This is a genomic window from Pseudoalteromonas sp. NS-SX12 (genome assembly GCF_057367955.1).
Genome location: NZ_CM170635.1, coordinates 1 through 57,671 on the forward strand (window position 1 = coordinate 1; position 57,671 = coordinate 57,671).

The window sequence follows — 57,671 nt, forward strand, 5'->3', positions numbered from 1 at the left end:
TCTAAAACGTAACAATCAATAGTTGTCAAAAATTAAGGAGTTATTTATGACTTTGAGTAATCAAGCTAAAAAGGCATTGGAGCTATTTAATTCTAATATAGGGAAAGTAATTTCTAGGGCAAACATCATAGATCACACAAAGTGGGCGGAAAATACAGTAGATACATACATAAGTAAGAAGTGGCTCAATACTATATTAGAAGCTCAAGGTAGCGATACATATAAAGTGATCTTAGAGAAGCAAATGACTGAAAACGAGTTTGATGATCTGCAAACGCAAGTCGATCAGAGAGTTAGAGCATAACAAACTGTTCAAGAGGGTATGCGGCGGCTCCGGTATTGCGTTGCTCACACCTTAACAGAGCGTTATTGGTCTTTTGCTGCATTCAAAAAGTTTAGGTGTTTATGGAAAAGCAAGAAGTAATAAACTTTATTTTAGAAAATAGTGAAATTGACATTTATTACCAATACTTAATTGGGCAAAACGTTTGGTATTTTCAAAACTTTAGTGATGATTCTGAAACTAGCTATGATGAATTTAAGAAGTTTATTTCAAGGAAGCTAGATGTTCCTTTCAACAACATTTCTATTGTAGGGAGTGCAAAAACAAAATTCAGCTTTTCTCCAACAAAAGATTTTAAAGTGTTTGATGATGATTCTGATTTTGACTTGATTATAGTATCAAACAAAATGTTCAAGAATATATGGAATGCATACCGTGAAGTGGCGTTAGAGCGCCACTTGTCGGGCTACCAATATAAATGTTCAAACGTATTTAATGGGTTTGTTAGTTTGAAAGATACTGATCCTACTTACGGTAAAAGCGTTTTAGAAGAATGGCAAAGAAAAATTTTGACTTTTAAAGCAGAGTTGCAATTGAAGTTTAATATTCAACATGAAGTCAACTATAGAATTTACTCTGATTGGGAATCAGTTCAAGATTACCACATGAGAGGGATATCAAAATTGAAAGGTGGTTTAAATGAAGCTAATTGAATCTATAGACATACAGCCTCAGACGGTTAAGTGGTTGTCTGATCTTGATCAAAAAGGATTACTTGAAGTAGATAATTCATTCCAAAGAAATTATGTATGGACATTAAATAATCAAATCAAGTTAATAGAATCTATTCTAATAGGTTACCCCGTTCCTGAAATATATCTATGGAATACTGGAACAGATGAGAATACCGGTGACACAAAATACTCAATAGTTGATGGTCAGCAACGGTGTGGAGCAATATTTCAATATATTTCTAATACATATAAACTTAAAGCTAGTTCATTAGATAGCCAAGGAAGTAAATTTTCAGATATCCAAGATAGATTTTTCAAAGATTTAGATGTTGAAGATAAAAAGGCTATTTGGTCATACGTATTCTCTGTACGTGTTGTAAGAAATAACGTTAATAGAAATGACATTGTTAATATGTTCTTACGCCTAAATAGCAACAACATGACGCTAAATCCTCAAGAGTTAAGAAATGCTGAATTTGAGGGAGAATTTATGAATGTCTCATCTCAATTAGCCGAGTTACCTTTCTGGGATCAAAACTTAATATTTGGTATTGCAGATAGAAGGAGAATGAGAGATGTTGCTTTCATTAGTACATTACTTGTGTTCATGAAAGAAGGTATTCAAGAAGATATCGGCAATACAAATCTGAATAAAATATATGATTTATATAACAATGAATATCCATCAAAAGAAGAAGATATATCAAAGTTTGAGTTGATAATATCTAACGTAGATGATCTTATTGATGGTAATAGTGAAAGAAGAAAAATACTCAAACGACAAGTTCACTTTTATACCCTTTTTACAACTATTTTTGATCTTACACTTGATGGTGAAACTTTAACGGTTGATCAAATAAATAATTATCGTAGCTTTATTGATAATTACGAAAACGATGAACTTTTAGAACATTATTTCCCTAACATTCTTAGTGAAGTATATAAATATAAATCACTTTCTAAAGAAGGTACTCGCCAGAAAAGTAATCGAATGGAACGCCATAATTGTCTCAAAAAAGTTTTCAATTATTCAGCCCCATAATAAGGCCTTAAAGTCGGATTCGTAACAGTTGGCTCTGTTCTGCTTCGCTTCACAGTTTAGCCAACTTTTACTCACCGCTTAAGGCGGCGTTACCACAGATCGCTAATGGCACAAATCGGCTATTCACTGTTAGATTTGATTAAGTTCTATAAATCAAATCTGGCAGCTCGAGTTAAGGCTTATTTAGATTAAACGACTTTTTGACTCGACGACAAAGCGTATTCAATGCCTTCTAGTGCTTCGCTATATGCTTCTTTATCGTTATATTTCAGCGCTTTTTCAAAGTAATCTGCGGCTTCTTCAATCGAATGATATTTAAACATAGCCGCCGCACCACGCAGTTTATGTAACGCTTGTTGTAAATCTTCCCAGCTTTCGTTGCTGTAAAGCGATTTTATTGCGGCTTTTTCGCGTTCAAGCCCTGCTGCGAAATTAGCAGCAAGATCGCCCGTGTCGACCGTATTTGAAATATTAATCGCTTTGTGAGTGCGAGATTTGCTGTCATAGCTAACGTATTTTCTAAGTGTTGAGATAAAGTTTTCTTGTTCAAGCGGCTTTTTAATGTGATCAGCAAAGCCCTGCTCAAGATAACTCAATACTTCGTGTTGCATGGTGTTTGCCGTAATGGCGACAATAGGCTGGGTAAACCCTGAACCTTGAAGTTGCTTTAATGCGCCTATGCCATCTAATATCGGCATTTGAATATCTAGCAGTACTAAATCAAAGCGTCCGTGTTTGCATTCTTCAACTGCTTGCGCACCGTTTTCCACTGCAACCACTTCCAAACCCAAATGTCGCAACAAACGTACAATTAATTCGCGGTTATCATCGTGATCTTCTGCAATCAATACGCGGCCTTCAAAAATGGCTTTGTCATCGCGTTGCGCAACGGTAATCGGTTTAGCGACTTTACTTTTCTCAACATTTAAATGAAGTGTAAATTCGCTACCTTTATGCACTTCACTGGTGACAGAGATTGAACCGCTCATTAAATTGGCGAGTTGTTCTGATAGGCATAAACCTAATCCTGAGCCACCAAACCTGCGGGTAATACTACTATCGCCTTGGGTAAAGCTATCGAATATTTCTTCAAGCTGTTGCTCTTCCATACCAATGCCAGTGTCAATAACGTTAAACCGTATGCCAGTAAACGTTTCACGAATTGATAAGGTAACACTGCCTTTGTCGGTAAACTTAACGGCATTAGAGCATAGGTTGAGTAATATTTGTTTTAACCTGAATTGATCGGCTTTAATTGCAAAGTCATCATCGAGGGCATTAATAATGTAAAAATCGATATTCTTTTTATTGGCCAATGTGGTAAACATAGTGCCAATTTCTTCAATCAAGCCACTTACATTAAATGTACTGATATCCAGCTCTAGTTTGTTTTCTTCGATGCGGCTGATATCGAGAATATCATTGATTAAATCAAGTAAGTGCTTGCCATTGTTATTTATGATCGCCAGATCTTTATTAAAGTTACGTAGATCATAATGGGCATTACTCATCGCCTCTGAATGACCAATAATTGCGGTGAGCGGGGTGCGTATTTCATGGCTCATATTGGCAAGAAATTTTGATTTAACTAAGCTTGCTTGGCGTAAATCTTCGCTGGTTTTTTGCAGTTCTTGCGTGCGTTGCGTCACGATAACTTCGAGCTGCTTCTTTGCTTTACGCTCGTGGGCACGGCGCTGGGCTGCAACTATCAACAAAATGCTTAAAAGACCTGCAACGATAAAAAATATGCGCTGTTGCTTTGATTTCTCTATTGCGAGTTTTTGAATTTGTTTTTCTTTTTCCAGTTCGGTGACACGTGTTTCGAGTTGATTACGCTCTTCGAATGCTTGTTCTTGAGCGAGGCGCTCTTTTAAGTTTTGCTGCTTGATTTCCGTGTTGACAAGTTGTTGCTGTTTGCGCACGCCATACGCTAGAGACACCATATTATTGGCGCCATAAATGATCAACGCTTGAGAATAAGCTTTTTGTAAAAGTTGTTTGTTACCCGTTTTTTTTGCGATATCGATAGCGTTATTGATTTGCTCAAGCGCCATTTCCGGCTCTTCTAATACAATAGCGACGCGAGAAAGGTGATATGCAACGCTGAAATTAACTGTCGGGTTATTTAACTTCTTGCCGATTTTTGCTGCATTAGCAATATGCACGCGCGCTTGATGGTAATCCGTTAACCAAATATAGCTATCCGCGAAGTTTAGTTCGACAGACGCTAAGTGATAGGCATCATCTTTATTGACTAAAATCGCTTTAGCATCACTTAAATGTTTTATTGCACGGTTGTATTTACCAAGCGCGTTTAGCGACACGGCTACGTTGCTGTGCGTTAAAAATTGCGTGTCTTCATCTAACTCGTGGTAATGATTGTTAAGTAGGTCATCGTATATTTCGACCGCTTTATAATTGTGCCCGAGCTTAGCAAGCAAGCCTGCGCGATTTAGTTTTACATCCAGTACGTCTTGTTTTGTACCGTATTCAACGTAGCGAGGTTCGGCTTGTTGATAATAATCGAGCGCGCGCGAGAATTGGTTGAGTTTTTCGTACGCCAGCGCGATGTTATTTTCAAGGTGAGCGGCTTTAACTTGGGCATTATGTTCTAAATGAAATGCTAATGCTTTGGAATAGTAGGCAATCGCTTCTTCGGGTTGGTCGCTGTAGTAGTAAATTAATCCAAGCAGTCGGTTAATGTCTGAGCGTTTACGCGAGTTTTTTGTTAACAGTAGTGCGCGCTTAAGTGGCGCTATTGCGTTTTCTAGCTGACTGATTTTTGCGTAATTAGCCCCGATCAAATGTAAAATTCGCGCGGTTTGTTCATTACTGAGCTGATGCTGTGTTTGGATTGCGTGGTATGCGTCAATTTGTTGGCTAACATCATCAAGTTGTTTGATGTTGTCAATTTGTTGTGTCAGCGCCTCGTCTTCTAGCGCAAAAATCAACTGAGAAAAGCAAAAGCCAGCAATAATTACGAAGCGTAAAATTCCTTTTTTTATAATGCTGTCCATTTTCACGTCTTTTGCTTGTTTTAATAGGCGTTTACTGTAAGCAAGTGCGCGCCAGAGTTCAAGCAAATTCGGTAAAATAGCGCCGCTTATCTAGCGCTAAAGTATGATTAAAAAGGTATATAAATGATGGGTTTACAAAGGCGGGTCATTGGCACTAGAATTGCTTAGATGGAAAATGTTAACAAATTATTAAAATAAGTAAGGATGCGTCGTGAAAAAATTGTCGTGGCTTAGTGCAATTTTTTTATTGCAGGTAAGTGTTTCACTGTTTGCAAAACAAAATTTTGAGCTTAAATATATTAACCAACCGATTGTTGTAGATGGCGTAATAGACGAGGCTCATTGGCAAAATGCGACGTTTGTAGACTTAGCTTGGGAAGTAGAGCCGGTAGAAGGAATTCCCGCATCGCTTGAAACGCATGTGTGGATGTACCAAGATGGCAACAACCTGTATGTTGCGTTTAAGGCAAGTGACCCAGATCCGAGCAAAATTCGCGCGTCCATTCGTGACCGAGATGACCTGTGGTTTGATGATAATGTCATTGTGATGCTCGATACCTTCAATGATGAGCGCACCGGGTACCAATTTTATGTAAACGCCCTTGGCGCACAAGCCGATGCACGTATGACTGATTATGGTTCATGGGAAGAAGACTCATCATGGGATGCGATTTGGGATGCGAAAACCCAAATTACGGATACGGGTTATACCGTAGAAATGGTTATTCCATTTACGGCAATTCGTTTTCCGCTTGTCGATGGCAAGCAAACATGGGGTTTATCGCTCTACCGTAACTATCCACGTGGTGTGCTAAATCAATTCTCAAATATAAGATTTGATTACGATATTAAATGTAGCTTCTGTCAGTTTGATAAAATTACTGGTTTTGAACATGCAAAACCAAGCCAAAACTTACAATTAACACCGACACTAACGGCAAGTCGTAGTGATGTACGTGAGAACGATAGTTGGCAAAATGGTGATGCTGATATTGAGCCAGGCTTAGATATTCGCTACGGCATTTCATCGGATGCGGTACTTAACGCGACGATAAATCCCGACTTTTCGCAAGTTGAAGCTGATGCCAGCCAGCTTGATGTGAACAGTACATTTGCTTTGTTTTATGAAGAAAAGCGCCCGTTTTTCTTGGATGGAGCCGATACATTTGAAACGGAGTTATTTAACTTTGTTCATACCCGAAATATCGCTGACCCAGATGTGGGAGCAAAATTAACCGGTAAATCGGGTAATCACACCTATGGTGTTCTTTATGCTAATGACCAGCAAAGTGCGCTGATTTTACCTGGCACGCAAGGGTCTACCCTAGCCGTTGTTGATGAAAAAGCGCATGCAGGGATTGCCAGTTATCAACTTGATTACGGCTCACGCGATAATTTAGGTATGTTGGTTACTAGCCGCCAAAGTAGCAACTATCATAACAATTTAGCATCGGTTGATGGTGCAACGTATTTATCTGAACAAGACCAAATTCGCTATCAGTTTGCCTATTCTGATACTAAAAACACCGAACAGTTAGTCACTGACTTTGACCTTGCTAAAAATCAACAAGGACATACCGCGTATGTTGAGTACCAACGAAACACCAAAGCATATGATTTAAAAGCATCGTATCGACAAGTTGATGCCGATTTTCGTTCAGATTTAGGTTTCGTAACACGTGCTGGTTATGAAAAAGCGCTGGTTGGTGGCGGCTATCATTGGTATATGCCACAAGGCGAATCGGTAACAGATTATTGGTTGAAAGGCGATTACGATATCAATTACGAACGACACGGCGATAAATTAGCCAGCGAACTTGAAATATACGCGGGCCTTGAGGCTATCTACAATATTTACACAGAAGTAGGGTATATTGCAGGTGAAACGAAATATGGAAATCGTTATTACGACGAACAATATGGAGATTGGTGGTTTTCAGGTAAGCCAACGGGTGATGTAAAAATATCACTTTATGCGCGTGAAGGTAAACGCATCGATTACCGTAATGCGGAGCTTGGTGATTCATTGTATTTAAACCCAAAAATAACATGGGATTTGAATCAGTATTTACAGTTTAAACTTGCGCATACTTACAGTGAAATGAAGCTCGATGACGCTCTGTCGTTTCGCGTTAACCTAACCGACTTACGTGTAAACCTTAAATTTAATATGCAAAGCATGTTGAAGCTTGTCGTGCAGTATGAAGTAGGCAAGTATGGTGATTCACCGCTTGAGATTACTAATCAGATCAATAAAGAACGCGATTTTGCCACCCAGTTGATTTATTCATATAAGCTTAATCCGCAAACATTGTTTTATTTAGGGTATTCAGACAACGGGTTTAGCGATGATGACGAACAACGTCTAAAAGCTAATGAGCGTACGTTCTTTACCAAATTTAGTTATGCATGGCAGCTTTAACTTTATGTATTAGAACGTGTTGATCTTTACGGATCACTTAAACACAAAAAAAGTGGGCAATGCCCACTTTTTTATTTTTAGCGTACTATCAAGTCGTACTGTCAAGTTAGTTATTTAGCTTGATTCTCAACCCACTGCGTTAATAAACGCACGCTGTAGCCTGTACCACCTTTTGGCACTTCATTTTTAGCTGATGACGCAAGTGCATTACCGGCTATATCAATGTGCGCCCACTTAGTATCGCCTACAAACTGCTGTAGGAAAGTCGCTGCAGTTGTTGCACCCGGACCACCTGAACCGATATTAGCAAAATCTGCAATCGGGCTTTTAAGCATATCTTTGTAGCCAAGTGGTAAACGCCATAGGTTTTCATTTACTTGTTTACCAGCAACTGTCAGTGACTCAACTAGGCTGTCATCATCTGAAAATACAGCAGCGTAGCGATTACCAACAGCACGTACTTTTGAACCAGTAAGCGTTGCAATATCGACCATAACTTGAGGTTTAAATTGCGTGCGCGCATACCAAAGTGCATCAGACAGTACTAAACGACCTTCAGCATCAGTATTTAGAATTTCTACCGAGTGACCCGCTGCAGTGCGCACTACATCGCCAGGAGCAACAGAGCTTTCCGATACCATGTTTGCTGCCATGCCCATTACTGCAACTACGTTAACTTTCGCTTCGTTTAACGCAAGCGCTTTTACCGTGCCAAGCGCTGCTGCCGCGCCTGCCATATCAGATTTCATGCGCGCAATTGATGAACCTGTTTTAATGCTGTAGCCACCTGAATCAAAGGTTATACCTTTACCAACAAGTGCAATGGGTGCATCGTCGCTGCCTTTATAATGGGCAACAACTAAACGAGAACCTTCATTGCTGCCACGGCCAACCGCTTCAAGTGCACCCATGCCAAGTTCTTTGATTTCTTTTGGTGTTAATACAGATACTTCGACACCAATCTTTTTCAGTTTTTTCGCTTCATTTGCAAAATCAACAGGCGTCATTTCTGTAGCGACTTCAGAAATTAAGTCACGCGCTAGAAATACACCTTTTTCAATATTAGCTAAGTGAGCGTATTCTTGTTTTGCAGTGTTTGCGTTTGTTGAAATAAAAGTAAACGCTTTTTCTTCACGCTTTTCTTTTTGGTATTTGTCAAAACGGTATGCACGTAAGTTAATGCCGTGAGCAAGTTGCGCAAGATCAGAGCTTGCAAATGATGAGGCATCAACAGCAATATTCTGGATGTATTTTTGTTCTAACATGCCAGAAAGCTTACCGCCTAATTTTGTCAGCTCTGATTGTGTCAAGCTGTTGTCATCGCCAAGACCGATAACTATTACGCGCTTATAAATGCTGTTTTGTGGCGCAACCACTTCTAACTTAGTGGCAAACTTACCGCTAAATTCGTTTGCAGCGATTGCTTGATTAAGTTGGCGTGCAAAAGGGTAGTTTGAAAACACCTTTTCGTTTTGCTTTTCATGGGTGAATAAAACAAGTGTATCTGCGTCGGAGGTCGTTGCGTTTGAAAAGTTAAACTGCTCAGCTGCAACAGGCATTGCAGCACTCGCCGTTAGCGCAAGTGCTAATAAAGACTTTTTCATGTGAGATCCTTCAAATATAAATTCGTGCATGTTTACATTAACGCCAGCAAAATGTTAATCGATAAACGATTAGTTGCCAGTTTAGCGAGGCGAATAACAAGAAAAAAGCCACTTGGGTAGTCGTTTGGTTACATTTTGTCAAATATACATTACAAAAATAACGCAGTTTTGTTGATTAAATACACAAAATCACCGTCGAAACATTGAGTTAAATCAAAAATTTCGATAAAGTTTGTACTACTTTATGGGGACATTTGTTACCTAGAGCCCATTTTCCTCTATAAAAAATTAACAATTCATACGTGGAAGGCTCTAAATACAAGAAAGGTTGGGGCATGGAATTATCACAAGAAGAGTTAGCTTTTTTCTCTAATATGTTTGCAGACAAATCAACACCTGAGCAAACTGAAGAGTCAGGCCATGCGCTTAGCATTAAATCTGAAATTCCAAGCAATCTTTATCAAGTATTTGAGCAATCTAAACTGACATTACTGGCTGAGATTAGTCATTATCAGTTGTGGTTTCCGCTCGAAATGACAATTGACAACGGTGAGTTTAAACCGGTTCTCGGTACTCCTGAAATCGTCGATATTCAAAATGGTGAGCGAAGTTGGCGTGGCGGCGATTTTGTTAATGTGGAATTGCAAGATCAAAAAGGCAAGGCACACGACCTATTGTCACTTTCAAGTACCGGCATTGCGTTTCGAGTAAGCGACCGTCGCAGCCTTAAGCGCATTTTAAACGAAAAGTCGTTATGTATAAGCTTACCTAACGAAGAACAAGTGGCACTAGAATTTGAAGCAGTGCGAGTAGAGCGCGATGTTGTGGCAGCGAAAATTGCCAAAGTTCAACGCGGACGTGACCGTTTAAGAAAATTTTTGTTTAATTTACACCGTAATGAAAACCAACAACTCTATCAGGGATTGCAGTCATAAAGCGCAGCTTACTCTAGCAAGCTGCGCTTTTGTGGCGTTTATGCCAAACCAAATGGGTCGTCCACGCTATGCGCAGGCTCTGTAAACCACTTTGGACCTTCATCTGTCATGTAAAAATGATCTTCAAGTCTGACACCAAATTTACCTGGTAATACCAACATCGGCTCGTTACTAAATACCATTCCTTTAGCAAGTGGTGTGGTGTCACCTTTTACCAAGTAGGGTGATTCGTGAATGTCCATACCACAACCATGACCTGTACGGTGCGGTAAACCTGGAAGTTCGTATTCTGGACCAAACCCAGCAGCATCAATTACCACGCGGGCAGCAGCATCGGTTACTTCGCAAGCTTGTCCAATTTTGGCAGCATTAAATGCAGCGATTTGCGCTTCTTTTTCTACTTGCCATACACCACGCTGTTCGTCAGTTGCCTCACCATACGCATAAGTACGCGTAATATCAGAATGATAGCCTTCAACAATACAGCCGGTATCAATCAGTACCCAATCATTTTCTTGTAGTACTTGAGGATCTTTTACACCATGGGGGAAAGATGTCGCTAAACCGAACAGCACAATGCAAAACGATGAACCTGATGCACCTACCTTTTTATGAGCTTGGTTGATAAACGCTTCAACTTCGCTTGTACTAATGCCTGGTTTTAAAATGCTTGCTGCGGCTTTATGCACTTCTAATGTCATATTTTTAGCGGTTTGCATCAGAGCGATTTCCGCATCAGATTTACATTCACGGCAAGGCGCGGTAATAACATCAGCGTTAATCACTGTAAGTTGCGGGTTTGCTTTTATAATGCCGTCGACAAGAAAATAACCAGCGCTTGGGTCGACAGCAAGTTTGCCTTCGTTGATCCCCTGTTTTTGCAGTATTTCTGCAATTAACGCGTAAGGGCTTTGATGTTCATGCCAGCCAAAAAACTCGCCATTTAGCTTCATGTAATCGTTCAGTGAACCTTGTTCGAAATGCGGGGCAACGTAACATAGCTCACCTTTTGCTGGCAAAATAGCACCAACTAAACGCTCGCTTTTGTACCATTTTAAACCGGTAAAATAGGTTAGGTTAGTACCCGCATCAATATACATAGCTGCAATGCCTTGCTGTTGCATTAGTGATTGCGCTTTTTGTAAACGGGCGTTGAGTTCGTCGTTTGAAATTGGCGCAACCTGTTGCGTCATATTGTCTAATTTGGCTAAAGCTTGTTCTATTGTGCTGCCACCTACACCTATCGTCATATGAAAATACTCTTTATTGTATGCAATATGCAAAATCTATCATTTTATTTTAGGTTTTAGAAGCACTAGGAGTGATTTTATGAAAACTAACCGTTATAATTGAAACACTATAACATTTTAGTTTCTAACTTATCCCCATTCATGACAGATATCACCACCCATAAAACTGCAAGGCGCCGTTTACTCATCGCCCTTTCCATTACAAGCACTTTTATGGTGATTCAATTTATTGTTTCGTTTTTTGCCAACTCTATGGCAGTACTGGCTGATGCCGGTCATTTATTTGTTCATAACAGTTCATTGGTAGTGGCGTTAATCGCCTCAAGCATTGCGATTCACTTAGCAAAAAACTATAACGCGGGTTATAAAAAAGCAGAGCTCATTGGCGGCTTAATTAACGGTATTTTGTATTTAGCCATCGCAGCGACGATTATTTTTGCCAGTACTAATAAGCTTGTAAATCACGCAGATCACTCTCATGAGGTAAATACCTTTTTAATGACGGCAGTCTCTGGCCTTGGTTTTCTATTTCATGCAGCATCGGCTTATGTGTTGTATCAAGGACGCAAAGAAAGCGTTAACGTTTATGCGGTATTCTTACACAGCTTTTTAGACTTGTTATCGACGGTATTAACATTTAGCGCCGGTATAGTGATTTACTTTACTGGTTGGGTCGATATCGATATTTTCTCAAGTTTAATTATTGCCACTTTTGTACTGATAACAGGTTTTCGAGTGATCAAAAAATGCATTGATGGCCTAGTTGAAACTGATAGCGCATTGCCAGCGGCGACAGATATCGAATCACGATTAACCAATCTGGAGCACATTAGCAGCGTTCACAATGTAACGGTTGATAAGCAAGGCAGTAAAACGATCGTCGGCGCACACATTGTTCTAAAGCCGAGTTGCACCAAAGAACTTCATCACGATTTATGTCAATTAGCCGTCGAAAAGTGCTTGTTGCAAGAATTTTTGGTGAAGCACAGCGTGCTGCAAATTGAAGCGCATCAGTGTAAACATTGTTGATTTATTAATACGTTAATCGTAATCTGATGTGTAAAAGGGCCTTAAAGGCCCTTTTTTGTTTGTTAAAGAAACTATACCAATTGTTTAGAGCGCTTAACGAGGTGGATTATGTTTACTCTAGCGGTTGATAACACGTTAAAACTAGCGTTGGTTGATGCCAAGTTTGCAACGGCGTATTTTGATATCGTAACAAAGCAACGTGATTATTTGAGTCGTTGGTTGATTTGGCCAAGCCATGCCGACAGCATTGCGTTTTTCTCGAATTTTATTACTCGCTCACTGATTGATTATGCTAATGGCAAGTCGCTGGTGTGTGCCATGATTTATCAAGGCGAATTAGTGGGAAATGTGAGTTTTAATTCCATTGATCATACGCTTAAAAAAGTTGAAATTGGTTACTGGCTTAGTTGTGATTTTCAGGGTAAGGGCATTGTTACGCGCGCCGTTACTAAGTTGATTGAATTGGCGTTTACGCAATACGAAATGGAAAAAGTTGAGATTGCAGTTGCCGTTAACAATACTGCAAGCCGAAATGTCTGTGAGCGTCTTGGTTTTTCGCTAGAAGGGGTTATTACACGTGCCGAGAATCTTAATGGCAAAATAGTCGACCATGCTATTTATGGTTTAAAACGCGGTAGTTAATCTAAGCATTCGGTCGGTGGTTTTTGAAGGTTGGGATTGTGCTAATCTCGCGCACAATCCCGAATTGTGGGGTTAACTTAATACCTTAATTTGTTCAAGTGACGACACCCGGATATGAGTTTGAAAATAGTATTTGCCTGTTCTTTTGCCATTTGAAACAAAATCGATAATTTCGCGTTTTGCTTCACCCGTAACTTCAATCACTTTGCCTGTGAAAAACGCGTTGGGCGCTTTGCCATAATTTTTGGTAAATTCTGGTACCACTGAAGGCGATAATACAATGGTTACTGCACGTCGGTCGCGATAATCGTGTTCAGTATTGAGATAAACTTCACCATGGCGTGAACTTCCGGTAGCTTTAACTAAAAATTTAAATGTACCTTGTACACCATCAGGCGCATTGTCTTCGGCTTGCGCGATTAAGTTCATAGTGTCTGCAACGTCAATATTTGTTGTTGAGTTACATGCGGTTAAAAATAGACTAAGCGATAAAATTAGATACTTCACCAGTTACTTTCCTTGTATTTAATGTATAGAAAGTGCACGCAAAACTGATAAGAGAAAACGTGCACGTGACGGATATTACATCAGATTCAAGTAATCAAAAAGCTTAATTAGAGCAAAAACTCAATCTTCATTGTCATTCTTATCTGTTATTGAACGCGTTTTAATCGCTCTAATTGTTTAATATTGGCAAGTAAGTCTCGTCGTGTTGGGTTTTCACGGTACGCATTATTTAATAGTGTAATCGCGCGTTCATATTGTCCTTGGTCAATTGCGATTTGCGCGCTGAATATCCACGCTTGCTCTTTATAATTATCAAGGCTACTTGCCCGCACATAATAATTATTTGCCTGCGAGAGTTGTTTTTGATGTTGATAAAGTTGGCCTAATTGAAGTAAGGCTTTGCCGTTACTGGCATCGGTTTCAATTGCGCGGGTTAAGTATTGCTTTGCTGTTGTTGTTTTACCATTTCGCTCAGCTAACAGCCCTAGATAAGTTAACAGCATGCTTTGATGTTTAAAGTTAAGCTTAGTGCTGTGTTTTTCAAGCACTGACGCAAGTACTTGTGCTTGCGATACGTTATTTTGGTTTATCAAAACCGTTAACGCGTTAACGATTTGTGTTAAATGCGCGGGGTCATCTTTGTTGATTATTTCTGTTAATAATTTTACGGCAGCGTCACTGCTACCGTGGTTTAAATGGAGTTGGGCGTTAAGTAATAGATTGGTTGGGTTATCATTGCCAAGACGTCTTGCCACTTCAATGCTTGCGAGGGCGTTCTTTTCTTTACCTTGCTGCAATTGAATTTGGCTAAGATGTAACCAAAGATCAGCCTCGTTAGGTGTGTTTTCAATTAGTTGGTTAAGTAAAACCGTAGCTTCGTTTACATCGCCGGCTTGGGTTAACGCCCATAACAATCCTTTTTTGTAATCAAGGCTATCTGGTTGTAAAAAAAGCGCTTGTCTAAACCCAGCAATGGCGGCGTAGGGTTGAGCTTGCTGCATATGCAAATAAGCTAATTGTGCAAACAAACTTGCATCTTGATCACCTAATGTTAATGCACTCGCGAGATATTTTGCTGCTTTTTGATTATCTTCCAACTTTAAATAGATTGCGGCAAGTGCGCGGTGGCTCGGCAGTAAATCGGGTCTTTTTGATAGTGCGTGGCGAAAAGCACGCTCGGCGTGCGCTAGCTGTTTTACTTGTAGTGCTATTTGACCAACCGCTTGCGCAAGTGCAGGGCTTAATGTGTTAGTTTCTAACTGCTTTACAGTTTGCCACGCGCCGTTGTAGTCGGATTTGGCAAGCAGTGGCTTTATTGTTGTCGCAATGGTTTGTTCGTTAGCCGTGAGCTTAGCAGCATCTTGTGATAATAAACCGTATTTAATCTCAAAATCCCAACTCGGTTTAGTTATCGCGATATCGACGTGTGCATTGCTCGAAGCTGCACTAGTACAAACAAATAGCAGTGTTAAGAACAGAGTAATTTTCATATGGTTTCTACTTCAATAGGCCAGTTAAAACGCGCTTTTACGTTCTCGCCATTTTTTTTAGGCGGGGTAAAGCGGGCAATTTTAACAATACGTTTAATTTCTTTTTTAAAGCTGGGAAATGGATTCTCTTTAATATCAATGAGCGTCACTTTGCCGTGTTCGTTGATTAATACATCAAGCACAATGTCAAAACGCTTTACGCCGCTGCGTCGTATCTTTTTGGGTACGTTGAATTTGAGATTCGCAAGTGATCGTGGCAAGGAATCTAAGTCACTCAAACCAAATGCCTGCCAATCAACATCCAATGAGTCGCTCCAGTTGATGTCATCTACCTGAAAAGTGATATCAATTGGCTGTTTTGTATAGGTCACATCTGGTTTTACTAAACTCATGGTGATTTGCGGGCCCTCACCACTTGCGCTAATAGCAATTTGCGGAGTGTCTACTTGTGGCTGCGTCATTGGTGGCGGAGGAGGAGGGGGCGGCGGTAAACTCACTGTCTCAATATTGCGCACTGTTAGCGATTTTTGCACGCCGGTAGTCAAAAAACGCGAAAGCATTACAAGGGAAAGTGCCGATACAAGAATTGCAAATGCAACCAGTAAGGCAATTGAATGCGAAGTTACTTTCTTCATTGTGTCGCAATGCTTACATTGCTCGCACCCGCGAGTTTACTTTCGTCAATTACTTGCACCAAAAGCTCGGTTGGTACCAGTTTATCAGCCTGAATAACCACCGCGCGTTGCTTGTCTTTTGTCAGCTGGCTAACAATCGAACGGACGCCGGCAACGCCAATATTGCTGCCATCGTAAACCACTTCTTTAGCGTTAGTAATGGCAATCATAATTAGATTGCGCTCTAGTTTTTGTTGCGATAATGCCTGAGGCTTATCAACCTCTACCCCCGTTTCTTTTACAAAAACGGTGGTAACTATAAAGAAAATAAGCAATATAAACACCACGTCTATTAATGGCGATAAATCGATGTGTTGCTGTTGCTCGTTTTGCAATCGTTGTTTTAGATTAGCTTGCATGGCGCTCTACTTCATTTAAGCTGCGATTAACTAGGCTGTAGAGGATCCAAGCAGGTACTGCCAATAACAAACCAAGTTGTGTTGTAAATAGGGCATCTGAAATGCCAGCGGTTAAACTGTTGCCCAAGCCCATTGTTTCACCATAAGACATGGCAACAAAGGCATCTAATAATCCCATAATTGTGCCAAGCAAACCTAATAGCGGTAGCGCGCAAATGCATAAGTTGAGCGATTGTTGCCAAAAGCCAAGAGCGCAACAACACACCTGTTTACGTGCAATAAAGGCATACACCAAACGGTAATAAACAAACAGCGCGAGCGCTAAAATGGCGATTACAATAGGATGAGATAATTCGTTTAATGTGATCATGCCGCGCCTTTGTGTAGTTCTATGTTTTGGTTGAAGTTAAATTGGCTAAGTGAAATGGCACACTGCTCAAGTTGATGATAATGGCTTTTAACTTTTCGTGACAAAAACGCATGGCAGAGTAACGCTGGAATAGCGACAACAAGGCCGAGCTCGGTTGTTACGAGCGCCTCTGAGATGCCACCTGACACCGCAGCCGGGTCGCCTGCGCCAAACAGGGTCATTAATTTAAAGGTTTCAATCATGCCGCTTACTGTTCCTAAAAGGCCAAGCAGTGGCGCAACAGCAGCTGTTACAGCAATTGCGCCAAGTAGGTTGTCGAGTTGCTTCTTTTGCTCGTTTAAGGCATTGAAAAGCGAATCATCTCTCAATTGGCCAATTGGAGTGCGTTTACAAATTTCGACCAGTTCGGTTTGCCAGATGCCCAGTTTCAATGTTTTGTAATCACCATTGAGATTAGTTAAGCGCTCTGTTACTGCTGGCACGATTTTGTCGAGCCTTGCAAGCTGAACCAGTTTGTAAATTGAAATAAGTAACGCGAAAAGTGCAAACAGTAATATCGGTGCGACCCAAACACCGCCTTTGCTGATGTGCGAAATAATGCTCTCTTGCTGCTTTAAGCTCATGGTAGCGCGGCCGTTACTTGGGTCGATTGGCAATAACGCACTGCCGGTGTCTTTTAGCTGCGTTAATGCATCATGCGCATTTTCTAGTAATACTGCGACTTCATTGTGCTGGCTAGATTTATCAATTAAACCCGCAGCATTATCGCTTTTAAAATAAGAGAAAGGGCCAATATCAATTAGTTCTGCTTGATGTGTATTCCCATCGCTAAATACAACCTCACTTTGATAAAACAGCCCCTGCCTTTGTTGTGTTTCACTAAAGCTTCTTTTCGCAAGCGCTAATAACTCTGTTAAGTCGTCACTTTTTGGTGTGATTTCGCTGTCACTTAAATAACGAGTTAACAGGTGTGTTTGATATTGCGACTGTTGCTGCCATTGTTTTAAGCGATTTTCAACGTCTTCTATCGACAGTGCTGCTTCATCTTGTGCGCGTATTACGCCTTCAGTTTCTTTACGCAGTAACAGAACAGCGTTTTCAGCGTTAAGCAATTCGCGGCTGAGATTACTATTCTCACGTGCCAATTGTTTTTCGGTTTTGTTGAGTGCAGCTTGCGCACTTTTAATATCGTGTTGTAACGATTGAATTACGTCGCTTGCTTTAAGCGGGGCTACAACACAAAGCAACGCAGTGATTAACCATAAATATAGTTTCATTGTGTTTGCTCCAAGGTTACCGGTAGAGAAATAAAATCGGCTTCTTGTCGTTGCTGTAACATGGCCTTTGCTTTTATAAAGTCGGCATAAGGCATTTCATTATTGAGTTGCCATTGCCACTGATTGTTTGCAACAAACCCGATGCCAGTCTGTGTACCATCTGGCGTACTCACATAGGCAAGCTTTTCACCGATGTAGATTTGTTCAAGTAACACGTGTTTACCTGTTGCTAGTGTGATTTTGGACTTTTCAAAACTTATGCGCTGATTAAACGCTTGGCGTTTGCTTTGTAGTAGTAACAAAACTTCAAGGGTTTCACTGTCAGTCGATGCATCGGTAATTTGTAAAAGCGATTGCCGCCATGTGTTTGCTAAAGGAGGGGGCAGGCTTGTTATCTGGCTGTGAGCGTAACTAATTGATTGTTCAAGCCACAATGCAAGCTCATGTTGCTCAGATTCAAGTTTAGATTGCGCGCGTAAAATCTGATTTCGGCGCTCACTAACTTCATCATTGTGCTGCTTGCTTTGTGCGAGTTTTTCTTTTAATCGCTGTTTTTCAATATTTAATAAACGTAATCGTTGCTCGAGCAAAGGTTTTTGGCTTTGCCAATCGGCTATCAGTTGATTACGTTGTTTATGTAAGTTAAGCCATTTATCGACCAATAACTGATAGTCTTTTACGGTACTTGCGTGGCTTTCAAACAGACACGCAGTAGCAATTAATAGCACCAAGGTTACTTTTTTCGCAGTCTTCATAGTGACAAAAAATTCGCCAGTAGTGACTTAGCGCCACACTAGCGTTAGTTACAAATTAAATATATTGCAAATGATAACCGTTATCATTAGTATCTACAACTAAAATAAACTCACTATTAAACTTAAATTCTTGAATCGTGCATTGCCTTTACAAATAAATAAGCAATGGTGCGAAAACCACACACCTAACAAGTGTTCCCTTTACTTGTTTAGAAAAAGGAGTTTCAACAGATGATAGCGTTAAATAATCAATGGCAGCAGTTTGCGACTGATTTTGAAAATCGTAACAATTATGTCGTGGGTAAATCGGAGATAGACCGTATTAAAACGCGTCTTTCAAAGTTTTATGGTACGGGTCATGTGCTAGAGCTCGGTTGTGGTAATGGTACCTATACAAAAGTGATGGCTGACAATGCACAGTCGGTTACTGCAACCGACGTAAGTAGGGAAATGTTAAATGTATGCCAAAAGCGCTTATGTGATTGCGATAACGTAATAACCCAGTTGGCAGATGGCTTTAATTTACCTTATCGCGAGAACAGTTTTGATACCTTGTTTATGGCTAACCTATTACACGTAGTACCTGAGCAAAATAAGTTACTTAAAGAGTGTCATCGTGTATTAAAACCGTTTGGTCAGGTGATTGTGATGAGCGTTACCATGTATAAAATGTCACTGATAAATCGTGCAAAGTTATTGTATCGTTACCATAAAACCTATGGTAAAAAGCCAACTCATAGCACAGTACTCACGCCCGATTTATGTCAAAGCTTGTTTAATGCCTCTGGTTTTGAACTAAAAAGCCAAGAATTGTTAGGTACTAATACTCATGCTTTGCTGTGTCAGGGCATTAAGCGCTGATACTAAGGGCGGTTTTATAGAAAACCGCCTTTAGTTCTAAATGTTGTTCACGTTAATAAATTGTCTTAATCAATTAGCTAGTAAAGATCCACTCTAATGCGTTTATCCTCGATAAGTGATTGGTAGACGTGCTCTTCTAAAATTGATTTAAGACAATTGATAACTGAGTCGCCAAACCCTTTTTGTTTTCCGCATAAATAAATCATTGCGTTATCGTCAAGCATCCACTTTTTAATATTGCTAGCATGTTGTTCTAGCTGCTCAGTAATATAACCGCCACCGTCGCGAGACCAGGCTGGAGTAAAGTGAGTCAGTGATTTATCGCTAAGCATGGTATTAATTTCATCTTTAAAATAAAAATCGGTGCTCTTTGATTGCTCACCGAAGAATAACCAAGCGGGTAAACACTGCTCTTTGACTGACATACCTTTTAGTAAGCTAATAAGAGGCGCAATGCCCGTACCAGCACCGATTAAAATGGTGGGGCAGTGGCGTTTAGGTAGATGGAAATTTGCATGATGCCTAATACGAGCACTTATCAGTTCATTTTCATTCAGATCACACAGATAATTTGAAGCAAGTCCCGGCTTACCTAAGTCATCGAAATACCTGCGCACAAAAATCTCTATGTTAGATTCGTGTGGTGTGTTTGCAATTGAATAAACCCGTGGTGGTAGCGGCGTTAATACATCGACAAGTTGTTGAGCTGATGTTGCGCTTTCACCAAGCCAGTTCGATTGCCTTACTGCTTCAAATAGTGGCATTTCAGTATTTTGAAAAATGACGGGTTGCTGACAATCAAAGCCTTTTTCACGCAGCATTTGTTGACACTTAATTGCGTCGTATTTGGGTACTACTTCCAAAAGGTCGCCAGCCTGATAAATGAGTCCCTCGTTTTTAAAGGTTATTCTATGTGCAGCGCGCTTAGGCTTTTGTGGGTTCACTAGCATGTTACTGTGGGTACTAAGAAGGTGATAGTTATCAGTCAATAAAACGGTCGATTGCTCCTTGCCAATAAAGTGGCTAATTTGCTGCCACCAATGGCCAATAGCATCTTTATCACCGCGATCTACCTCAATCACATCGGTAATTGGCTTTGCACCTTTTGATGACAATAAATGTGCAAGTTGGTGGCCGAAGGCACAAAAATGCTGATAGGTACGATCGCCCAACGCCAAAATTGAGAAATTCACCTTGCTAGTTAGCGTTTGCGTTTGCTTCATTTTATTAAGAAATGTCACCGCGGTTTCTGGCGGTGCACCTTCGCCATAGGTGCTAGCGATTAAAAGCACTTGGCGATACTGGCCTAAACAATCAGGTGTGAGAGAAGACAAACAACGCAGATCAAAGGTATTCGGTAGCTGTTTATGAAAGCGCTCTGCAATCGACATCGCAGTGCCTGATTGACTGGCGAATGCAAGCAAGGTACTCGCGGTTTGACTACAGGCATTCAATAAGCTGTAACAACATGCATAAAACACAAAACAGATACTCAATATACCTATTGATGCATACAGTGATAAGCCGTTGTTTACATCTAGCTTAAACAAGGTGAAGCAGCCACTAAATAGGGCACATGCAACAAAGCAAAAGGCAAATAGCGATAGCCTCTGCTGCTCTTTTTGCTGCCAAAGAAGCAATGAAATAACCACAATTACAGCACAAAATAATAGGCCGAATTGTTCTAATAGGTGGGCGATAGCGAGTTGGCTGCTAGACAGATAATTGATTATCTCAAACTCTTGGTTAAGCACAATTAAGCGGGTTTCATCGAAAAACTCAAGTTGTTTAATGGTAAAACTATCGAATACTTTTTCGCCATTGCTGTGTTGCGTAACCCCCTCAATTGAAAAGCGTGTTTGAGTATGGCTTGAATTTAACGAAAACATCCACGCCCATAAAACAAAGCCCAATAGAAAAAGCAATTTTATAAATAAATTCAATAAATACGATAGGTTAGCGTGCTGAGAGTTAATAAGGTTTTTGCCATATTTGACTAGCTGAAACATGTTTAATTTACAAATCTAAATGAAAATAATTATCATATGCTATTGCAAAGTGTCAGCGAACGCTAGTAGAATTTGCCCGACAAATAAGTAGACCGAAGATTTTTTAGTGGTATGGCAAGGTCAAATAGCCAAATGCAATTCGATGTTAGTTATGTATCTCGCATTATGCGCAAAATACATATTTTCAGTGCAATGCCGGTATTGGTGTTGATGGTGTTTTTTGCAGTTACGGGTATTTACCTAAACCACCCCGATTGGAAAGGTGGTGACGTTGAAAAACAACAGCAAACCATTGCGCTGCCAAAAAGCCTGACTGATTTACCCGACTGGCCAACTCATTATGCGAGCCACAGTTTAACCTTATTGCACTGGCTTGATGTTGAACATGGCGTATCGGGAGTTGACTTCGAAATCGATTGGGATGAATTAGATAGCCTGGTCATTTTGAATTTATCTGGCCCAAATGGCAGCACCCTAATTGAGGCATTTATTGAAGAAGGGCAAGCACATGTTGATACACGACGCTTATCCCTTATCGATATGCTGAATAATGTTCATAGGGCAAAGCATGTATCAGGGTTATGGCGTGTGCTTTCAGATATAAGCGCGATTTGTATGGTGCTTTTTTCGATTAGTGGTTTTTGGCTGGTTTTGGTTAACCGCATGGAGCGCAAAAACGCCAATATTGCGTTGCTACTCGGTAGTAGCTTGTTTGTCTTTATCATTACTTTAATGCATTAGGAGACGTATCGATGCTTAAGCAGTTAATTGCAGTGACTTCCCTTTTGTTTGCATCTGTCACTGCGCATGCAAATACCTTAACAGTTGAATTTGAATTACCGAGTTTCACCACCGGCGACTATCACAAACCTTACGTTGCAATTTGGGCTGAAAGTAAAGCGCAAAATCAAACGTTGTTGCTTTGGCATTTAACTAAACGAAAAGAAGATAAATGGCTGGTGGACATTCGTCGTTGGTGGCGCAAACAAGGGCGTTATGGTGACACGCCGGATGGTGTGACTGGCGCGACAAAAGGCCCAGGTAAATATAGCGAAACACTCGATGTTGGCGATTTAAGCCAATTCAAACTGTTTATCGAAGTGGTACGTGAAGACGGCGGTCGTTCACTGCTAAAAATGCCAATCGACTTCTCAGATAATCAAGAACGCTATCACTTAGACGCTGATAAAGAAATTGGCGCTGTAACAATTATCAAAGGAAAATAATAATGAAATCCCAATTTGTTAACGTAACCGCAGGGTTAACACTTGCTTTGGCATCAGGTTTAGCAAGTGCCCATGACATTTATATTTGGCCAAGTTACTTTACGGTGAATAGCGAAAAGGCGGTTGACGTGCCAGTTCAAATCACGGCGTCACACACTACATACAGGCCTGATTTTGCAATGCCAAGTGAAGGCGTTAAAGTATTCGCTGCCGACGGCAAACAAGTTCGTCGTATTGGCAGCTTTTATCAAGGTGCGCGTTTTTCAACATTCGATTTAGGTGTTGAGGGCGAAGGCACATATGCACTTGAATATCATCGCGGTCCAAACTATCACTCGCGCTACAAAATTGGTAAGCGAGACACTGAAAAACGCATCCGCGGCAATAAATCACACGCAAAGGCGAATGCACCAAAAGGCGCGCGAGATTTAGAAACGGCATCATACACAACCATTGCAATGTCGTATGTGACGAATAAAGCACCCACCAACGACGTACTCAAAGCAAAAAATAAAGGTTTTGAAGTATTGCCAATCACCCATCCGTCAGATTACGTGACCGGTGAAGATTTAACGGTAAGCTTGTTATTTAACGGCAAGCCAGTGGCAAATCAAGATGTGGTGATTGAGCTCGAAGCCCCTCAATACAGCGAAAATCCTAAAGCCCTTGAACTGAAAAGTGATAAAGACGGCCTTGTGAACTTCAATTTCGCAAAAGGCGGGCGTTACATGCTGAAGGTCAATCATAAAATCGATAGTACCGATCCTGAGGCGGATGTTGAAATTACCCGCGTGTATTACGCATTTGAAGTGATTTTTGAGTAAATCACGATGAAAAAGCTGATTTCCCCTGTGATTGGCATGTTGTCTTTAGCGCTATGCGCTAAAGCACATGCCCATTTTCCAACGCTAAACTGCCATGTCAGCAATACGGATGCAAAACTGCTTAGCTGCACTGCAGGTTATTCTGATGCAAGTCTAGCGGGTGAAGTAATACTTAAAGTGTACTCATACGATGAAGCGTTATTACGTGAAGTAAAGACCGCGAGTGATGGCAGCGTGTCGTTTAGTAAACCAAACGGCGAGTTTTATATTGTGTTTGATGCGGGTCATGAAAGCCCTGCTGAGTTTGATTATGCCGAACTTGAATAAACGCGCGTTTTACCAAACGGGCTTTGTGGAAATTGTGCCGCAGCAAGATGGGCGTAAGGAAAATGCGTATTTTGTCGTGGCTATAGTATCAATAGTCGCGCTTGCAGCATTACTTCTTGTGCTCACGGTAGGCGAACGAAGTAAACGTGTTGCGCTGCCGGCAAATATTGTAAGCCTTAGCACCCAATTACAAAATGCCGCAGAAGAAATCGCTATTTTATCCAGTGTAGGCGAATTGGCTATGAGGCCTACATTAGACGAGCTGATCACCTACCAGATTGACCCTTTTTCCGAGCGTGAATTTGCATCACCGAAATCAGGGTGTTTTATACATCAACACGATAACTACCAATTACGCCTTAACTTTCAGGATTCGGGCTGGCAAGTGATGTGGCGCGAACAAACTCATAGCGCGACAGCGCACGCACATCATGACGATAACGCGCTTTGCAATAACAATAATAAATGGCAACACGTAAGTAGCCAGACTAACCAAAATTAGAGGTTCGCTTGTTTTATAAAATTATGTTTAGTGTGATGGCGTTTTGCATCACGTTATCGAACGCATATGCACAGCACGGTAAGCTGCATGTCGGTACGACCTTACACCCTTATTATGCCTATGTGGCAAATATTGTGGGTAACCAAGGTGAGGTAATTCCGCTAATTGAAACGGGATTTAATCCACACAATTACAGTTTAAGCCCTGCCGATATTGGCCGTTTAAAAAACATGGACGCACTGGTCGTTAACGGTATTGGTCATGATGATTTTGCACTCGATGGTTTTAATCGCATAAAACCGCAAGGCGTTACATTGATAAAAGCCAACGACCAAGTGCCGCTGCTGCGCAAAAACCATAAGGTGAATCCTCATACCTTTGTTTCTATCGATGCGGCAATTCGCCAAGTTTATGCCATTGCAAAATCTCTTGGTCAATTGGCACCTGAGCACGCTAAGTATTTTAGTAAAAACGCATTTTTATATGCCAAAAAATTGCGAGCGTTAAAAAAGCCAGTGCAAGATATTTTAATCAATCACGATTTATCGAATGTGCGTATCGCGAGCACCCACAACGCATATGGTTATTTATTGCAAGAGTTTGGCTTAACGGTTTCAGCCGTTGTTGAGCCCGCGCACGGGGTCTCACCAAGTGCGTCGCAGCTACAACAAACGATTAATGAAATTAAAAAAGCTGACATAGACGTGCTGTTTACAGAACTGAATATGGCAAACAGCTATGTTGATGTAATTGAAAAAGCGACCGGCATTAAAGTGTATCACTTTTCGCATATGACCCATGGTCAGTACAGCCAAGATTTGGTTGAACGGGAAATGCAGCACAACCTAACAATGCTCGCCAAAGCGTTGACATTTGCTGCGTCAAAATCAGGTAACACGCTATGACAATTCATGCTCCTATCGTATGTGTTAGTGACTTAAGTGTCAGCATTAACAACAACCTGCTGTTAAATGACGTTAACTTGTCGGTACCTGCGGGAATTTGGCTAGGCGTGGTTGGGCCAAATGGCGGTGGTAAGTCAACATTGATTAAAGCCCTTATGGGGCAAGTGCCACACCGCGGACAAATCGCCTTAGATTGGCCTGAGCAAAGTGCGCGGCGTATTGGTTATTTACCACAAATTGCAGTTATTGAGCCCTCTTTACCGATAACCGTAAGCGATTACCTCACTATGGTATGCGATACCCGCCCGGTTTGGTTTCGGCATAAGCAAAAGCAAGCAATACGAAATGCTATGACGCGTTTGCAAATTGAAACCTTTACTAACAAACGCCTTGGTACATTATCGGCTGGCGAAAGACAACGCGTTTTACTTTGCGCCGCGCTAATTAATCAACCGGATATTCTGGTGCTAGATGAACCACTTGCCGGTGTAGACAAACAAGGCCATGCATTAATTCTTAATGTGTTATCAGAATTCCACCAAGCGGGTGGCAGCGTGATTATGGTTGAACACCACTGGCACGTGGTGGAACAGTATTGTCAGTTTGTTGCAGTGATTGATGGAAAACTGGTTGACTATGGTCCAATTGAACACGTATTTGGCCGCTTAAAGCCACATGTCGCACCATTTGAGTTAGCAACATCAGCGTAGGAACATTATGTTGGACCTAGTACATACATTCTTTTCAAATCTAGTGAATATTGGTCTGTTGCCAGAAATGTTCAGCTACGGTTTTTTGGTTAATGCCTTTTTAGCGTCTTTGCTAATTGGCCCTTTGTTGGGAGCATTAGGCACTTTAGTAGTGGTGAAACGCTTAGCCTTTTTATCAGAAGCAGTTGGTCACTCAGCACTCACAGGCGTATCCATCGGTATTCTACTTGGCGAACCCATTACCGCACCTTGGATCAGTTTATTTGCGTTTTCATTATTGTTTGCCTTGTCGTTGCAGTGGGTGCGAGGGCGCACGACCGTACCTTATGACGCATTAATTGGCGTCTTTCTGGCGTTTGCTTTGGCAATGGGGGCGGCGCTTTTAATGTTGGTTGCGCAACAAGTAAACGCCCATTTAGTAGAGCAAGTGTTATTTGGCTCGGTACTGACAGCAAATGAACAAGACTTACTCATTTTAGTAGTGATGTTTGTCATTATCGCGGTGCTTGCATGGCGTTTTTCAAATCAAGCATTCTTAACCGCAATTGCGCCTGAAATTGCAAAGAGCCAGCGCATTAACACTAAGTTGCATGATTATGGCTTTGTTGTGCTTATTGCCCTGATGACAGTCGCTGCCGTGAAAATTATCGGTGCAATTTTAGTTGGTGCACTGTTGCTTATTCCTGCGGCAAGTGCGCGATTATTAGCCCATAACTTACGCAGCATGTTGCTATGGTCAGTAATGATTGCAACAACCAGCGCATTAATTGGTGTATTGCTGCCAATGTATATGCAATGGGCCGTGACAACTGGGCCTGCAATTATTTTAACCGCCTGTTGTTGGTTTGTGTTTGCCATTAGCGTGCACAGCGTAAAAGGAGTAAGCACCCGTGCGTAATCTTATGTTAGCGATGTTATTAACCATAATGCCTTTGGCTGTAGGTGCATCAGAGGCAAGCGAAAATAAGCGTTTGAAAATTGTCACTGTGAGTCCAATAAGCCATAGCTTAGTGACTGCAATGGTTGAAAATACGCCTATTCAAGTGACTTATTTACCCCCGAAGCGTTTACCTGTAAGTCGCATCCCAAGCTGGATTGAGAAAAACAAAACGCGCAAATTTGACCAGTTTGATGCGTATGTATCAATGCGCTCAGTAAAGCCACAATTTGATTTATATGCCAGTGTGCGCCAAAGCAATATTCGTGTTGTTGAAATCGACATTGCTGAGGCCCTGTTGCCAAAGGGCGAGAAAGTCGTGTTATTAAACCAACAAGAATATTTTTGGCTTAATAATAACAACTTACTGCTTATGTTAGGCATTTTGAAGCGTGATTTAGTGAGCCTTTGGCCGCAATTCTCTGCAATGTTTAATGCAAATCAACAAGCGCTATCTTCGCAAATTCGCAGCATTAATCGCGCAAGTAATGAGCTGTTAATTAAGCATGACGTTGCATTTATGGTGGCAAATGCGAAACAGGCACCGTTTGTTAATGGCTTTACGACAGATTTAGCGACCCAGCAGGACGCACAAGCCCTAGGCCTAAATTACTTATTAGTCGACAAAGTTAAGAAAACGCCATTGCCCAACACTTGGCATATTGATGATTTTAGTCGATTTAACAAAGCGCCATTAATTGCGCGCTTAAAAAACAATCATAACGCATTATCCCAAACACTTTCTCAATTATAAAAGAGGTTGAAAATGAAAGGTCCAATTAAAACCTTATCGGCCATTGCTGTGGTTGCAGCAATTAACAGTTTTTCAGTTGCAGCAGCAGAAAAATCCCATTTTAGCTATAGCTGGATTGATACTTGGGATACAGATAACAACCAACAAGTAACGATTGAAGAGTTTTTTAAAGCACGAAAAACACGCTTTGACCTTGCCGATGAAAATAAAGACGGCCTAGTGAACTTAGATGAATACCGTAACGAATACGAAAATCGTCTCGATCAAAAAATCGCACAAGAGCGTAAGCAAAGCGTTAAGCAAACAAAAATGCGCTTTAACGCAATGGATAAAAACGACGACGACATAATGTCGAAAGACGAATACATGGATGTTGCAAAGCGCGGTTTTGATTTTTTTGATACGGATAAAAACGGCATGATCACCGATGAAGATCCGAAACCTGAATATAAACCGCGAAAAAAAACTAAGCAAAAAAGCGAAGAAGAAATTAAAAAACAACAACGCGAGCGCAAAATAGCCAGTGCGAAACGTGTTGTAAAAATGCCAACTACGCATAATAAAAAGGGCATGGTTGCGATTTACGACGCCAACGGCAATGGCAGTGTGTCTTGGCAAGAGTACATGGCAGTACGTGAAGAAATGTTCGCAAGAACAGATGAAAACGGTGACGGCCAACTGGTGTTTGACGAATATTTAGCAGAGTTTGAAAACAGACTTGATACGCAAATTGCAAAAGCCCGTGAAAAACGCGTAGCACGTACCGATAAACGCTTTGCAATCCTTGATGTAGACAGCAATGGTATGACATTTGAGGAGTTTCAATTGTCAGGTGTGCGCAGTTTTGTACGTTATGACAAAAACAAAGACGGCAAAGTTGAGTTTGATGAAAAGGCTAACACGCAAGTTGCTAACCGCGATGCCAAAAAACAAGACAGTAAACTGTAACGGTTGCGGGTCAAAAATTCCAAACATTCAGGGGGAGTAATCCCCCTTTAATTTTAAAAAAGGTAAATGATGCGTTTTGTGGTTTTAATCGCAGCACTTGTGTGCGGATTTAACGCAGTGGCAAAACAGTACGCCACAACGGCCTATTTAGGCACATCTGTTCAGTTTACTATAGAGAATGTATCAGCGACTGAGCAAGACCAAGCGTTTGAGCTAGTTAAACAAGAGTTAACACGCTTGGACACGATTTTATCGCGCTATAACAAAAGTAGTTCCCTTTCGATTTTAAATCGTAAGAAACAACTAAAAGATGCACCTGTTGAGCTTATCGACGTACTCAAGTTATGCCAGCAATGGCAAGTAAATACTGCTAACCACTTTAGTTGTCGTCTAGGCAGTGTTTTACCAATTTGGCAACAGGCTGAACAAACGAAAACTATGCCATCGCGCATTGAGGTAAGACGCGAGGCCCGTTCGTTACGCGATAAAACAATCTTAATTAATGGGTCACACATCACCCTTGATGAGGAACTAACGCTTGATGTTAATGGTATCGCGAAAGGGTTTATCATAGATAAAGTGTATGACTTACTTGTTGCCCGTTATAGTGAAAGCCGCTTTAAAATTGATATTGGTGGCGATGGTCGTCATTACGGCGCGTGGCCAATCGCATTTACAAACCCAAATGTTAAGAGCGCAACGCAGGTGATGTTAACTAATTTGGAAAATCACGCATATGCAGCAAGTGGCCTTGCGTTTCGTCATTTTCAAATTAAGCACAATATGTTTAGCCATATTTTTGCCCCCCGCGATGGCTGGCCAATTACAAAGCCTATCGGTGCTGCGGTAATTGCAAAAACAACTGCAAATGCCGATGCCATTGCAACCGCGTTAACCACAATGAATGGTGTAAATGCCATTGATTGGCTTAATAAGCATGACGTAGCAGGCGTATTATTTTTGCCTGACGGGCGCGTTGTTTATTCAAAAACATGGCAACAACGCGATGTATCAAAACACAAGGCAAAGCTGACATTTGATTACACGATACCTGAATTTGATATTGCTGATTACCGTAAACCTTATGTTGCGATATGGCTATCAGATACCAAAGGGAATCCAATAAAACAAATGGCTATTCTTGGTGATAGTGAAAGGTGGTGGCAGCAAAGCAGGCGTTGGTGGCGAAAAGTAGGGCGCAAGGAAAATAGTGTTTTTCCACATCTTGCCCATGCAACGCGAAAGCCGGGGCAACACAGTATTAGTTGGTTTGGCGAGGACGATTTTGGCCAAATTGTCACCGAAAATGAATTGATATTGCATATTGAAGTTAGCCGAGAGCATGGTGATACCAGTTATCAAAAGTTGCCATTTAATCTCACGAAACAAGCCACCATAACTAAAGATGGCAAAGGGGAAATAGGGCAACTTAGCCTGACGATTACGCCGTAAAACTCAAGAATGGAAGAAATAGGCAATACAGATCAACACGCTCTAGCGTAAATTACATAAAAACGGCATACGGATTTGCCGCTTACTTTCTCAAAATACGCGCTTTACTTATATGCTGTTTTGCTCACGATAATTAAGTTCAATGTGCAAACTTGGTTTTGACGAAAAATCACCAATAAAATTTATATTATTTTTAATATATCAATCATTTATTTGTTTTCCTGTAGTGGATTTAGCGCAGTTAACTGTATTGCGAAAAAAAGTATAATTTACCTTGCATTAAAAACGCGAATCATTATCATTACGACCTGAGTGCGATGACTATGAATTTTAAATGTGAGGATACTCTTTTGCGCTTTACTCTATCTAAGCTAAGCACCGCAATTTCATTTGCATCAGTTGTTTCAATCGCGGGCGTAAGCCCATATGCCTTGGCAAATACGCAGGTCACAACACTAGAAAAAACAAAATTATCTGCCAACAAGCGCGTTGAATCTAAGTCACAAACGGAACTCGACAGCGTGTCAGTTTCGTCAAACCTAATGCAAGATATTAATGATGTCGCTGACTACATTCCAGGTGTAGACGTTGCAAGCATGGGCCGTTTTGGTAATAACGGTTTTAATATTCGCGGTATGGAAGGCGATCGTATTGCGATCACGGTTGATGGCTTAACTCAAGGTGAAACATTAGATCCCCCTTCATTTGCGCCTTATGAGTATTTTCGAGCGAGTCGTAACTCGACTGAAATTGAGCATATGAAGGCTATTCAAATTGTTAAAGGTGCAAACTCAGTGAGTAGTGGTTCAGGTTCGCTTGGTGGTGCAGTGATGTTTACCACCATGAGTGCCTCAGATTTACTTGACAGCGATGAAAATCAAACCCGTGGTTATTTCAAGTTTGGTTATGATGAGCGTGATGAACAAGCGCAAGGCACAATTGCAGTGGCTAACAAGTTTGGTGGGCTAGAAACACTACTAATGTACACAAAACGCCAGGGCAGTGAATCAAGTAACCACTCTGGAAACCCAGATACAACGGGTGCATCGCGAGAAAAACCAGATCCACTCGACTTTAACAGCGACGCACTGTTATTTAAAACCCAGTATCAATTTAACGACGTTCATGAACTAGGCTTTGTTGTTGAAAATGACGATAACCTGTCGCAAGTAGAAAACCTATCGCGCGTTTCAAGCAGTATTCAACGTCGTTTTTCTGATGATGAACAAAATCGCGCCCGTTACGGTGTATTTTATTACTTAACGTTAGATACCGTAGCATTCGATGAGCTGGAGGTACGTTTTGATTATCAAGATATTTTCACCTCTGGTGTAACTAATATGCACTACGCGGCGTGTCTTGAATACTCACCGAGTTACCAATGCTTAGCGCTAGGAGAAGCGTATTTACGTCAAGAGCAGCGTGAACTTACACAACAGACTTCGACCCTTGCATTTGATTTTTCAAAGCAACTTGTTACCGGACAAATGCGCCACGATATCGTTTACGGTACAAGCTTTGAAACGCGTGAACTTGAAAATAATATGTGGGATCACCGTTACAATGGGCTGACAACTGATTCTGGTTATCAACAATTAAGACGCCCTCTTGCTGATGGAACAACTCATTATCCAATAAAAGATGCTAATTTTATTCCACAAACAGACGTTGCAATTTGGAATGTGTATTTACGTGATAGCGTGACTGTAACAGACGCGTTAACGTTATCTGCGGGATTGCGATATGACGATTACAGCTATCAGCCAGAGTTCGACCAGTATTTCACCAATGATCAAGGCCTTGTTAAAGACGTTGATATGAATGCTTTTACGTGGCAGCTTTCAGCAAACTACGAAATAACACCAAATCACTCAGTGATTGTTGACCTTGGTACAGGCTTTAGAGCGCCATCTGTTGAGCAAGTTTATTATGGCTCACGCGGTGCAACGGTTGACGATTGGCAACTTGTACCAAACTATGATTTAAAACCTGAATCGGCATTTAATATGGAACTCGGTTATCAGTGGCAAAATGATAACGGCCGAGTGCGTGTGTCGGTATTTGACAGTGAGTACACGGATTTTATTGATAATGTTACTTATACCCGCGATTTAGCGACACCAACAACAAAGCGCGTGTATGACCCTTCATGTGGTTGTTACAAGCAAATGGAAGTCACGACAGATGACTACCAGCGACCTGAAAACATCGGTGAAGCAAGTGTTCAAGGTGTTGAGTTAGATGCGCTTTATCGTTTTAACAATGGTTTAGAGTTGCGCGCTGCTTACACCTATTCTGAAGGTGAATATGACAATGGCGACCCAATGTTAACTGTTTCGCCAGACTCGGCAGTTGTCAGTGTTGGTTATGATTCAAAGTCACTATGGCGTGTTATGGCGCAAGTTCGTCACCAAGCTGAGAAAAAGGCAAGCGATGCATACACCACAAATGCACAAGGTGAGCAGGTTCAAGCGACTGATTTCCTAAGTGATACATCGACCGTAGTTGATTTAATCGCTAATTTCGATATCACAGATAACATGGTGATTAATATCGCGGCACGTAACTTATTCGATGAAGAGTACTACAACTGGCAGCGCATTCGTTTTGTGTCAGAAGGTTCAGGCGGTTTTAGAGGCGGTGTTGCTAACGACGGCATTAAACGTTACTCAGAGCCGGGTAGAAGTGTTTCTGCCAACATTAACGTTAGATTTTAAGCGTTAATCAATCATAAATTTCCCGTTGGTTTAATAACAAAGCCTGCAATGTATGCAGGCTTTTTTATTTATATGCAACGAGTTACATACTGGTAGAGTGTTGTAAGTAGTCAATGGCTTTATTTAGGGCAGGATCACCACCTTGACTATCTCTATCTGTTGGGATAACTAATATATGTGGCTCAAAATCTTCTCTAAAGGTGCCATTTACATGGTATAAACGCTCAAATGCCATTTCTAGCCACGCATCACTTTGTTCTAAAGTCACTGTTTTAATGCCACCGAGTAAATCGGCCATGGGTGCGCCAATCACGGTTTGTGCACCAAGGGCGTCAAGTCCAATAGTCATACCTTCACCCATACTGCCGGTCCAACGACCAGCAAGCACAATAAACGGCTTTGCATAGTGCGGTTTAGTTGGCGTAACAAACGCGGTTTGCATTGGTGCGTTTTGATACGCCATGTTAGGCGTTTGTGTGCGGTAGGTTTGATACGGTGTCTTTTCGATAACAAAGTGACCCAGAATGGGTTCTGCAACACCTGTATTGCCGCCACTTGGTGTATTACGCAAATCAATAATCAGTGCGCGTGTGTGCTTAAGTGCGTTAATCGCTTTTTTAAAGGAGGCCGCCGTTTGGTTGTTACCAAGGGAATTATTAAAGCGGATATAGCCGAGACCATCTAAATTACGGTAGCTTAATGTCGGACCATCGTTGAGTGCATTAATCGCATCATAACTGGCGGCAAGTGTAATGGTTTTTTGAGTCCCTTTGTTATTTGTAAAGGTAATCGCTCGCGTTTGTTTACGAAGGCCGCCAAGTACAACATTTACCCCGTACTCAATTTGTTGTGGTGATAAGGTTTCAAACCCTTGACCAAATAAGCTGGCGACAAGAGCCTTTATTGGCTGGTTATCCATTTTGATAATTGTTGAACCTAATGTGAGAGTACTTTTATCTGCAGCTGAACCAGCTTTGATATCTTGCACAATAAATTGGTCGTTTTGATAAATAGCACGGATATCTGAGCCAGTAGGAAACACACTAAAATCATTTTTATCGTAGGGACCAAGGTTTAAATGCGGGTCGGAAAAGGTACGCATAAGTTGCTGGCTAATGTCATTAAACTCAGCCTTGTTTTTCGCCTTCAGCGCTTTACTTTTAAACTGGTTCAATACTGTATTTGCATTGTTTAACCTATCAAAATAGGCGTATTGCTTTGTCAGTACGTGTTCAACCTCTTGCCATGCGCTTGTTGCGTTAAACGCTGTGGCAGCGTTTATATTAAACGTAGCAAGCGTTAAAATCGGCAAGCTCAGGCAAAGTGGTGTAATTAACTTAGTTTTTAGTGATGAAAGCATGTATCGGTAAACCTTTGTTATTGTTTTATTTGTTGTGTCGTTGATTACAAATTGTTGAGAGCGTATGCTAGTTAAGCGAAGTAGTAATGTACTGCTCTGAGGCACCGTAGTAACTGGCTAGCAATAAACATTTTTGTTCGATGTAATCGGGTGTTAGGTCAAAATCGGCACGCTGTTTTTTAAATCGCTTTAATGCAGCATTTAAGTTGTCGCTGTTTAAAATGATTTGGCTACGCTCTATTTCACACAGCGCAATAAACGCAGTGAGTTCATGATTTGGTAACACTGTACCTTGAATGTTTAAATGCAGGTAACACTCCAGCGGCGTTAATCCATTAGATTCACGTTGGCTCAGTGCTTTTGGTAAAAACACATTACTTTCGAATAGTAGGAGTGAGCGAACATAAGTAAAGGGAACGTTTGTGTGTTCACCGCGGGCAACAAATAGGTAATGTAAGACATTGCGCTTCATTGTATCTTGCAGTGAAAAGTTTGCCATTTTCTGCAATAACGGCGTAAAAAACGATAACGCTTGGTTATTTTTAAGTTGCGATACTAACGGAGTGGGCATCGGGCGTTCGCCGTTTAGTGTGACGCTTAAACGTTGAAAATACTCAAACGACTCTACGCTTTTATTGGCCTGCAAGTTTAAAAACAGCATTATGTGTGCTTGACTCTGAGGCGTTTGCGTTAAATAAAACGAGGTGATTTCTTTTATGTTGCCTGTTTTAAGCAAGCCTATGAAATGGCTAACAACTTGATCCATAATGTAATTCAATTAACTTTATACGCGTTTACATTAACACAGAATACAGAGCGTGTTGACCTTTGCGGTCTATTTCTGCAGCGTATTGCTTAATGAAAATAGTAACCGTTTATGTATTTTCGCTAGATGGTAACCACGATACATGCTGTAAAACTAAATCAACACGCTTATTACTCATCAAACTTAAGATTGTAATCAACTTCATCAAAATGCAGGTAAATACATACGCCTTCACCTTCGATACTCTGAAATTCGATTTCACCTTTAAGGCGTTGCGTGACCAAGTTGTACACAATACTCAACCCCAAACCGGTTCCGCCTTTTGCGCGTTTTGTTGTCACAAAGGGTTCGAAAATTTTGTCGAGCAATGATTCTTTTACACCTGCACCGTCATCCATGTAACGGAAATGCAGGGTTGCCCCCACCATTTTCGCCACGATATTTATGTTTAAGGTTTTATTTGGTTCACAGCCGTGACGTAAACTGTTAACAATAAGAATTGTAAATATCTGATTAAACGCACCTAAATAGCTTTTAATAACCAGTCCATTTGTCGCTTCGACACTAACGTTAACATCGTATTTATCAAGTTCGTGTTTTAGGCTATCAAACAGGTTATTTAAAAAGGTTTCGACATTAAATTCGACTAATTCATCGTATTCTTGATGCGACGCAACTTGCTTAAAGTTGTTAATTAAATTAGCTGAACGGTTTAAATTTGACTCCATCAAACTTAAACAATTTTCCGCATCCAAGATCATTTGCTCAAGGGTGTTTTTTTGCAATGTGCCTTGGTTAAATGAGTGCTTTAGTTGCTCTACTTGGTCTCGTAAATGTGACTCGCTGGTAATAGCAATGCCAAGGGGTGTATTTAATTCATGGGCGAAGCCTTTTACCATAGTACCAAGGCTTGCCATTTTCGCGTCTTCAATTAAGCGCTTTTGCGCCAAACTTAAGCGGTTAATTAACTCTTCAATATGGGCAAGTAGGTTATCAATATTTTTAGCCAGATCGGTTACTTCATCATCACCGCGTATATTACTGCGCATTGAAAAGGTATCAGATTGGCAAATCGAGCTGATAAATGTGTTTAACTCAAACAAGCCATATCCAATGCGCCGATTAATTAAAAATGAGCTTAGTAAACTGAATGCTAAAAATACAAATGTAACGCTGAATGTGATGAACAACACTTGATTACTGGCGTCTTTTGCGCGCTCGTTTAATAATAAAGATAGGTTTGTAAATCGTTCATTAATAACTTGTGCCAGCACTTTATTTTTACCGGCAACACCTAGGGTTGACGACTGCCCCATGGTGTTTAATAGGGCAGTGTATTGGGTAAAGTTGTAATCATAGTCTTTTAAATTATCAATTAACTGGGTTTTTAATTCGCTGTTATGAGTTTGTAGGTAAGTCTTTGCTTGTACTGACATTTTTTTATGCAGTTCTAAGTACTTTTTATCCCAGCGTAATAGGTAGTCTTTTTCTCGGCGCCTTAATTCTAATATCATTATCTCAAGGGTTTTATCGTCAATTTGCTGGCTAACGGCTTGAACTGCATGAATGGATTTTCTAAAGCTGCTTCGAATACCTTGGTCTTCATTAAAACCAAGCTGTTTTTGAATGGCGATTTGCTTATTGAGATTTTGTTCAAACTCGCGCATTGCTTCTTGAATTTGCGTAAGCAGTCGCGCTGCAATTTCGATGTCTGCGACTTGTTTAAATAACGCAAAATGTAGCTGTGAATAATCATCAAATTGTTCTTTTGACCATTCCATCATTTGCTCGTCTTTATCAAGCGAGAACTCTTGTTGTAAATTAACGGTGTCAGACAATACCTGCTTAAAGTCGGTTAGTAATTGCGTAATTCGGTAGTGATTAGTGACGTTTTGATAAATTATGGCGCCACACGTGAGCACCACAAAAAAACTGACTAATAAAGCGACTTGCGAGCTTATAAAGGCTGTTTTTAATTTCATATTTGGCTGCCTGATCCATTTTTATAAAGTGTAGGTCAAAATATTTAGCTGTAAACGCTTGAACTTATGTTAGTTTCAAACGTTAAATTTGGTACGCCAGTTAAATGGCAAGTAAACGGTACTTTTCTTCAGCAAGCGATATGGCAGTTGGCAGTTGGTTTAGCAATTGCGCAAAGTTAGCGTGCTGGTTTTGCCAACTAAGTAGAATTTCATTGCTCGCGATTAACTCATTTAATACATCAAGCTCAAGTGCCTGATGCTTGCAATAAACTTGGGTCGTTAAATCACAAAACTGCAGACGGCGGATTGTCTCTAACAAAGGCATAAACTGTTTAAATTTATCGGGCAGGTTATCGTGGTGATGGAAGTAAATAATCTCGGGAATTGGGCTCGGGATATGCCATGTTTTACAAATTTTCGCGCCATTAAACGCATGTTGACGCTGTAAATAGGCAATACGGTGCTTTTCATAAGGCTTTGGTAAATACCAGGTTAAATCGTCAAGCGATTCAAAGTACTTGGCATACAGTTTGTGGTTTAATGTGATGTCTATATCGTGTAATAAACCAACTAAGTAAGCCATATCAGCGGTGATCACGCTGCGTAACAGTACTTCATAGGTTGTTTTTAGCAATTCCGCTGAGATTAACGATTGATGCCACAATTGTTTTTCAAATTGACTGGTGGGTACAAATACCTTGGTCAGTGCCACTAAGTTTATTAAGTTAAATACTTCTTTTGTGCCCATGCGTACAATCGCATCTTTAATACTGCGAATGGGTTTAATAGCGGCTTGTTTGGCGGTGTTGCTTAGTTGAATTATTTTGAGGGCAAGGGGCGGATCGCGCTCTGCGAGTTTTTCAATTTTATTGAAGTAATCTTTATCATCAAGCGGAATGCTCAACAATTCGACCAATATTGTCGGTAATATTGGCAAATCGGATACCTGTTCTTGTGGTGATGCTTGGCGTGTTGCCATTCATAAACCTTAAGATGAAAGTCATTTCAATTTGCCAACAAGTATAGTTAACCAAAACTCGAGATAACAAATTACATCATAAAAGTAATGTTTACTTACTCAGATGTTTGGGGATATTAATAAGCTTACGATTGATAAACACAATTGCCTTTTAACCTAATAACTTATTAAGTACAAAATCTGAGTATTTAGCTAACTAAAATTGCTTAACGTGAATCTAGCTTTGTGAAGCTATTAATAGGCTGGTTGCTTACTTATAAACTTCAGCCACTTTAAGTAAAACATCCTCATGTAACCTAACTTTAAAATTAGGGTTTACGTAATTAAACTGCACTAACCCTTGCTCATCAATCACGTAAATAGCGGGTACAGGTAATACTAATCGAGGTTCACCGGCTTTGTTACGCTTTAGCGGGTTGGTTAAATTAAGGCGTTTAACATAGCGCTGAGTTGTTTTGGCGTCAGTAAAAAATGCAATACCAAAGGCTTTGCTGATCTCGCTGTTGTAGTCAGATAATAAATCGTATTGCAGTGACATTGTTTCAACGCTTTTACTTAGGTCTTTCGGTGCGTCAGTGGAAATGCCAACGAGTTTAAAGCCAAGTTGTTTTAGTTCTGGCTCAATTTTTTTGAGTTGCCCCATTTGGGTATTACAAAACGGGCACCAGCCTCCACGATAGAAAAATAAAATCGCTTTATCGCCATTTAAATACTCTTTTAGCGATGTGGTTTTACCGTTTATTTGAGTAACGTCAACGTCAGGGATAACCTGTCCGTTCAATAAAGGGGTAACCTCATCACTCGACTCAGCGATTGGCTTTGCACTTAGTAAAAATGGAACAATAAGCACAAGGCAAAGTAAAAAACGTTTCATATTTTGGGTCCTAGTTATTACGTTACTTACTTGACCCGACAAGTACTTATTTAATTTCATACGCTTTTAAAAAGATAAAAAAAGGCGCTACGTTAGCACCTTTTTAGTTAGGTCAATTAAACCAGCTCCTGTAGCATCTCTTCGCTATATGGCGTAAGCTCTTCACCATTTTTTATGCGTTCAACGTAATTTGGGTTGGCAATAAATGGACGACCAATGGCAAGCAAGTCAAAACGCCCTTGATTAATTGCCAACTCACCCGATTGGGCACTAAACCCACCGTTACCCACTAATGTATGCGGATAGTTTTCGCGCACATAGTCAGATACGCGACCGCCTAGGTACTCGAAGTGTTGTTCATCGTCAAAAATACCAATGTGTAAATAAGCAAGTTCGCGCTCTGAAAGTGAATCGAGCAAATAGTCAAATACTGCGCGGTCGTCTGAATGGGGTTCAAGATTAAAATAAGCTCCTGGTGAAATACGAAGCGCTGTACGTTTAGCGCCAATTCGCTCGGAAATAGCGTCTACCACAAGCAGAGCAAAGCGTGACATGTTTTCTGGCGAGCCACCAAATTCATCAGTACGATGATTGCTGTTGTAATGTAAAAATTGGTCTATTAAATAACCATTTGCTCCGTGAATTTCAACACCATCGAAACCTGCATCTATGGCATTGCTTGCCGCTTGCGCATAGTCTTTTACTAATTGCTCAATTTGCGCAACGGTAACAGGGGTCGGCTCAATATATTCAAGTTCACGCATCCGTGGCACAGTACCTTCAACTTTTAACGCACTTGGCGCTAATACATTGTTGCCATTAAAAAAGTGAGGGTGAGCAACACGACCTGTGTGCCAAAGTTGTGCAAAAATTTTGCCGCCGTTGTTATGTACTGCCTTTGTAACGCGTTGCCAACCTTGAATTTGTTCCGCGGTGAATAATCCCGGTGTATTTGGATAACCTTGGCCGTCGGCGCGAATAATAGTCGCTTCTGAAATAATCAGGCCCGCCTTTGCGCGCTTTGCGTAATATGTTGCCATTTGCTCTGTAGGTACGAGGTTTTCATCAGCCATACAGCGTGTTAATGGCGCCATTAAAATGCGGTTTTGTAATGTGATTTCAGCGTTTAACGCAACTTCATCAAAAAGTGATTTAGCCATGTGTTTATGTCTCGTTAATTTGAATGCTTATTCAAGTTAGCTTTATTTGAATGTTCATTCAAGTACTTTTTTGAACAAATATTCAAATTAAGTTATATTGACAAACTACTGATTAAGAGGTCCGCTATGAGAAGTGCTGAATTTGATCGCGAAACGGTTTTGCGATCTGCGATGAATGCGTTTATGCATAAGGGATACAACAAAACCAGCATGCAAGATCTAAAGGCCGCAACGGGTTTGCATCCAGGTTCAATCTATTGCGCTTTTGAAAATAAAAAAGGTTTACTGCTTGCAGCAATTGGTCAGTATAACCAAGACAGCACTGCATTTTTTAACGCTTTCTTTGAAAAAGCGCCATCGCCATTAGCAGGATTAAGTGCGTATCTTAACCATATTGTTGAGCAATGTTTAAGCTGCGAACCTGCAGCGTCGTGTTTATTGCAAAAAGCACTTAATGAATTGGCGGAACAAGATTCTGACGTGCAAACGCTTGTTACAGAACAACTTCATCGTTGGCAAGCAGGATTAGAAGCAATCATTGAAAAAGGCATTCTCGCGGGTGAAATTGTTGGTTTGCGTGATGCAAAGTGCAGGGCACGTTCGTTGGTGATGAGTATTTATGGCTTGCGTACTTATGGTTACACACACCCAGAGCCAGATGAGTTAAAAGCATTAGCAAAACAGGTGATTAACGATATTTCTGTTTAGTTATTTGCGTTCAATAATAGGCTTTTATAGCGAAATTAAACTAGCTAGCAATTAATAAACGAGCGCTTAATTACTACGGCGATGAACCCGATTGAAAGGTATTTGTTTAAACTTAATGTTTAAATGCGTACGTGAGGCTTTTTATAAACTAGGCAGAGCTTTGCTAAAGCAACTAATTTAATGTGTTTAGGTATAACGGCTAGTACGAATTGGATAGGCGGGATTCTGCTAAGTGAATACAAAAAACAGGCACAAAAAAGCGAGTTAATAACTCGCTTTTTTCTTGTAGTGACTAATTAAAGTACTACAACGTTCGCAGCTTGAAGACCTTTTTGACCGTCTTCAACTTCGAAAGAAACCGCTTGACCTTCAGCAAGAGTTTTGAAACCTTCTGACTGGATTGCACGGAAATGTACGAATACGTCTTTGCCGCCGTCGTTTTGTGAAATAAAGCCAAAACCTTTTGACTCGTCAAACCATTTTACAACGCCATCTACTTTGTTAGACATGTTTTTAACCTTTTTTAAAAGTGTATATTTTGGTGATTATCACCGTCGGGCTTAATTTATATTTCAGCTAATATCGCATCTAGCATCTGGTACAACTTTTAAAAAGGAGTAACGAAGGAACAACGCAGTAATAGGGATTGATCTATGTTTTAAGCGCTTTGAATATTAGTCCTTTAAGGGTGTTTTGTCTAGTAAAATTGGCATTTAATAGGTCGGATTAGTTAATAAAGGCGCGAATTTGCTACGCTTTACACAGGTGTTAAGCAAAAAGTACACATTTTAATAGCGCGGTATTAGGCAAACACTGGCATATTTTATTCAACATGTTTTAATTACGTGCGTCTCTAAGATATGCTTTTGGGTTATATATCATCGCATATGTTAGGCGTAATCAAACACATGTATAAAATAGCGCCGTATAACGCATAATAATAATTTTTGGAGCTTAGCTATGTCGTGCCCACATCATAACTTTCGTGAACTAGAAAAAGACATTCACACCGACTTTAAAGACGACATGTCGTATGGTGATTACCTTCAGTTGTCACAAATCCTTACCGCGCAAAAGCCACTCTCAGATCAGCATGATGAAATGCTGTTTATTGTGATTCACCAATCGAGTGAACTTTGGTTAAAGCTGGCAGGGCATGAACTAAGTGCCGCGATAGACAATTTAAACAATGGTGATTTTGGCCATGCGTTTAAAGTTATTTCGCGCGTAAAACAAATTTTTAATCAGTTAACTCAATCGTGGAATATTTTATCAACATTAACACCGGTTGATTATTTAAAGTTTCGCGATGCCCTTGGTCACTCGTCAGGTTTCCAGTCGTATGGTTACCGCAAGCTTGAGTTTTTACTTGGCAACAAAAATCACAGCTTATTAAAAGTACATGAGAGTGATGAGCAAGTGCACACAGAATTATCTACTATTCTCAATGCACCGAGCTTATACGATGTCACTTTATCCATTCTTGCCAAACAAGGGTTAGTAATTGATGAAAGCCATTTGCAGCGTGATAAAAGTCAACCGTATGAAAAAAATGAGTCAGTACTAAATGCATGGCTTGAAGTATATAAAGATGCTGACAAGTATTTTGAGCTTTACGAGCTTGCTGAAAAGCTAGTAGATATTGAAGACAGCTTCCAACAATGGCGCTTTAAACATATGTACACAGTACAGCGTATAATCGGGAACAAGTCGGGTACAGGTGGATCATCAGGCGTGGCGTTTTTGAAAAAAGCGTTGGATATTAGCTTTTTCCCTGAGTTATTTGAACTTAGAACTAAACTGTAACAGGAGTAAAAACGATGACAACTGCACACCAGTTACAAGGGTTTTATTCTGAGTTTGATGTGACCAATCGTATTCTTTTGTCTGGTCATTCACATCAAGCGTGGCCTAATGCAGCAAAACAAGGGTTACTTGATTGTTTTAACGATGCGGCAAAGCATATCGACGATAAATGGGGCGCAGCGTTTGAAAAGGCCGATAAAGTGCGTGACTTTTATCGTACGTTACTCGGAGAATCACACGGTGAAATTGCGCTAGGCCAATCCACCCATGAATTGATTTTACGTTTTTTATCTGACTTAAGCTGTTTTAAGCATAAAAAACAAACACCGATAAAAATCGTCACCACTAATGGTGAATTCCATTCAATGCGTCGCCAGTTAGATCGTCTAAAAGACGTCAATATTGACGTTAAGGTGATTGATACTCAACCACAAGACACCTTGGCCGAGCGTTTAATCAACGCATTAGATAAAGACACAGATGCCGTGTTAGTTTCTGCAGTGTTTTTTGCATCCAGTCGTATTTTCCACCAAGTTGGCGACGTTGCGGTTGCTGCAAACGCGTTAAATATACCGTGTTTAGTGGATGTGTATCACGCGCTTAATGTCATTCCATTTAGTTTAGCGAGCTGGCAACTTGAAACTGCGTTTATTGTTGGTGGTGGTTATAAGTATTGTCAAGCCGGTGAAGGGAACTGCTTTATGCGCATTCCAAAAGGGTATAATGGTAGCCCAATTATTACCGGTTGGTTTGCTGAATTTGAAAGCCTTGATCAAGCCCCTGGAAAAGTCGGGTATGGCAAAGGGCAAGGTGCATTTGCCGGTTCAACATATGACCCAACAAGTCATTACCGCGCTGCGGCTGTATTTGATTTTTTTAATGCGCAAGAATTAAGTGCAGAACGACTTGCTGACATTAATAAACAGCAAATAACACGCCTTTGGCAAGGCATTGAAAGTATGGCGCTAACCCCAGACTTACTGACTTTGCCAGAGCATGGCATTGATAATAATGCAGGATTTTTGTCATTGACGACACCTGAGGCTGCAACTTGGGTGAAAAAGCTAGCTGAGCAGGGAATTCAAACCGATAACCGTGGAAACCAATTACGTCTAGGGCCAGCACCTTATGTAACAGATGAACAGCTTGATAATGCACTTGATGTGATAGTAAATATCTCAAAAACAATGGTATAAAACATGTGCTTCTAAGCAGTATTGCCGTCTTTTTTACGAAAAGGCGGTAATGCACAACAGTTAGATTTGTGATGTTGAATTACGTTTAACCGATGTTTCTAAATTCTGATGCTTCGATTAGTAACGTATCGGCTCAGGTAAAACTCTAAACTCCTTTCTTACACGTTAGCCCTAAACGCCTTATTAGACTAATAGCTATAGGCTAATGTTGTAACGCTAATTTAAATTAAAAATATACTAAGTGATTGATTTAAATCTACTAAATACAAATTCCGATAATGGCTGATTAAATTTAAAGCGAAAAAAGGCCATTTTTCAAATAGCTACTCGACTTATGGCTAACTTTCATTACGCAACGACTCCGCTATGGTGTTTTCATAATAAAAATCTCATCTGTAGTAGGAGATGCAATGACAACACCAACAGACACCAATTGCGATACGCATAGTGCAAGTTATGAATCGCTTCACAAACCAAGCTCTGAATTCAACACGCGCGATGAGTATTTAGAGCATGAATTACAAATTATGCAGCCCAAACGCTGGCGCCCTAATTTACCGTTTCGTGATTATCGTTTTGAATTAGAAGATACCATTCCAGCAATGGCCGGCACCATAGGCAAAGTGGTTATGGTAGGCGCAATTGCAGCGACGTTTGCTGGCCCATTAGGGTTAAGTGATAGCTTTATACTTGAAAACGTGCGCTACGAGTTATTACTGGTCTCACTATTTATTTTACTGTTTTCTGGTTTTTTATTACCTACTGCTAACCTTGCAGGTACCCATGGGCCGCTTATTCCGCTTATTCCAATTGTCGTCGCTGCTGGCGGTCACCCAATGGCGTTTGGTTTGTTAATTGGCGCATTTGGTTTGCTGCTTGCGATAAGTAAGGGCGGCAGTGTGCTGGCGGGATTGACCAGTCGGGGCGTATGTGGGGGCTTGTTGCTTTACCTTGGTTTTATTGGCACGACGTCGCAGGTTAAAAAGCTATTTGCCTGGGCTGAAAGCATAAATATGGCGCATATTGCGTTTGTTATTATTTTCACCACGATTTTACTTTATGCGTTACTTGAACATTTTAAGAAGCGCTGGCTTGCTGTGCCGCTAAGTTGTTTACTAGGTGGTGGCCTTGCCTTTACGTTAGGCGCGCCGTTTGAATTTAAAACAGGTCCAGGTTTACCAAATATGGATCCGATGTATTGGTGGGGTGAAAGCACCGGTTGGATGTTAGGTTTACCCACCCTAGAGAGCTTTATTGTAGTGCTACCGTTTGCTGTGCTTGCAGTGGCTATGTGGTCACCTGATTTCTTGGGTCACCAAGTGTTTCAAAAAATTAGCTACCCAGAGCGCACTGAAAAAGTACAAATGAACATTGATGACACTATGTTAAGTGCGTCAGCACGCCAAACATTCGGTTCAATTATGGGCGGTGCAAACTTTACGTCATCTTGGGGCACATACATTGTACCTGCGGCTATTGCTAAGCGTCCTATTCCGGCAGGAGCCGTGTTAACCGCGCTATTTTGTATTATTGCTGGTATTTGGGGCTACCCAATGGATCTTGCTATTTGGCAACCTGTGCTGTGTGTTGCACTTATTGTGGGTGTGTTTATTCCATTACTTGAAGCAGGCATGGAAATGACTCGCGAAGGTAAAACTACACAATCAGCGGCAATTGTTGTGTTCTCATCTGCGTTGGTAAACCCTGCATTTGGTTGGTCTTTAACCATGTTACTGGATAACTTAGGCCTGATTGGCTGTAAAGAACGCTCTAAAGAATTAACGTCAATGAACCGCTGGATTATTCCACTTATTATGTTTGTTGTGCTTACAGGTGTAATGGCATTGGTAGGGTTGTTACCGGGTCTTCCGGCAATTATGCCGAGCTTTCGATAATTAAAAGGGTTATTTCGCCAAACGTAACTGGTTTGGCGTTTTTCCCGTTAAACGCTTTAACAGGCGACGGAAATTGGTTAAATCATTGATTGCCAGTTTTTCGGAGATGGTTTGATTTGATGCAGACGTTTGCATTAAGTGAAACAAGGTCACGTTTTTAAGTACCTGATCTTTCTCGTACTTAAAGCTGGTATTGTGAGCCTGTAATTTGCGTTTTAATGTTGCCGGACTCATAGATAAATGGGCTGCGGCAGTTTCTAACGTTGTATTTGGTTTACAGGCAATGTGGCGAGCTAGAACGGTAAGTAGGCTGTTTAATTTTTGTTTTTTAGTCAGCTTATAAAATGCTTGGCGCCTTAAGATAGTGCTGCTGTCTTTAGCTGGTACATTCGACTGTTCGCTCTTTATCGATATCAACAGCAAGGGCTTATCAAATATCACAGGGTGTTTTATAAATGTGTGGTAATACTCAAGATGTTTAGGTGCTTTAAATGGTAATTGTATAGTGATATCAATTTCTGGAAAACGCCAGTCAATAAAGTGGCACACAATACTTATTAACGTTTCATAAAAGAAACGTTCAACGCGCTCGGTGCAATGTTTAATTCCCACATCAATAACAAAATGCCGCTGTTGTTCGCTGTTAAATTCGCTAAATTTACATACCGGAAAAAACTCATTACTAAAGCACCTGAGCAGCTTGAATACGTGCGTTAGATTGCGCGCGTTTACAATTGCGGTTTTTACCTCAGAATTGTAATGATTAAAAAACTGTTGACCAATTTGAAAGCTAAAATCGTTATGCGGCAATAAATTCAAACTGTTGTGACAACAGACTGCTAACTGATCAAAACTAATGTTTATGTCGCTTTTTAACAGGTCGTAATAAGCCAATTTACTGCCGTTTAGCACTTTACTGATATCTACGCCTTGCTGCTGACAAAGTTCAAGCAAAGGCAATAACAAAAGTGCACTCGGAATTACGTTATCGCTGCATTCAAAAAACGTTACTTTTGACACACTATGCCACCTGTTTTTGTAGCGTTAGGGTGTGGTTTAATCGCATCAGCAAAGAGGTCACATCATCGCCACGCGTTACCTCAATACTTGACTGATGAATTGCGTTAAAAAGGGTTTTATTGTCAAAGTACAAGACGTGTTGCTTAACCATATTTGCAACGTGGGTGTTAATTACTTGGGCTTGATGCTGTTTAGTATTTGGCATCAGTACAATAAAGCGGTCTCCAGCGTAACGGCAGGCTAAATCACTATCGCGAATGTTTACTTGAATTAAGCTGGCAATATCATGTAATAGTTTATTGGCTGATAATCGGCCTTGTTCGCGCAAATAAAGATTAAACGATTTTATGTCGAATACACTTATACAAAATGGTGTGTTATGGGTATTGAAATGAACAAGCTCAGCGGCAATTTGCTTTTTCATATAACTTGCTGAATACAGTCCCGAAATCATATCGTAAAAACTGTGTTCTCGATAAAAACGCTCGCTTTTAATTAAACGATTATTAATTATTTGCTGTTCTTTATGCCAGTAGTAAAGGGCGAAACTCATCATCACGAGCCCAAGTACTGCGGGAATCGCCTCAAGCCGTGAAAACCACGCATACTCATTCTTGTAGCGAAAAAATTCATCGAGCAGGTCAAGTAACATGGAAAAATGCACCATGCTGATGCCAATGAATAACAGCGTGGTTAACTTTCCTTTCGGGCGGGTGTAAAGCGTAACAATTAACCAGCATAAGGTAATCACAGCAATACCGCCCTCACCAATAACATCGAGCCATTTTATACTGGCAACGGGTTTTGCGTTACTCATGTGTATAAACGACATGACCAGAAGTAGTAAGCAGGTGAAAAAGGCAAAGACCAAATGTTTGTGCAGCATAAGGTTGGTGATTTTCATAATAATTGAACAGGTTTTTTGTTCATTTTCTTGGGTTTTAAGCTATATGAGTAGGGTTAGATTAGCTCATAAAAGGTATCAATTTTATGACAGAAATTGAGTTCTTACAGGGATAAAGGCATTTTAGGTTGATGTGAGGGGGTTAATTTAGCTCATAACACAGTAAAGCAAGTGATTTTTAAGCCATATCAGTACTTAGTTGATTGTACTGCAATATTTTTTTCATATCTCCCAAGTAGGGTAGCGCTGTCTCAGCATCGAGCGCTAGACAACAGAATCTCTCGGCATATGCCTTAACCCCTGAAAGAGAATAATAATGGAAAGTAATAAACCGTCAGTTTTTAAGCGTACGCAACTTACTCTTGCTGTACTTGCTAGTTGTTTATCCTGCCAAGTAGCAGCGAATACCGTTTCTGGTCGCGTTAGCGATGCTAATCAAAAAGTGTATTTCGAAGGTGCTAAAGTCGAAATTCAAGAACTCAATAAAAGTGTTGTGACCGCGCGTGATGGTTCGTATTCGTTAACTAACTTGCCTGCGGGTGACTACACGTTAGTCATCTCGTACCTTGGTGCTTTGCCTAAAACAATCAATGTAACAATTAACGAAAGTGGCATTGTAGATAAAAATGTGCGCTTGTCGTCGGCTCAAACCGCAATAGAAGACATGATAGTAGTTGGCACCAGAGCGGGACAAGCCGGTGCTATTAACCGTCAGAAAAACGCATTAAGTATAAAATCGATTGTGAGTAGTGACTCTATCGGCCAATTGCCAGATCAAAACGCGGCAGAAGCACTGCAGCGTTTACCTGGTATGTTTATTCAACGCGACCAAGGTGAAGGGCGCTTTGTTGGTATACGTGGTATTGACCCGAATCTAAACAATGTAACGATTAACGGTGCTAACGTACCCTCGCCAGAAGCTGGCGTGCGAAGCGTTGCGATGGATGTGATCCCAAGCGAACTAGTGCAAAGTTTAGAAGTTAGCAAAACCGTGACACCTGATATGGACGCAAGTGCAGTAGGTGGTTCGATTGATGTTAAAAGCTTAAGTGCATTTGACCGAGAAGGGCAAAGCTACAGTGCCACGGTACAAGGGTCTTACAATGAGCAAGTAAGTGAGAGCAGCCCAAAAATATCAGCAAGCTTTACTGACGTATATGAATTAGATAACGGCAATGAACTCGGTGTTGCAACTGCGATAAGTTGGTTTGAACGCAAGTTTGGCTCACACAATTCAGAAGTTGATGGTGGCTGGAATGAGATGGAAGTTGAAGGCCAATCAAGTGGTGACGACATAAACTTTTTCGGCGCTGAGGAGATTGAACAACGTCATTATCTAGTAACCCGTGAACGCTTAGGTGCTGCACTTAACTTAGATTATAAAACAACAGGCAACTCTGAATATTATTTGCGTACTTTGTGGAGTGAATTTGCTGATGATGAATTCCGTTTACGCAATGAATATAAGTTTGATAAAGGTACTGTGCTTGAAGATAGCATCAGCGACAACTCAGCGACATTTGTTGACGCAGAAATGGACCGCGATACAAAAGACCGCTACGAGACACAGCAAATTCTGTCTATGGTGTTAGGCGGTAAAAATCACCTAAACGATTGGTTTGTTGAATACGATTTAGGGTATTCGAAATCAAATGAAAAAGAACCTGATCGCATTGATGCGGACTTCGCCGGCGAAGGCTTCATTTTAGGCTATAACACGACGAATGATGCACCTGATTTAGCTCACTCGCCAAACGCCCATGATTTATCAAACTTTGAGCTTGATGAAATTGTAAGTGAAAACAATGTGTCGGAAGATGAAGCGCTAAGCGTGAAGTTTGATATCAGTAAAGATTTTGTGTGGCAAAACAACAATGCTGAGTTGAAATTTGGTGCAAAATACCAAACGCGGGAAAAATTTAACGATGTAAACGTGGTTGTTTTTGATGGCGGCTTTAACGATGCATTAGCAAGTCAATTTGCAGTGGGTGCACCAGATTATGATTTGGGCTCATTTGGACCAGGATTGTCGCGCAGTGCTATTGCACAATTTGTTAACGCTAATAAATCAAACTTTGATGTAAACGCCATTGATTCAAAAATTGATAGCTTTGGACAAAGCTATACCAGTGATGAAGACATTTTAGCGGCATACGGCATGATCACGATGGATATCAATGCATGGCATATTGTTGCAGGTGTGCGTTATGAAGACACGTCATTTTCAACCGCAGGTAACCGTGTTGAATTAGTTGCTGATGACATTAATGACAGTGAATTTGTAGAAATTTCACCGTGGCAAGTAGATAAAGATTACAGCCACTTTTTACCTAGTTTAAATGTTAAATATGACGTAAACGAAAAGCTTATTACACGTTTTGCCTACACCAATACCATTGCTCGCCCAACATTTGGCGACAGTGCTGCTTATCAATTAATTGAGACCGAAATTGTTGATGAAGATGGCGAAACAATCACTGAGCGTAAGGCTGAGGTAGGTAATCCGGATCTAGACCCGTACGAATCACTTAACCTTGATGCATCGATTGAATATTACCCAGGCAATATTGGTGTAATGTCGGCGGGCCTATTCTACAAAGATATTGATAACTTTATTGTAATGGCCGAAGTACAAGACAATGGCTCTTGGAATGGTTTTGCTGAAGTAATGCAGCCAATCAACGGTGGCAGCGCGTCACTCTCAGGTGTTGAATTAGCGTGGACCAAGAACTTTAAAAATGGTTTGATGTTTTCAGCCAATGGTGCCTTTGTTGATGCTGATGATAAGTTACCAAATCAATCTGATACCGTTGCTAATCTCATGTTTGGTTATGAAACCGCTAAAATTAGTGCACGTTTAAGCGCCAGTTACAAAAGCGAAGCGTATCAATATGAGCTTGGAGATAAAGGGGTTTACGAACAAGCCCATACCCAACTTGATTTAAGTACTAAATACTATATCAACCAACAAACCCAAGTGTACTTTAACGCCGTGAACATTACCGAAGAGCCATATTATTTGTCGCATGGTAATGAGCGTTACAGCTTACAATATGAAACATACGGACGTTCGTTCGAACTTGGATTTACTTTTACATCTTTCTAAATGAGGTGCCGCTAGCCATCGCTAGCGGCTATTTATATGAAAAAAATAACCATTTTAACAAGCTTATTATTGGCAACGAGCGCATTGCCAGCGTTTTCCAACGAGCATATCTCGTTTTTAGCATTTGGCGATGGCGGCTACCACCCAGATTATCCAAAACAAAAACACGTAACAAAGCCAATAACTAAAGCTGAGTTTATTGCTGCTGAAAAAAAAGATTGGCTAGAAGAGCACCGCCCAATCGAAGAGTTTGGCCACGCCCCAATTTATGTTTATCCGGGCACCGAGATTGCCACTGAGGACACAGGAGCAGCAAGTGTAGGAAAGGCAATGGCAACGCTTTGCCAAAACGTTGCATGTCAGTTTGGTATTCAACTGGGTGATAATATTTACCCTGATGGCGCCGATGCAAATGATGGAAAAGACGACCAGAAACGCATGAACGACCTTATTTTAGCGCCGCTAAAACCTTTGTTTGAGCAGCAACCTGAGTTAGTTGTGTACTCGGCGTTAGGTAACCATGACTGGAAAACATCGCGTAAAGGGGTTGCATTACAAACAGCTTGGATGGCAAAACAGCCTAATTTCCACATGGATAAACAAGGATATTACCGTTTTACAAAAGGCTTGCCCGGGAATGATGTGGAATTTTTTGTGTTAGACACCAATATGTTGTTATCAGGTCAGCATTACTATGAAATCCCACTAGCAACAGATGGCAGCGAGCAGGGTTTAGCAACGGCTCTTGCTAAAGGGCAGGCAGAAGTCGAAGACATTGAAAAACACGAAGTACCGCTTGATGGTGAAGATCATAAACAGCTTGCGTGGCTGGCTAATGGCTTAAAAACCTCAAAAGCAAAATGGAAAATTGTCTATGGTCACCATATTTTATGGTCAATTGGCGGTACAAAATACGATGAAGGCCATGTATTAAGACGCTTAATTTTGCCTGAACTATGTCAATACGCAGATGCCTATATTGCAGGACATGAACATGATTTAGAGTTATTAACGGATGATTGTTCGCGTGTTTCAACTGATAAAAAACCACCATTACCGCTTATAATTAGTGGCGCTGCGTCTAAAATGCGTGGTGTACATCGCGGCCTTGCAAACTATCAAGAGCGTCAATATCAAGAATACGATCTTATTTGGAATAAGGCTTTCACTTGGGGATTTGCCCATATTGAACTCGATAACCACCAAGATGAGTTAAACGTTAACTTTTACACGACACCAACAAATAAAAGTGGTGATTTAGTAAAAGAAAAGAGCTTTAGTTTTAAACACCGCAGTAAATAACGTGATTTCTATTAATTGTTGTTAAAACATTCTTTTTAACTTAAGTTTTTAAATTAGCTCATATCAAAATTAGCATTTTGGATATGGGCTTTATTTTGACCGACAGGTAATTCTGAATGAGGAGTAGTTGCTGATAAAATTTTGCTCAAACCACAAGTAATAGAGTGTTATGTAGCTAACCCGTTTTTAAACTTAGTGGGTGTACAAATTAGTCCCTGAATTTTAAGTCTCACACCATCTATGATGCGCTCTTATTCATGTTCGTTACGAGACAAAAATGAACCAAAATTTGCTCCTAAATCAAACAACTCTTCATCTTTCACTTAAATATGAATACATACGCTATTAAGCAACGCTTCGCAGCTTGAGCAATTGAGGTCATGGGTGACCGATGTAACCAAATCTCGTAGATGAATTTTAAAGCGTAACGGTTTGGTCAAAATCCGCTTTTCATAGTCTGGGCACTGCGAGGAAATAACCCTTGGATTTAATTATGTATCCGGCTGTAATGAGCGAACAATGGCCGTTGCTAAATAAGCATCAAGTGTGCAAAATAAAAGCCCATGTGAGTTTGGCAAAAACAATTAGCAAATAAAAATAAATGAATAATAAAGGCAGTTTCATTAAGCACTACCGTGGGAAACAACAACCTCTGTACAAGTATATATTTAGGGCTTGGAGTTTCATTGTAATATTGATTTGGACTGGATATATGCTTGGTTCGGGCTATAGTGATGGGAAGTACATAGACCCTCCATTTATTGCTGCATGGTGTTTAATCGCATTGATTGCAATATGGCTGGTTGTGTCTACATATAAAAAGACAAGGAGCTTAGCTGCAACAGCATATGAAAATGGGCTAGAAGTTCCGGGGAAAGGATTTTTCCAATGGGAAGAATTAAAAGTAACGATAGAGCGCTATGTAAAAAAGGCCCCTTCGGTAAACTTTATTCCTTGTTACTATATTCGTCTTGGTTATGACAAAAGCACGGCTATATTTCAATATCTAGAGGATTATACTGGGCTGTATCATCTGCTTTATAAAAAAGGGGTTGAAGGCGCTGATAAAGAGTTATTGATTTACAATACAAATATTGAAGGTATAAAAATAGAATGGAAGCCAGTCTATAAAGCTATTTTTAACCCAAAAACAGGTGAGTTAATTGAAGAAGAAGGTAACCCTTTAGAACGACAAAGTAGCTAACCGATGTGTTTGGAAATACAGTGGTAATAGAAGATGTGTTTGGAAATACAGTGGTAATAGAATTAGCACGAATGACAGTTGTTGGCACAGAACCGTCCGTTGTCTCTAACTCATAATTGTCTAAATATGATTAGATAAACGTCTGTTATTCATTTTAATTTAAGAAAAAATGTTGCATTTGAGCGGCATTAATTAGCACACATACAACTAACAAAATTTCAAAAATTGAATCTGACAAAGCAAGTTAGGCGTTTTTAATCCAATGTAAATCATGCGCTTGTTTTTGATAGCGCTTAGTCTTATTGTGCATTAATTATATTTAAATTCTGTTTATCAACAAAAAAGCCGGCTTGTGTATAGGCTTTCTCTATTTCGCCTTGGTTTCGTAACATGTTTAGCCCTTTTTCAAGGGCTAGGTATGCTTGTGAGCCAAGAGGGTGATTGCGGCTAATAACAAAGTGACGACTGTCTTTTAGCTCTATTGCAACATTTGGCACGGGTAACAAATTGATTTTATCAAGTTTAAAACTTTGGTCGGCAGTTGAATTAAATGGCATTAACATAAAGTCAACCCAGCCGGTATTCACCATACGCGCCATACTGATCCATTCGTGTTCAATGACTAACTCTTTGAGCGGTAAATCTGAGAGCGTTTTCCAATCGGTGCGCCATTTTGGTGTTGATACCGCACTTAAACGCTTAAAATCGCTAATTTGAGTTAAACCAAGGGCTTTTTCTCGTCCTGCTTTAGTATAAACCCCAGCAATATATTCGCCTTGACGGATCACCGGTTTGCTAATGTGTAAATATTTGGCTTTAGCATGTGCGTCAGATAACCAATAAGTATCGAAACTAATCAAAAGCTTACCGGTTTCGAGCATGCGTGTATTACGAAAATTTACTTTACCTGGAATGTAATTGAAACTGTGGTGAAAGCCGCCTAATTTAAGCGCCTTTTGTGCAATTATCATATCGACTACATCGCGTCTAATTGCATTTCCTTTAAAATTGGAGATTGAGGCAATGTCACGGCCATCGACAAACGTTTGGTAATCCTTATACACATCATCGCGAATATAAATATCGATGATCTGAGCAAAGGCCAAACCATGGTTGAAAAGTAACAAGCTAAAAAGTACTGCGCGCATAGTCTCTCGCGGTTAGGTTAAGACGCTCCTTATTTAACAAAATCCCTACATAATAAATATGGCACAAACAAAGTGACAAATGAATACACTATAAGTTTGATACGGTGTAAATCTACTTAAGATCATTGTCGACGTATTCATGTGTATTGCACCTAAAACTTATATGACTTTAGGTGCAAGATATTAGATGGTGTAAACCAGTACGCGCTAGTATTTGCGTCTTTCTAAACCGGTTTCGGCGAGGATTTTCGCGGAGATTTCTTCAACTGAAAAGTGTGTTGAACTTAAATGAGGGATTTTATTTTTCTTATAGAGCATTTCAGCTTCTCGCACCTCAAGGCGGCACTGCCTTAGCGATGCATATTTGCTGTTTGCCATACGTTCGTTACGAATTGCCGCAAGGCGCTCAGGATTTATTGTTAAACCAAACAGTTTCTTTTTGTGGTTTTTTAGCGCGTTCGGCAAATGCATCATATCTAAATCATCTTCAGTAAGTGGGTAATTAGCTGCTTTTATGCCGTATTGAAGTGCTAAATATAAGCTGGTGGGCGTTTTACCGCTGCGACTCACACCCACCAATATAATATCGGCTTCATCATAATCTTTTAAATTGCTGCCATCGTCGTTTGCAAGTGCATAGTTAACGGCATCGATTCTGAAATCGTAGCTTTTTTCATGGATTGAGTGAGTTCGGTGTGTACGTGGAACAGGTTCAACGCCAATTGTGTCTTTTACTTGGCCGCTGTATGCGGTTAAAAAATCAAAGCATTGGCCTTGTGACGATAAAATGATGTCGCTCAACTGGGGATCAACAAAGGTAAAAAACACTAAAGGCTTTTCACCACTTAGTTTAAATGCTTTATCTATTTGCAACTTAACTTCGTATGCTTTTTGTTCAGTTTCAACAAACGGGATTGTGATGTGTTTAAATTCTACAGGAAATAACGACAAGGTAGCATGGCCAAATACTTCACTGGTAATTGCGGTACCATCGGATATATAAAATGCGCTGCGCATAATAACCTTATTTTTTTGTTGTGAGAGCGCTTATATAAGAGCAAATAATTAAACACGACACAACCTAAACTAGGCTGCATCTGCTTAATTTTCTTTATGTAACCTGTATCAAATATCAGGTATTCGCCAGCGCTGTACTTCGCGTGGCGAACAAATATGAAAAATGCATTTCGGTAATAGCTTTAGTACAAAAATCGCAGCAATTATTAACATAAGCGCGTGATTATTTGATTGTAAAACGGCTGCTACGCAAAGCACTGAGAGCAAAAACCATGGCATAAATCCCATAATCCGTGATTTCTTGCTAACGCTGTGAATAAGGTGTGCGGGTAGATGTTGTGCGATTTGAGTTAATGCGTGATGTTTTAACCCGTAATTCATAAAGCTAAGTTTATAGGCTTGATTCGCAGTTGATACCAATAATTTTGGTGAGGCATATTCACTTTCAATTGCGCTAATATCTGCGATATCAATTGCGTAAATATTAGGACGCTTAAGCTTGGCAATTAAATCGTCTAAAAACTCTTCTTGTTGATATAACTGAGCCAGCATTTTAGTTTGATGTTTTTCAAAGCGGATAACGATGATTTGCGAATTGGTTAACCAAATTAGTACATTGTCGTTGGTATTTAACCAAGAGTGCTTAGTATAGAACCCTTTGAGCAAGATATTTGCGCGAGTGCGAACAAATATCAGCATTAGCAGCGCGTGAAAAATTAAAAATACCGGCACAGTAATGACGGCGGTTTTAGATAAATAATAAATAAGATGTGATTGCGCTAGTTGATCATCGATATTGCTCTTTAAGTTGTGCTGTTCGCCATTTTTTGCAATGTATACTGGAACCGATTTACCTTCGCTCAAACTTGCATACACGTGCTGATCTACATAGGCATTTTTTTTAAACAGTGCGTTATCGATTTTTACACTGTAGGTAATTGCGAAAGCGGTATGAAGTCTTGCCCGCTGCAATAGCGTATTAAGCTTACTTGGGTTGTTATCAAGATTTACGATTGTTCCCTGTGCTAAATAGCCATTTTTTACCCACGCTAGGGATTTCTTATGCCATTCTGCGAGGATCAAACTTATTAAAATGGTCGAGATGATAAAAGCGGCGCACGATGCCAAATGCACCATACGTTTTCGGTTGTAAAAGTCTGCGCGTCTCATTGCATATTCCATGTTTTTCAACTGCTTGCTAATGAATTATTTGTAAGGTTTTGGTGTATTTAAACGGCGACTCCTTTGCCGAAATACACGTTAACAGAAATGTTAAACCAATTAACATATCCTGACAAGGCACTTTAATCGTTGCTGCTCACGACAAAACGTTGCTCGCAGTGACTTGCTTTAGGGTCGATTTACAGGCTCTAAAATATCAGTTCTTGGCATTAGAGCGTATTAATGTGTTTGGAGTGTATAAGTCAAAAATAATCGAGTTGTGCTTATCGGGGGGGAGCTATTGGTTTTAATGCCGCTTTTGCTTCAAATTAGGGCTTTAAACACTTATTTAATATCATATTAAAAAAAATTTATTGTTATGATTTATTCTAATTTTGCTATTGGCACCGGTGTCACTAGCATAAAAATGCAGTTTTAACGCATTTAAGGTTAATTTTTACTGTTTTTCGGGTATTTGTCCTTGATTTTGTCGTTTTTGCTCGCTTTACCTGGTTTGTTCATCTATGTAAAATCATGCTCGCTTTAAACGAAACCTTAATCCCTGCTACCCGTTCAAATTTATCGCAGATGTAATAGGCGTTCACATTTAGCAACTTGATGTTATCTCAACTAGGATTAGATAACACACTCTCACAACCTTTTGCTTATGGAGAATTTCCGTGCAATATATACTTTGGTATCAAGAACTTGGTATGAATGACGTACCACGTGTTGGTGGTAAAAACGCTTCCCTCGGTGAAATGATTTCTAACCTAGCAAACGCAGGCGTAACAGTGCCTGGTGGTTTTGCTACAACATCTGATGCTTTTAATGAGTTTTTAGACCAATCAGGCCTCAACGACAAAATCCACAATGTACTTGATACGCTTGATGTTGATGATGTAAACGAACTAGCACGCGTTGGCGGTGAAATTCGTCAATGGATTATCGATACACCTTTCCAAAGTAATTTAGATTCTGCGATTCGTGAAGCGTATGCAACGCTTCATGGTGATGAAAATCAAGATGTTTCATTTGCGGTTCGTTCATCAGCAACTGCAGAGGATATGCCAGATGCGTCTTTCGCAGGGCAACAAGAGACCTTCTTAAACGTGCGCGGTATTGACGCAGTAATGGTGGCAATTAAGCACGTATTCGCATCGTTATTTAACGACCGTGCAATTTCGTACCGTGTTCACCAAGGTTACGATCATCGTGGTGTTGCACTGTCAGCGGGTATTCAGCGCATGGTCCGTTCTGATAAAGCCTCATCAGGTGTAATGTTTAGTATTGATACCGAATCAGGTTTTGAAGATGTGGTATTTGTAACATCAAGCTATGGCCTTGGTGAAATGGTAGTGCAGGGCGCCGTTAACCCAGATGAATTTTATGTACACAAGCCAACACTTGCGGCAAATCGCCCTGCGGTTGTGCGCCGTACGCTTGGTTCAAAAGCAGTTGAGATGATCTATTCAAGCGATGAATCTCACGGTAAGCAAGTAGAAGTAGTGGATATTGAAC

51 protein-coding genes (1 of these 51 running past the window's edge) are annotated in these 57,671 nt (G+C 40.4%); 28 read left to right on the forward strand and 23 right to left on the reverse strand.

Annotation, left to right across the window (positions count from 1 at the left end; genetic code table 11):
- Window positions 1–46 precede the first annotated feature (46 nt).
- The 3 genes from AC2IOM_RS14220 to AC2IOM_RS14230 all read left to right on the forward strand — a co-directional run bounded on the left by AC2IOM_RS14220 (window position 47) and on the right by AC2IOM_RS14230 (window position 2,059).
- Window positions 47–304: a helix-turn-helix domain-containing protein gene (locus tag AC2IOM_RS14220; RefSeq protein ID WP_045608768.1), complete on the forward strand. Its 258-nt coding sequence runs from the start codon at window positions 47–49 to the stop codon at window positions 302–304.
- A 101-nt stretch (window positions 305–405) separates the two neighbouring features.
- Window positions 406–996 (forward strand): hypothetical protein, encoded by a 591-nt coding sequence (locus tag AC2IOM_RS14225; RefSeq protein ID WP_486360136.1) that lies wholly within the window; start codon window positions 406–408, stop codon window positions 994–996.
- Window positions 983–2,059: a DUF262 domain-containing protein gene (locus AC2IOM_RS14230; RefSeq protein ID WP_486360137.1), complete on the forward strand. Its 1,077-nt coding sequence runs from the start codon at window positions 983–985 to the stop codon at window positions 2,057–2,059. The genes AC2IOM_RS14225 and AC2IOM_RS14230 overlap by 14 nt, the downstream gene beginning before the upstream one ends.
- A gap of 188 nt (window positions 2,060–2,247) precedes the next feature.
- Here the strand turns inward: AC2IOM_RS14230 and AC2IOM_RS14235 are convergent, their stop codons facing one another.
- A complete protein-coding gene (locus tag AC2IOM_RS14235) occupies window positions 2,248–5,076 on the reverse strand; it encodes an ATP-binding protein (protein ID WP_486360138.1) in 2,829 nt (942 codons plus the stop codon).
- A 211-nt stretch (window positions 5,077–5,287) separates the two neighbouring features.
- Here AC2IOM_RS14235 and AC2IOM_RS14240 point away from each other — a divergent pair, with 211 nt between their 5' ends.
- Window positions 5,288–7,498, forward strand: coding sequence for a carbohydrate binding family 9 domain-containing protein (locus tag AC2IOM_RS14240; RefSeq protein ID WP_486360139.1), 2,211 nt, complete (start codon window positions 5,288–5,290; stop codon window positions 7,496–7,498).
- 110 nt (window positions 7,499–7,608) lie between these two features.
- Here the strand turns inward: AC2IOM_RS14240 and AC2IOM_RS14245 are convergent, their stop codons facing one another.
- Complete coding sequence (locus AC2IOM_RS14245; protein WP_486360140.1) at window positions 7,609–9,102, reverse strand: leucyl aminopeptidase; 1,494 nt, start codon at window positions 9,100–9,102, stop codon at window positions 7,609–7,611.
- A gap of 335 nt (window positions 9,103–9,437) precedes the next feature.
- On the opposite strand from AC2IOM_RS14245, the gene AC2IOM_RS14250 reads away from it, so the two are divergent.
- Entirely contained in the window at window positions 9,438–10,037 is a 600-nt protein-coding gene (locus AC2IOM_RS14250) for a hypothetical protein (protein WP_486360141.1), read from the forward strand.
- A 38-nt stretch (window positions 10,038–10,075) separates the two neighbouring features.
- Here AC2IOM_RS14250 and AC2IOM_RS14255 read toward each other — a convergent pair whose 3' ends face one another.
- The gene (locus AC2IOM_RS14255) at window positions 10,076–11,287 is read right to left on the reverse strand and encodes a M24 family metallopeptidase (RefSeq protein WP_486360142.1); all 1,212 of its coding nucleotides are present in this window, start codon (window positions 11,285–11,287) and stop codon (window positions 10,076–10,078) included.
- A gap of 141 nt (window positions 11,288–11,428) precedes the next feature.
- Between AC2IOM_RS14255 and AC2IOM_RS14260 the strand changes: the two genes are divergently transcribed.
- Both AC2IOM_RS14260 and AC2IOM_RS14265 read left to right on the forward strand, forming a co-directional pair.
- The gene (locus AC2IOM_RS14260; RefSeq protein WP_054979191.1) at window positions 11,429–12,316 is read left to right on the forward strand and encodes a cation diffusion facilitator family transporter; all 888 of its coding nucleotides are present in this window, start codon (window positions 11,429–11,431) and stop codon (window positions 12,314–12,316) included.
- A gap of 108 nt (window positions 12,317–12,424) precedes the next feature.
- Window positions 12,425–12,958, forward strand: coding sequence for a GNAT family N-acetyltransferase (locus AC2IOM_RS14265; RefSeq protein WP_486360143.1), 534 nt, complete (start codon window positions 12,425–12,427; stop codon window positions 12,956–12,958).
- 72 nt (window positions 12,959–13,030) lie between these two features.
- Here AC2IOM_RS14265 and AC2IOM_RS14270 read toward each other — a convergent pair whose 3' ends face one another.
- From AC2IOM_RS14270 to AC2IOM_RS14300, 7 genes are all read right to left on the reverse strand, one after another.
- Window positions 13,031–13,465, reverse strand: coding sequence for a hypothetical protein (locus AC2IOM_RS14270; protein WP_105171854.1), 435 nt, complete (start codon window positions 13,463–13,465; stop codon window positions 13,031–13,033).
- A 146-nt stretch (window positions 13,466–13,611) separates the two neighbouring features.
- A complete protein-coding gene (locus tag AC2IOM_RS14275) occupies window positions 13,612–14,955 on the reverse strand; it encodes a tetratricopeptide repeat protein (RefSeq protein WP_486360144.1) in 1,344 nt (447 codons plus the stop codon).
- The gene (locus AC2IOM_RS14280; RefSeq protein ID WP_486360145.1) at window positions 14,952–15,590 is read right to left on the reverse strand and encodes an energy transducer TonB; all 639 of its coding nucleotides are present in this window, start codon (window positions 15,588–15,590) and stop codon (window positions 14,952–14,954) included. The genes AC2IOM_RS14275 and AC2IOM_RS14280 overlap by 4 nt, the downstream gene beginning before the upstream one ends.
- A complete protein-coding gene (locus tag AC2IOM_RS14285) occupies window positions 15,587–15,988 on the reverse strand; it encodes an ExbD/TolR family protein (RefSeq protein ID WP_010559307.1) in 402 nt (133 codons plus the stop codon). The genes AC2IOM_RS14280 and AC2IOM_RS14285 overlap by 4 nt, the downstream gene beginning before the upstream one ends.
- A complete protein-coding gene (locus AC2IOM_RS14290; protein ID WP_486360146.1) occupies window positions 15,978–16,358 on the reverse strand; it encodes a MotA/TolQ/ExbB proton channel family protein in 381 nt (126 codons plus the stop codon). Before AC2IOM_RS14290 ends, AC2IOM_RS14285 begins: the two co-directional genes overlap by 11 nt.
- Window positions 16,355–17,635 carry a MotA/TolQ/ExbB proton channel family protein gene (locus AC2IOM_RS14295; RefSeq protein ID WP_486360147.1) on the reverse strand — a complete coding sequence of 427 codons (1,281 nt, stop codon included), beginning with the start codon at window positions 17,633–17,635 and terminating at the stop codon, window positions 16,355–16,357. The genes AC2IOM_RS14290 and AC2IOM_RS14295 overlap by 4 nt, the downstream gene beginning before the upstream one ends.
- Entirely contained in the window at window positions 17,632–18,390 is a 759-nt protein-coding gene (locus AC2IOM_RS14300) for a DUF3450 family protein (RefSeq protein WP_486360148.1), read from the reverse strand. The genes AC2IOM_RS14295 and AC2IOM_RS14300 overlap by 4 nt, the downstream gene beginning before the upstream one ends.
- Window positions 18,391–18,621: 231 nt before the next feature.
- Between AC2IOM_RS14300 and AC2IOM_RS14305 the strand changes: the two genes are divergently transcribed.
- A complete protein-coding gene (locus AC2IOM_RS14305; protein ID WP_486360149.1) occupies window positions 18,622–19,251 on the forward strand; it encodes a class I SAM-dependent methyltransferase in 630 nt (209 codons plus the stop codon).
- 77 nt (window positions 19,252–19,328) lie between these two features.
- Here AC2IOM_RS14305 and AC2IOM_RS14310 read toward each other — a convergent pair whose 3' ends face one another.
- The gene (locus AC2IOM_RS14310; RefSeq protein WP_486360150.1) at window positions 19,329–21,140 is read right to left on the reverse strand and encodes a flavodoxin domain-containing protein; all 1,812 of its coding nucleotides are present in this window, start codon (window positions 21,138–21,140) and stop codon (window positions 19,329–19,331) included.
- Between the two features lie 231 nt (window positions 21,141–21,371).
- On the opposite strand from AC2IOM_RS14310, the gene AC2IOM_RS14315 reads away from it, so the two are divergent.
- From AC2IOM_RS14315 to AC2IOM_RS14370, 12 genes are all read left to right on the forward strand, one after another.
- A complete protein-coding gene (locus tag AC2IOM_RS14315; RefSeq protein WP_486360151.1) occupies window positions 21,372–22,001 on the forward strand; it encodes a PepSY-associated TM helix domain-containing protein in 630 nt (209 codons plus the stop codon).
- A gap of 11 nt (window positions 22,002–22,012) precedes the next feature.
- Window positions 22,013–22,486 carry a DUF2271 domain-containing protein gene (locus tag AC2IOM_RS14320; RefSeq protein WP_486360152.1) on the forward strand — a complete coding sequence of 158 codons (474 nt, stop codon included), beginning with the start codon at window positions 22,013–22,015 and terminating at the stop codon, window positions 22,484–22,486.
- 2 nt (window positions 22,487–22,488) lie between these two features.
- On the forward strand, window positions 22,489–23,310 hold the full coding sequence (locus AC2IOM_RS14325) for a DUF4198 domain-containing protein (protein ID WP_486360153.1): 822 nt from the start codon (window positions 22,489–22,491) through the stop codon (window positions 23,308–23,310).
- Window positions 23,311–23,316: 6 nt separating this feature from the next.
- Window positions 23,317–23,637, forward strand: coding sequence for a hypothetical protein (locus tag AC2IOM_RS14330; protein WP_394226115.1), 321 nt, complete (start codon window positions 23,317–23,319; stop codon window positions 23,635–23,637).
- Entirely contained in the window at window positions 23,621–24,139 is a 519-nt protein-coding gene (locus AC2IOM_RS14335) for a hypothetical protein (RefSeq protein ID WP_486360154.1), read from the forward strand. Before AC2IOM_RS14330 ends, AC2IOM_RS14335 begins: the two co-directional genes overlap by 17 nt.
- A gap of 8 nt (window positions 24,140–24,147) precedes the next feature.
- Window positions 24,148–25,044: a metal ABC transporter solute-binding protein, Zn/Mn family gene (locus AC2IOM_RS14340; protein WP_486360155.1), complete on the forward strand. Its 897-nt coding sequence runs from the start codon at window positions 24,148–24,150 to the stop codon at window positions 25,042–25,044.
- Entirely contained in the window at window positions 25,041–25,754 is a 714-nt protein-coding gene (locus AC2IOM_RS14345) for a metal ABC transporter ATP-binding protein (RefSeq protein ID WP_486360156.1), read from the forward strand. Before AC2IOM_RS14340 ends, AC2IOM_RS14345 begins: the two co-directional genes overlap by 4 nt.
- Before the next feature lie 7 nt (window positions 25,755–25,761).
- A complete protein-coding gene (locus AC2IOM_RS14350) occupies window positions 25,762–26,652 on the forward strand; it encodes a metal ABC transporter permease (RefSeq protein WP_010559294.1) in 891 nt (296 codons plus the stop codon).
- Window positions 26,645–27,445, forward strand: coding sequence for a hypothetical protein (locus AC2IOM_RS14355; protein ID WP_486360157.1), 801 nt, complete (start codon window positions 26,645–26,647; stop codon window positions 27,443–27,445). Before AC2IOM_RS14350 ends, AC2IOM_RS14355 begins: the two co-directional genes overlap by 8 nt.
- A gap of 12 nt (window positions 27,446–27,457) precedes the next feature.
- Window positions 27,458–28,393 (forward strand): EF-hand domain-containing protein, encoded by a 936-nt coding sequence (locus AC2IOM_RS14360; protein ID WP_486360158.1) that lies wholly within the window; start codon window positions 27,458–27,460, stop codon window positions 28,391–28,393.
- A 66-nt stretch (window positions 28,394–28,459) separates the two neighbouring features.
- Complete coding sequence (locus AC2IOM_RS14365) at window positions 28,460–29,845, forward strand: DUF2271 domain-containing protein (protein WP_486360159.1); 1,386 nt, start codon at window positions 28,460–28,462, stop codon at window positions 29,843–29,845.
- Window positions 29,846–30,195: 350 nt separating this feature from the next.
- Window positions 30,196–32,562 carry a TonB-dependent hemoglobin/transferrin/lactoferrin family receptor gene (locus AC2IOM_RS14370; protein ID WP_486360160.1) on the forward strand — a complete coding sequence of 789 codons (2,367 nt, stop codon included), beginning with the start codon at window positions 30,196–30,198 and terminating at the stop codon, window positions 32,560–32,562.
- A gap of 82 nt (window positions 32,563–32,644) precedes the next feature.
- Here AC2IOM_RS14370 and AC2IOM_RS14375 read toward each other — a convergent pair whose 3' ends face one another.
- From AC2IOM_RS14375 to AC2IOM_RS14400, 6 genes are all read right to left on the reverse strand, one after another.
- Window positions 32,645–33,922, reverse strand: coding sequence for a S41 family peptidase (locus tag AC2IOM_RS14375; protein ID WP_486360161.1), 1,278 nt, complete (start codon window positions 33,920–33,922; stop codon window positions 32,645–32,647).
- A 67-nt stretch (window positions 33,923–33,989) separates the two neighbouring features.
- Window positions 33,990–34,688 (reverse strand): hypothetical protein, encoded by a 699-nt coding sequence (locus AC2IOM_RS14380; RefSeq protein WP_486360162.1) that lies wholly within the window; start codon window positions 34,686–34,688, stop codon window positions 33,990–33,992.
- A gap of 170 nt (window positions 34,689–34,858) precedes the next feature.
- The gene (locus AC2IOM_RS14385) at window positions 34,859–36,670 is read right to left on the reverse strand and encodes a sensor histidine kinase (RefSeq protein ID WP_486360163.1); all 1,812 of its coding nucleotides are present in this window, start codon (window positions 36,668–36,670) and stop codon (window positions 34,859–34,861) included.
- A 100-nt stretch (window positions 36,671–36,770) separates the two neighbouring features.
- The gene (locus tag AC2IOM_RS14390; protein WP_486360164.1) at window positions 36,771–37,649 is read right to left on the reverse strand and encodes an HDOD domain-containing protein; all 879 of its coding nucleotides are present in this window, start codon (window positions 37,647–37,649) and stop codon (window positions 36,771–36,773) included.
- A gap of 250 nt (window positions 37,650–37,899) precedes the next feature.
- Complete coding sequence (locus AC2IOM_RS14395) at window positions 37,900–38,523, reverse strand: peroxiredoxin-like family protein (RefSeq protein ID WP_486360165.1); 624 nt, start codon at window positions 38,521–38,523, stop codon at window positions 37,900–37,902.
- A gap of 116 nt (window positions 38,524–38,639) precedes the next feature.
- Window positions 38,640–39,683: an alkene reductase gene (locus AC2IOM_RS14400; protein ID WP_486360166.1), complete on the reverse strand. Its 1,044-nt coding sequence runs from the start codon at window positions 39,681–39,683 to the stop codon at window positions 38,640–38,642.
- 126 nt (window positions 39,684–39,809) lie between these two features.
- On the opposite strand from AC2IOM_RS14400, the gene AC2IOM_RS14405 reads away from it, so the two are divergent.
- On the forward strand, window positions 39,810–40,391 hold the full coding sequence (locus AC2IOM_RS14405) for a TetR/AcrR family transcriptional regulator (RefSeq protein WP_486360167.1): 582 nt from the start codon (window positions 39,810–39,812) through the stop codon (window positions 40,389–40,391).
- A gap of 296 nt (window positions 40,392–40,687) precedes the next feature.
- On the opposite strand, the gene cspE is transcribed toward AC2IOM_RS14405, so the two are convergent.
- Window positions 40,688–40,900, reverse strand: a complete 213-nt coding sequence (gene cspE / locus AC2IOM_RS14410; protein ID WP_054979221.1) for a transcription antiterminator/RNA stability regulator CspE — start codon at window positions 40,898–40,900, stop codon at window positions 40,688–40,690.
- Between the two features lie 451 nt (window positions 40,901–41,351).
- Between cspE and kynA the strand changes: the two genes are divergently transcribed.
- From kynA to AC2IOM_RS14425, 3 genes are all read left to right on the forward strand, one after another.
- Window positions 41,352–42,197 carry a tryptophan 2,3-dioxygenase gene (gene kynA, locus AC2IOM_RS14415; protein ID WP_486360168.1) on the forward strand — a complete coding sequence of 282 codons (846 nt, stop codon included), beginning with the start codon at window positions 41,352–41,354 and terminating at the stop codon, window positions 42,195–42,197.
- A 14-nt stretch (window positions 42,198–42,211) separates the two neighbouring features.
- Window positions 42,212–43,393: a kynureninase gene (locus tag AC2IOM_RS14420; RefSeq protein WP_486360169.1), complete on the forward strand. Its 1,182-nt coding sequence runs from the start codon at window positions 42,212–42,214 to the stop codon at window positions 43,391–43,393.
- Window positions 43,394–43,803: 410 nt separating this feature from the next.
- Entirely contained in the window at window positions 43,804–45,288 is a 1,485-nt protein-coding gene (locus tag AC2IOM_RS14425; protein WP_486360170.1) for a DUF3360 family protein, read from the forward strand.
- Window positions 45,289–45,297: 9 nt separating this feature from the next.
- Here AC2IOM_RS14425 and AC2IOM_RS14430 read toward each other — a convergent pair whose 3' ends face one another.
- Both AC2IOM_RS14430 and AC2IOM_RS14435 read right to left on the reverse strand, forming a co-directional pair.
- On the reverse strand, window positions 45,298–46,308 hold the full coding sequence (locus AC2IOM_RS14430) for a helix-turn-helix domain-containing protein (RefSeq protein ID WP_486360171.1): 1,011 nt from the start codon (window positions 46,306–46,308) through the stop codon (window positions 45,298–45,300).
- 1 nt (window position 46,309) lies between these two features.
- Entirely contained in the window at window positions 46,310–47,125 is an 816-nt protein-coding gene (locus AC2IOM_RS14435; RefSeq protein WP_158683403.1) for a GGDEF domain-containing protein, read from the reverse strand.
- Window positions 47,126–47,528: 403 nt separating this feature from the next.
- Here AC2IOM_RS14435 and AC2IOM_RS14440 point away from each other — a divergent pair, with 403 nt between their 5' ends.
- The 3 genes from AC2IOM_RS14440 (at window position 47,529) to AC2IOM_RS14450 (ending at window position 52,824) form a co-directional block, all read left to right on the forward strand.
- Window positions 47,529–50,318: a TonB-dependent receptor gene (locus tag AC2IOM_RS14440; protein WP_486360172.1), complete on the forward strand. Its 2,790-nt coding sequence runs from the start codon at window positions 47,529–47,531 to the stop codon at window positions 50,316–50,318.
- A gap of 36 nt (window positions 50,319–50,354) precedes the next feature.
- Window positions 50,355–51,620, forward strand: a complete 1,266-nt coding sequence (locus tag AC2IOM_RS14445; protein ID WP_486360173.1) for a metallophosphoesterase — start codon at window positions 50,355–50,357, stop codon at window positions 51,618–51,620.
- Between the two features lie 601 nt (window positions 51,621–52,221).
- Entirely contained in the window at window positions 52,222–52,824 is a 603-nt protein-coding gene (locus AC2IOM_RS14450; protein ID WP_486360174.1) for a hypothetical protein, read from the forward strand.
- A 299-nt stretch (window positions 52,825–53,123) separates the two neighbouring features.
- Here AC2IOM_RS14450 and AC2IOM_RS14455 read toward each other — a convergent pair whose 3' ends face one another.
- The 3 genes from AC2IOM_RS14455 to AC2IOM_RS14465 all read right to left on the reverse strand — a co-directional run bounded on the left by AC2IOM_RS14455 (window position 53,124) and on the right by AC2IOM_RS14465 (window position 56,159).
- On the reverse strand, window positions 53,124–53,972 hold the full coding sequence (locus AC2IOM_RS14455) for a hypothetical protein (RefSeq protein WP_486360175.1): 849 nt from the start codon (window positions 53,970–53,972) through the stop codon (window positions 53,124–53,126).
- A gap of 207 nt (window positions 53,973–54,179) precedes the next feature.
- Window positions 54,180–54,989 carry a posphoenolpyruvate synthetase regulatory kinase/phosphorylase PpsR gene (gene ppsR / locus AC2IOM_RS14460; protein WP_486360176.1) on the reverse strand — a complete coding sequence of 270 codons (810 nt, stop codon included), beginning with the start codon at window positions 54,987–54,989 and terminating at the stop codon, window positions 54,180–54,182.
- 108 nt (window positions 54,990–55,097) lie between these two features.
- Window positions 55,098–56,159 (reverse strand): hypothetical protein, encoded by a 1,062-nt coding sequence (locus AC2IOM_RS14465; protein ID WP_486360177.1) that lies wholly within the window; start codon window positions 56,157–56,159, stop codon window positions 55,098–55,100.
- Window positions 56,160–56,830: 671 nt separating this feature from the next.
- Between AC2IOM_RS14465 and ppsA the strand changes: the two genes are divergently transcribed.
- Window positions 56,831–57,671, forward strand: partial view of a phosphoenolpyruvate synthase gene (ppsA, locus tag AC2IOM_RS14470; RefSeq protein WP_336436871.1) — the 5' end (the start) only. Its footprint extends 1,532 nt past the window's final position; the window shows 841 of its 2,373 coding nt (coding positions 1–841); the start codon lies at window positions 56,831–56,833; its stop codon lies off the right edge, out of view.

Coding starts and splice junctions, on each gene's coding strand:
- AC2IOM_RS14220 (WP_045608768.1), top strand. CDS start 47: ATGACTTTGAGTAATCAAGCTAAAAAGGCATTGGAGCTATTTAATTCT.
- AC2IOM_RS14225 (WP_486360136.1), top strand. CDS start 406: ATGGAAAAGCAAGAAGTAATAAACTTTATTTTAGAAAATAGTGAAATT.
- AC2IOM_RS14230 (WP_486360137.1), top strand. CDS start 983: ATGAAGCTAATTGAATCTATAGACATACAGCCTCAGACGGTTAAGTGG.
- AC2IOM_RS14235 (WP_486360138.1), bottom strand. CDS start 5,076: ATGGACAGCATTATAAAAAAAGGAATTTTACGCTTCGTAATTATTGCT.
- AC2IOM_RS14245 (WP_486360140.1), bottom strand. CDS start 9,102: ATGAAAAAGTCTTTATTAGCACTTGCGCTAACGGCGAGTGCTGCAATG.
- AC2IOM_RS14250 (WP_486360141.1), top strand. CDS start 9,438: ATGGAATTATCACAAGAAGAGTTAGCTTTTTTCTCTAATATGTTTGCA.
- AC2IOM_RS14255 (WP_486360142.1), bottom strand. CDS start 11,287: ATGACGATAGGTGTAGGTGGCAGCACAATAGAACAAGCTTTAGCCAAA.
- AC2IOM_RS14260 (WP_054979191.1), top strand. CDS start 11,429: ATGACAGATATCACCACCCATAAAACTGCAAGGCGCCGTTTACTCATC.
- AC2IOM_RS14265 (WP_486360143.1), top strand. CDS start 12,425: ATGTTTACTCTAGCGGTTGATAACACGTTAAAACTAGCGTTGGTTGAT.
- AC2IOM_RS14275 (WP_486360144.1), bottom strand. CDS start 14,955: ATGAAAATTACTCTGTTCTTAACACTGCTATTTGTTTGTACTAGTGCA.
- AC2IOM_RS14280 (WP_486360145.1), bottom strand. CDS start 15,590: ATGAAGAAAGTAACTTCGCATTCAATTGCCTTACTGGTTGCATTTGCA.
- AC2IOM_RS14285 (WP_010559307.1), bottom strand. CDS start 15,988: ATGCAAGCTAATCTAAAACAACGATTGCAAAACGAGCAACAGCAACAC.
- AC2IOM_RS14290 (WP_486360146.1), bottom strand. CDS start 16,358: ATGATCACATTAAACGAATTATCTCATCCTATTGTAATCGCCATTTTA.
- AC2IOM_RS14295 (WP_486360147.1), bottom strand. CDS start 17,635: ATGAAACTATATTTATGGTTAATCACTGCGTTGCTTTGTGTTGTAGCC.
- AC2IOM_RS14300 (WP_486360148.1), bottom strand. CDS start 18,390: ATGAAGACTGCGAAAAAAGTAACCTTGGTGCTATTAATTGCTACTGCG.
- AC2IOM_RS14305 (WP_486360149.1), top strand. CDS start 18,622: ATGATAGCGTTAAATAATCAATGGCAGCAGTTTGCGACTGATTTTGAA.
- AC2IOM_RS14310 (WP_486360150.1), bottom strand. CDS start 21,140: ATGTTTTCGTTAAATTCAAGCCATACTCAAACACGCTTTTCAATTGAG.
- AC2IOM_RS14315 (WP_486360151.1), top strand. CDS start 21,372: ATGGCAAGGTCAAATAGCCAAATGCAATTCGATGTTAGTTATGTATCT.
- AC2IOM_RS14320 (WP_486360152.1), top strand. CDS start 22,013: ATGCTTAAGCAGTTAATTGCAGTGACTTCCCTTTTGTTTGCATCTGTC.
- AC2IOM_RS14325 (WP_486360153.1), top strand. CDS start 22,489: ATGAAATCCCAATTTGTTAACGTAACCGCAGGGTTAACACTTGCTTTG.
- AC2IOM_RS14330 (WP_394226115.1), top strand. CDS start 23,317: ATGAAAAAGCTGATTTCCCCTGTGATTGGCATGTTGTCTTTAGCGCTA.
- AC2IOM_RS14335 (WP_486360154.1), top strand. CDS start 23,621: ATGCCGAACTTGAATAAACGCGCGTTTTACCAAACGGGCTTTGTGGAA.
- AC2IOM_RS14345 (WP_486360156.1), top strand. CDS start 25,041: ATGACAATTCATGCTCCTATCGTATGTGTTAGTGACTTAAGTGTCAGC.
- AC2IOM_RS14350 (WP_010559294.1), top strand. CDS start 25,762: ATGTTGGACCTAGTACATACATTCTTTTCAAATCTAGTGAATATTGGT.
- AC2IOM_RS14360 (WP_486360158.1), top strand. CDS start 27,458: ATGAAAGGTCCAATTAAAACCTTATCGGCCATTGCTGTGGTTGCAGCA.
- AC2IOM_RS14365 (WP_486360159.1), top strand. CDS start 28,460: ATGATGCGTTTTGTGGTTTTAATCGCAGCACTTGTGTGCGGATTTAAC.
- AC2IOM_RS14375 (WP_486360161.1), bottom strand. CDS start 33,922: ATGCTTTCATCACTAAAAACTAAGTTAATTACACCACTTTGCCTGAGC.
- AC2IOM_RS14380 (WP_486360162.1), bottom strand. CDS start 34,688: ATGGATCAAGTTGTTAGCCATTTCATAGGCTTGCTTAAAACAGGCAAC.
- AC2IOM_RS14385 (WP_486360163.1), bottom strand. CDS start 36,670: ATGAAATTAAAAACAGCCTTTATAAGCTCGCAAGTCGCTTTATTAGTC.
- AC2IOM_RS14390 (WP_486360164.1), bottom strand. CDS start 37,649: ATGGCAACACGCCAAGCATCACCACAAGAACAGGTATCCGATTTGCCA.
- AC2IOM_RS14395 (WP_486360165.1), bottom strand. CDS start 38,523: ATGAAACGTTTTTTACTTTGCCTTGTGCTTATTGTTCCATTTTTACTA.
- AC2IOM_RS14400 (WP_486360166.1), bottom strand. CDS start 39,683: ATGGCTAAATCACTTTTTGATGAAGTTGCGTTAAACGCTGAAATCACA.
- AC2IOM_RS14405 (WP_486360167.1), top strand. CDS start 39,810: ATGAGAAGTGCTGAATTTGATCGCGAAACGGTTTTGCGATCTGCGATG.
- cspE (WP_054979221.1), bottom strand. CDS start 40,900: ATGTCTAACAAAGTAGATGGCGTTGTAAAATGGTTTGACGAGTCAAAA.
- kynA (WP_486360168.1), top strand. CDS start 41,352: ATGTCGTGCCCACATCATAACTTTCGTGAACTAGAAAAAGACATTCAC.
- AC2IOM_RS14420 (WP_486360169.1), top strand. CDS start 42,212: ATGACAACTGCACACCAGTTACAAGGGTTTTATTCTGAGTTTGATGTG.
- AC2IOM_RS14425 (WP_486360170.1), top strand. CDS start 43,804: ATGACAACACCAACAGACACCAATTGCGATACGCATAGTGCAAGTTAT.
- AC2IOM_RS14435 (WP_158683403.1), bottom strand. CDS start 47,125: ATGAGTAACGCAAAACCCGTTGCCAGTATAAAATGGCTCGATGTTATT.
- AC2IOM_RS14440 (WP_486360172.1), top strand. CDS start 47,529: ATGGAAAGTAATAAACCGTCAGTTTTTAAGCGTACGCAACTTACTCTT.
- AC2IOM_RS14445 (WP_486360173.1), top strand. CDS start 50,355: ATGAAAAAAATAACCATTTTAACAAGCTTATTATTGGCAACGAGCGCA.
- AC2IOM_RS14450 (WP_486360174.1), top strand. CDS start 52,222: ATGAATAATAAAGGCAGTTTCATTAAGCACTACCGTGGGAAACAACAA.
- AC2IOM_RS14455 (WP_486360175.1), bottom strand. CDS start 53,972: ATGCGCGCAGTACTTTTTAGCTTGTTACTTTTCAACCATGGTTTGGCC.
- ppsR (WP_486360176.1), bottom strand. CDS start 54,989: ATGCGCAGCGCATTTTATATATCCGATGGTACCGCAATTACCAGTGAA.
- AC2IOM_RS14465 (WP_486360177.1), bottom strand. CDS start 56,159: ATGAGACGCGCAGACTTTTACAACCGAAAACGTATGGTGCATTTGGCA.